Below are 57,671 nucleotides of genomic sequence, written 5' to 3'. Positions count from 1 at the left end.
CCGGACCACCTGCACGTGTCCCTGTGGCTGCATGTGGCCGCCCATCACGCCGAACGGCCCGACCGGCGCGCCGTCCCTGGTCAGGAAGCCGGGGATGATCGTGTGGAACGGTCGCCGGCCCGGTCCCACCTCGTTCGGGTGACCTTCGCCGAGCGAGAACCCGGCGCCGCGGTTCTGCAGGCTGAAGCCGGTGCCCGGCACGACGACGTGCGAGCCGAAGCCCATGTAGTTCGACTGGATCAGGCTCACCATGCGGCCGTCGGCGTCGGCGGTGCAGAGGTAGACCGTCCCGCCTCGCGCGGGGTCACCGGGCGGGTGCTCTACGGCATCCTGGCCGATCAGCGCCCGGCGTCTCGCCAGGTAGTCAGGATTCAAAAGGTTCGGCTGGTGTACGACCAGCGAAGGGTCGCCCACATACGCATGAGCGTCGGCGAACCCGAGCTTGACGGACTCGATCTGCCGGTGCAGGTCACCGTCGCCACCCGCGGCGAACCCGTCGAGGATCCCGAGCGCCTGCAATGCGGCGATGCCCTGCCCGTTCGGCGGCAGCTCCCAGACCTCGTGTCCGCGGTACCGCACCGACAGCGGCTCGACCCAGAGCGACGCGTGTTCCGCCAGGTCGGCCTCGCGCAGCAGCCCGCCGGTCCGCTCGGCGTGCGCCACCACCGCCTCGGCCAGCTCGCCCCGGTAGAACGAAGCGCCGCCGCTCGCCGCGATCGACCGCAGCGTGCGGGCCGCGTCCGGGTTGCTGAACCGCTCCCCCGCCCGCGGCGCCCGGCCACCGTGGGTGAAGACACGGGTCCACTCGGTGAACTCGTCGCCGTGCAGTGCGGCGTGCACCACCTCGACCGCGCGGTCCCAGTGGTGCGCGACGATCGGCGACACCCCGTAACCGTGCTCGGCGTAGGCGACCGCGTCGTCGAACAGGTCCGCGAACGGCAGCGAGCCGAACCGTCCGTGCAGGTCACGCCAGCCCGCCGGGGCGCCGGGCACAGTCACGGGCAGCCAGCCGCGCGCCGGCATGACCCGCTCGGCGGCCGCCTGCGCGCCGCCCAGCGCCTCCCCGGCCCGGGCCGACGGCGTGCGCTCCAGCACCAGGTCGCGGGTCAGCAGCGCCGGCGAGCGACCCGAGGCGTTGAGGCCGTGCAGCCGCTCGCCGTCCCACACGATCGCGAACAGGTCACTGCCGATGTCGTTGGACCCCGGTTGCAGCACGGTCAGCGCGGCGGCGGTGGCGACGGCCGCGTCCACGGCGTTGCCGCCGCGGCGCAGCACCGCAAGCCCCGCTGAAGCGGCGAGCGGCTGGGTGGTCGCCACGACACCACGCGGCGCGTACACCGCCCGGCGCGGATGCAGGTCATTCGACATCCGTTGATCTTATGCGATCCGGCGCAGCCTGCCGCCCTGTCGGGCGATCCGCAGCCCACCCGGCAGGGCCGCGGGACCTTGCCCGTGCCAGTCCGTGACCAGCGCGTCCATCGCCACCACGTGGCGGTGGGAGAGCGCGCCGCCGGACACCCCGAGCCGACGCGCCCACGCGTGCAGCACTCGCGTCCGTACCGCCGTCGGCAACCGCTCCAGCTGCGCGATGTCGAGGTCGTCCCCCACGGCGGCCTTGTCGAACGCGTCCGAGGCCAGGTCGTCGAGGTGCGCGGTGTCCGCCGCGATCAGCCCCGCCGTGCGGGCCAGGTTGTCGATCACGGCCGGTCCGAGGGCCGCCACCAGCGGCCGCACGCGCGACCTGGCAAACGCATGGTCCGTGTTGTGCGGGTCCTCCCACGGCGTCAGCCCCGCGACCTCGCACGCCGCCCGGGTGTCGGCCCGCGGCACGTCCAGCAGCGGCCTGGCGAACACCACCCCTTGCCGCTCCCGCCTGGCCGGCATGCCCGCCAGCCCGTGCGGCCCGCCCCCACGCGTCAACGCGAGCAGGACCGTCTCCGCCTGGTCGTCGCGCGTGTGGCCCAGCAGGATCAGCGCCGCCCGGTGCTGCTTCGCCGCGGCGACGAGGGCCGCATACCGGGCGTTGCGAGCTGACGCTTCCGGCCCGCCGTGCCCACCGACCTTGACGGTCCGGACGTCCACCGGGTCGAACTCGTGCTCGCGCGCCCACCCCGCCAGCCGGGCGGTCCTGTCCCCTGAGCCTTCCTGCAGTCCGTGGTCGACCGTCACCAGCCCACAGTGCGTCCCCATGCGCTGCGTGACGAACCTGGCCGCCACCGCCAACGCCAGGGAGTCGGCCCCACCGGAGCACGCCACGAGCACCGTGTCACCGGGCGCCACCCCGGCCAGCCCACGCCGGACCGCGGCACGCACCGCGGCCACGGCCGGCGCGAGCGCGGCCATCCCGATCAGCCGGTGACGTCGGGCTTGGCCGGCTTCTCCTGGCCCCCACCGTCCACGGCGCCGTTGCCCGTGCTGCTGCTGTCCGTGCTGCTGTCCGCCACGGCGCCGGTCAGCGGCTCCACCTCGGCGGGCTCCGCCTCATCGTCGCGATCGGAGGCCCCGGCGGCCTCAGCACCCCCAGCGGCCTCAGCACCCCCAGCGGCGTCAGCAGCCCCGGCGGACTTCGGCGTCTCGGATGTCGCCGAGCCCTCAGCGCTGACCGCCGTCGTTGCCGTCGTGACCGGAGCAGGCACCGCGGCCTCACCGGCCGACAGGCCCGCCACCTGGGTGGACTCGGCGATCCCGGCCTCGGCCTCCACCGGCTCCACCACCGTCGGCACGGGCGCCGGCGGCACCTCGACCGCACCCACCTGGACCGGCTCAGCGGCAGCCGGGGCGACCGTCGTCGCCGCCGCGGTGACCGGACCGGACGTCGCGGTGGCAGGAGCGGACGCCGTGGCGACCGGGACGGCCGCGGCGGTGACCGGAGCGGACGCCGCGACCTCATCGGCCGACAGGCCCGCCACCTGGGTGGACTCGGCGATCCCGGCCTCGGCCTCCACCGGCTCCACCACCGTCGGCACGGGCGCAGGCGGGGCCTCGACCACGGCGGCCTTCACCGGCGAGGCGGCGGCCTGCGGCGGGGGCGGGACGATGACGGGCCGGTGCAGTGCGCTCGCGCCGTGCACCCGGACGACCCACGCGTCGGGGTCGCCGAGCTCATCGAGCCGAGGGATGGTCAGCGGCGACTGCCAGATCTTGTTGAACCCGTCCATGCCGACCCGCTCGACGACCGCGTGGACGAACTTGCGGCCCTCGGCATACTGACGCATCTTCACGTCGATGCCGAGCAGCTTGCGCAGGACGCGGTCGAGCGGGTTGGTGGTCGACTCCCGGCGCCGGTTGAACTTGGCGCGGATGTCCTCCACCGACGGCACGACCTCGGGGCCGACGCCGTCCATGACGAACTCGGCGTGCCCTTCCAGGACGGTCATGAGCGCGGTGAGCCGGTCGAGGACGGCCCGCTGGGCGGGGGTCTGGACCAGGTCGAGCACAGAGATCTTGCTGTCGGGGTCGCGGACCACGTCGGCGAGGGCGCCGATGCCGCGCCGCACCCGCTCGGCGAGCTGGTCCTGGTTGAGCTGGGAGGCGTCGACGAACGCGCCAACCTCACCCAGGAAATAGCCCCGCATCCAGGGGACCGCGGTGAACTGGACCCGGTGGGTGACCTCGTGCAGGCACACCCAGAGCCGGAAGTCGCGCGGGTCGGCGCCGAGCCGGCGCTCCGCCTCCACGATGTTGGGGGCGACCAGGAGCAGCTGGCCGGGGTCGGCGGAGAAGACCTCATACTGGCCGAGGACCTTGCCCGACAGATATGCCAGGACGGTGCCCGCCTGGACGCCGGTGAACCGCGACCCGATCGCGCTGGCGACGGGCCCCGGCTGCTTGCCGCCGGCGAGCCGCTCCGCGAGCGGCTGGATCACCTGCCGCAGGCCCTCGATGTTGGTCGCCGCCCAGTCGCGGCGGTCGACGATGCGCACCGGCGGTGCCAGCATCTTCGTGCGCAGGCCGGTGAAGGAGCTGACGTGCTCGGTCGCCTCGTCCGCCAGTCCCCGAAGATCGGTGACTGCGGCGGCGGCCTCCTCGTAGGACACGGCAGGGCCGCTCTTGCCCAACGCCGCGGCGGTGGCCGCGGCCAGATCCCAATCGACGAACTGCGCCATGAACCCACCGTACCCGCGCCCGACCACCGCCTGCTGCTGAGAAGACCCGGAGTCGACCTTCAGCGACGGGTCAACTACCGGCAGCCACAGGCGGCGAGCGTGGCGGCGACCCGGTCGAGCGCGACGACCGCTTTGTCCCGATCGGTGGTCTGGTCGGCCATGAACGCGAAGGCGAGGGTCCGCCCGTCGGCGTTCACGACGATTCCGGCGAGCGAGTTGACCCCCGTGAGCGTGCCCGTCTTGGCCCGGACCAGCCCGGCCGCACTCGCACCTTCCTGCGGTTTGACGAACCGTGTGATGAGGGTGCCGCTGTACCCGGCGACCGGCAGGCCGCTGAAGATGCCGTGCAGGTCGGCCCGGTCGGAGCGGGCGGACATCGCCAGCAGCGCGGTCAGCAGTGCCGGGGACAGCCGGTCATTGCGGGAGAAGCCGCTGCCGTCGACCAGCCCGTACCCGGTCACGGGCAGGTTCAGCTCCTCCAGCACCGTCCGCATCGCGGCGGCGCCACCCTCGAACGACGCCGGCTGGCCCTTGGCGAGCGCGACCTGCCTGGCCAGGATGTCGGCGAGCACGTTGTCGCTCTGCAGCAGCATGAACTCGACGAGTCGTACCATCGGCGCCGACTCGACCTTGCCCAGCTCCTGCGCACCCGCCGGGGCCGTGCCGGCGACCGCCGCGGTGGGCGGCAGCCCGAGCATCTTGGCGAAGGCCTGCGCCGCCTGGACGTCCGGTTGCGGATACCGCTTGGCGTATTGGCCACTGCTCGGGCGGCCGCCCTCGGTCATCAGCGGGGTGATCACCGCGCCGGACCCCTCGGTGGTGGCGTCAGCGTCCCAGCCCGGACCGATGCCCGGACCGGTGAACACGGACAGGTCGTACACCACCTTCGTCGGCACCGTGCTGCCCAGCGCCTTCTTCACCTGGGCGGCGAGGTCGTCGAGCCGGGCGGCGCCGGGGTAATACGGGGTCTGGAACACCGCGAGGGTCGGGTCGCCGCCGGCCACGATGACGACCTCGCCCGGCTGCGCGCCCGCGACGACGCGCGTCGGGATGCGGTACGCCGGCCCGCGGGCCGCGAGCGCCGCCACCGCCGTGACGACCTTCGTCGTCGAAGCCGGCGTCATGGCCGCGTCGGGCTCCGACGAGTACAGGACCTGCCCCGTCGCCACGTCCACGACGGAGGCGGTGATGTGCGGGCCGAGCGCGGGCGCGGTCAGCAGCGACGCCAGGGCGGCCTTCACCCCGTCCGGTGACGGCAGCGGCGCCTGGCTGTCCATCGCCGGCAGTACCGCCGGTGGCAGCTCAGGCGTGACGCCGGCGGACCATTTGGCCTTTTCATCCGAGTCGACGAGCCCCAGCAGCCGGATGGTCCGGGGTCCGGCGTACACCGAAGCGAGCGCGGCAACGAGTGCCACGACCAGCGCGACGGCCGCGACAACAGTGCCAACCTGTGGTCTTTCCCTCGCCAACGGACCCTCCCCGTTCTTCACCGTGGTGCTGTCAGGGAGACTAATGGTCGGCGCAGCGGTGCGAGGGTGAGGAGTCATCAGATGGACTTCGACGTGACGGTCGAAATCCCGAAAGGTCAACGCAACAAGTACGAGGTTGACCATGCGACCGGCCGGATCAGGCTCGACAGGACGCTGTTCACCTCGACGCAGTACCCGGCCGACTACGGCTTCATCGAGGGCACGCTCGGCCAGGACGAGGACCCGCTCGACGCGCTCGTGCTGGTGCAGTCCCCGACGTTCCCGGGCTGCCTGATCCGCTCCCGGGCGATCGGCATGTTCCGCATGACCGACGAGAAGGGCGGCGACGACAAGGTCCTGTGCGTGCCCGCCGAGGACCCGCGCCTGGAGCACCTGCGCGACATCCACCACCTGGGCGAGTTCGACCGGCTGGAGATCCAGCACTTCTTCGAGGTCTACAAGGACCTGGAGCCGGGCAAGAGCGTCGAGGGCGCGACGTGGGTCGGGCGGGTCGAGGCCGAGGCCGAGATCGCCGCTTCCCGCAAGCGTTACCAGGAGGCGATCGCGAACGGCACGTATCACGACCCGGGCGTCGCCCCGAACGCACGCGCGACCGAATAACACCGCTGCGGCCGCGGCGCTCTCCGCCGCGGCCAGGCGCGGTAGAGGTCTGACCGCTCCAGGCGTGACCGGGCGCGCCTCAGGTGCGACCGGCCTTTCAGACGCGGCCGCCCCCCGTGCGCCGGGTGCGTTCAGCGCGGCCGGCGCTGTCGCAACCACGGTCTGGACGCGTGCGCCGCGCCCACCGCGGCGAAGATCTTCAGGCGGTCACTCCCCGTCGGCGAAACCCCCACTGCGAGGATGTCCTCTTCCAGGGCGCTTTCGGGTGCGGCGGCCCGGAGTGCGGCCGGGTGCGTTTCAGCTCGCCTCTACGTATGCGACCTGGATTGCGTCTCAGTCCGCCTCGACGTGTGCGACCTGGATGAGGCGCGCACCGTCGCGGCGGGTGACCAGCCAGCCCCGGCCGGGTGGCAGCGGGCCGGGTCGCACGTTGCCGAGCAGGGCGCCCTCCTCCCGGTCCCCGGACAGCAGCAGGCCCGGCGAGGACAGCTCCCGCAGCCGTTGCAGCACCGGCTCGAACAGCGCCCGTGACGCACCGCCGCTGTGCCGGGCCACGACCAGGTGCAGGCCGATGTCGCGGGCCTGGGCGAGATACGGCAGCAGCGGCCCGACCGGATTGCCCGCCCCGGTGGCGACCAGGTCGTAGTCGTCGACCAGCACGAAGCACTCCGGCCCGGTCCACCAGCCCCGGCTGCGCAGCTGGTCCTGAGTGATGTCGGGCCCGGGCAGCCGCCGCTGCATGTACGACGCCACCGATGCGATCAGGTCCTCCGTCTGCTGCGCGCCGGTGCCGTAGCCGATGAGATGTTCGCCGCTCACGGCGCCGAGCAGGCTGCGCCGGTGGTCGACGAGCACGATCCGCGCCTCCTCCGGCGCGAACCGGCCGCTGATCGTCGTGGCCAGGCCCCGCAGCAGCGTCGACTTGCCCGACCCCGCGTCGCCGAAGACCAGCAGGTGCGGCTCCGCGCCGAAGTCGACCCGGGCCGGACGCAGGTCGGACTCGGCGACGCCGACCGGCAGGTCGAGCGGATCGCCGGAACCGGCCCGGTCACCGATCATGGCCGCGTGCGGCACGAGCGCCGGCAGCATCCGCACCCGCGGCGCCGGCGGACCGTCCCACGCCGCCGCGACCGCTCTGACCAGGGCAGCCTGATCACCACTGGCCAGCACCGGCGGCACCGCCGCCATCGTCGGCGGCATCTCACCCGCCGTCGGCGCACCTGCCGCCGGGACCCCGGTCGGCGGCACCCCGGTCGACGCGGAAAGCCGCCCGGTCGGCGGCACCCCGGCCACCGCAGGCGGGACTACGGTCGGCGGCACCCCGGTCGGCGGGATTCCGGTCGGCGCGGAAAGCGGCCCGGTCGGCGGGACCCCGGCCGCTGCGGGCGGCACCGCGGTCAGCGTCGGCAGCGCCACCAGCAGGTGCAGTCCGTCGGACGTGACGCCACGGCCTGGCGAGTCCCTCGGCACGTTCGCGGCGGCCTTGCGCGGCGCGAGCGAGTCACTCTCGTCGCCGAGCCGCAGCTCGATCCGGGAGCCGAGCAGGTCCCGCAGCGCCGGCCGGAAGTCCATCCAGCGTGACGCGGAGACGGCCACATGGATGCCATACGACAGACCGCGGGTCGCGATGTCGGTGATCGCGCTCTCGAGGTCCTCGTATTCGCCGCGGACCGTCGCCCAGCCGTCGATCACCAGGAACACGTCGCCCCATGCGTCGTCCGTGGCGGCCGCGCTGACCGTCGCGCGCCGGCGCCGATACGTCGCCATGCTGTCCACGCCCGCCTCGGCGAAGCGCCGCTCCCGGTCGCCGAGCAGCGCCGCGACCTCGCCGACCGTGCGGCGGACCGCGGCCCGGTCGAGCCGGCCGGCGACCCCGCCGACGTGTGGCAGGTCCCGCAGGCCGAGCAGCTGGCCGCCGCCGAAGTCCAGGCAGTACACCTGGACCTCGGCGGGCGTGTGGGTCAGCGCGAGCCCCACGATCAGTGTGCGCAGCGCCACCGACTTGCCGCTCTGCGTGCCGCCGACGACCGCGACGTGCCCGTGCGCGCTGTCGAGATGGAGCCACAGCACGTCGCGGCGCTGCAGCAGCGGCTTGTCGACGTGCGCGACCGGCACCCGCAACGCCCCGCGCAGCCGCGGATCGGCGACGCCCAGCCCGCGCCCCGCCTCGACCACGACCGGGCCGAGCAGCTCGTCGAGCGCCGGTGACGTGCTCAGCGGCGGCAGCCACACCTGGTGCGCGGGGACGCCCTGCCCGGCCAGCCGGTCCACGAGTATGTCGAGCAGGCTAGCGGTGCCGGTCGGCTCGGGTGGCTCTTCCCGCGGCACGACCGGTGGGGCGAACCGTGTGTCATACACCAGCACGCGCCGCCCCTCGCCCCCGCCCGCACCCGGACGTCGCGGCTGGTGGTGGGCACCCGACACATATGCCGCCTTGAACCTGGTCAGCGGCTCGGTGCCCGACTTCAGATAGCCGTGCCCGGGCGAGCGCGGCAGCTCATACGCGTCGGGCACGCCGAGCACCGTGCGCGACTCCAGCGACGAGAACGTCCGCAGACCCACCCGATACGACAGGTGCGTGTCAAGCCCTCGCAGCCTGCCCTCCTCGAGCCGCTGCGACGCCAGCAAAAGGTGCACGCCCAGCGACCGGCCGACCCGCCCGATCTGCACGAACAGGTCGATGAAGTCCGGTTTCGCCTCCAGCAGCTCGCTGAACTCGTCGCAGATCACCAGCAGGCTCGGCAGCGGCACGAGCGGCGCTCCCCCGGCGCGGGCCCGCTCGTAGTCGCGGACCGAGTCGTAGTCCCCGGCGCGGCGCAGCAGCTCCTGCCGCCGCACGACCTCGCCGTTGATCGCGTCGGTCATGCGGTCGACGAGCGGCAGCTCCGCCTCCAGGTTGGTGATGAACGCGGCGACGTGCGGCAGCCGGTCCAGCCGCGCGAACGTCGCCCCGCCCTTGAAGTCGATCAGCACGAAGTTGAGCGTCTCCGACGAGTGCGTCGCGGCGAGGCCGAGGACCAGCGTGCGCAGCAGCTCCGACTTGCCGGATCCGGTCGCGCCGATGAGCAGCCCGTGCGGCCCCATCCCGTCCTGCGCGGACTCCTTCAGGTCGATCTCGACCGGCTGCCCCTGCGGTCCGACCCCGATCGGCACCCGCAGCCGGTTGCGGTGCGGGCGCGGCGCCCATGCCCTCGCCACGTCCAGCGACCACGGGTCGTCGAGCGCCAGCAACGCCGCCAGGTCCGCACCGGTTTCCCTTCTCGCATTGTCGGCGTCGTTACGACCAACGACCGCCAACCGAAGCGGGGCCAGCCTTCGGGCGATCGACTCGGCCTCGGCGCTCGACAGCCCGTCGGGAACGCCGACGGATTCACCGGGGCCCGCTGGGTCGCCGTCGGCGGCCACCGACGTGGTCACCAGCCGCCCGTCCGACGGGTCGAGCACGATCGCGGTCCGATCGGGCAGCCGCGACGGCGCACCGTCCAGGTCGATCAGAGTGACCCCGTCGACGCCTCCGGTGGTGCCGAGATGGCCGCTGCCGGCCAGGTCACCACCGTCGAGCACGACGACGACGTGCGGCGCGGAACGCTGCGCCGCGGCCCGCTCGGCGGCGAACCTCCCCCGGTTGGCGAGCAGGTCGTCGAGCAGCCCCTCCAGCTCGACCGCCGATCCCGCGACGAGCCGGACCGGCCCGACCCCGTCCGTGCGGGTCGGATGCATGGCGTGCGGCAGCCATTTCGTCCACTCCCACCGGTCGCGGCGGTGCGGTCCCGCGCACACGGCGACCAACAGATCTTCCGGCGCATGGAACACGACCAGTTGCGCCAACATGGCTCGCACCAACGCGGCAGAAGCCTCATCGGGAGCCTCGGCACTCAGGTGGACCCTTGCGAAGCTGCGCAGCGAGAGCGCCACCGGCAGATCGGGCACCACCGAGCAGGTGTCGAGGAACCGTCGCAGCGCCCCGGCCGTCAGCGGCTCGAGGTCCTCCAGCGGCCCGGTCAGGGGCGGGTGCAGGGGCGTCGCGAGGGTCTGCGGGCCGACCGCGACCCGCACGACCGCGAAGTCACCGTCGGTCGGACGCCGCTCCCACAGGCGGAAACTGTCGACCGTCGACCACAACGAGCCCGGATCGGGATGGCGGTAGTGCAGGCCGGCGCGCTGCTTGGCGGCCGTGTCGCGGACCTGCCGTCGCAGCGCCGCCAGGTGGCGCAGATAGTCGCGGCGCGCCGCCATCATCTCCGCCTTCTTCGGCCCGCCTCCCGCGCCGGCCGATGTCAGCAGCATGCCGAGTGTGGAGAAACCGAACACCGCCCCGATCACATACGAATACGTGCCGCCGTCCCGCCCGGCGAACAGCAGCGCGGTCGCCAGGGTGCCGGTCAGCATCGGCACCACCTGGACCATCTGCTGCCAGCGCGACGCCGGTGCGGCCGGGATCTCGGGCGGTGCCTGGACAACCAGCTCACCGCTCGGGATCTCGGGCGCCGGGCGCCGGGGCGACCGATTGACGACGACCGTGCTCATGCCAGGGACTGTAAAACCTGCGCGGGGGTGCCGGGAGCCGGTTGCATCCAGCGTGACGAGTTCTTCACAGAGCGTCGAAAACGGCATCGCGGGCCGACATTGATCCATTGATCGTGGTACCTCTGACCCATGCCCGCAGCATCGCCCGGTCTGGCCCGCGTGACGATCAGTTCGCCACAGCGGCGAGTCGACGTCGCGCTGCCCGACGCGGTCCCGCTGGTGGAGCTCCTGCCCGAGTTGTTGCAGCACGCTGGGGTCGGCCTCGCCGACGACGGCGAGCGTCACGGGGGTTGGCTCCTGCGCCGCGGTGACGGCACCGCCCTGTCCACCACCACCGGCCTCGCCGGTCAGGAGGTCCGCGACGGCGCCGTCCTGCACCTGGTCCCGGCCCGGGCGAGCTGGCCCGACCTCGAGTTCGACGACGTGGTCGACGCGATCGCCGCCGGCGCCCGCCGCCAGGGCGTCGCATGGAGCCCCGCCGCGACCCGGGCGGCGGCCCTCATCGCCGCCGGCGCCGGCCTGGTCGTCGCGCTCGTGGCAACGGTCCGCGGTGACCTGCCTCTGGTCGCCGCGGTCGCCGCTCTGGTCCTGACCCTCACCGGCACCGTCGCCTCCAGGGCCTATGGCGACGCGCTGACCGGCGCGGCCGTCGCCGCGTCCGGTCTGCCGTTCGCGGCGGCGTTCGGCTGGCTCGCCGCCCCGCCGCTCGCCGGCGCCGCGGGTCGGGCGCTGCTGGCCTGCACCGCCCTGCTCGTCGCGGCGCTGCTGGCCGGCGCCGGTGTCGCGCACCTGCTCCGGCTTTTCGTCGCGGCGGCCACGACAGCTCTGCTCGGCGCCGCTGGGGCGTTCCTGGCCGTGCAACTGCGGCCCGCGGCGGCCGCGGCTGCGGTCCTCGCGACCGTCGTCGCGGGTGTGGCCGGCACGCCGTTGCTCGCGATCCGCCTCGGCAAGCTGCCCATGCCCGTCGTCGCCCTGCCCGGCGACCTCACCGCGACCGGCGCCGGGCTGGGCGCGCCGCCGGACCGCGACCGCGTGTTCGCCGCCGTCGCCCGCACCGACGAGATGCTCACCGGCATGCTCCTGGGCATCGGGCTGACCGCGGCGGCGGCCGCGGCCGTGCTCACCCATTCCCGCGACGTGTCCGGCCTGGTCCTGGTCGCCGTCGCCGGTCTGGCGCTGCTGTTACGGGCCCGCATGTTCGTCACGGTCCGGCACCGCGTTCCGCTGCTCGTCTCGGGTGGGTGCGCGCTCACAGTCCTGGCCCTCGCCGCTCCGCCGACGGCTGTGCTGGCCTCGCTGATCGCCGGGGCCGGTCTGGCTGTCGCGCTGATGGGGGCGCGGGCGGCGTTGCGGCCTTTGTCGCCGTACGCCGGCCGCACCGCCGACATCCTCGACATCCTCTGCCTGGTGTCAGCCATTCCACTCGCTTGCGCCGTCCTGGGCCTCTACGGCCTCCTCACTTGACCGTCGCCGGACCCACGGGCCCACGGGCCCACGGCCTCGGCGAACGAGGGCTGCCGCGATCCATCCGGGTCGCAGCAGCCAGCCGCGCATGGTCAGCAGCGGCCGGCCGCGACCGGTGACGAAGGCGTCGGCGGTGGCGGGTGGGGAGCGGTTTCGCAGGGGACGTTTAGGGGCTGGTTAAGAATCGCCCGGGTGTGGGGGTGGGAGGCTGACAGACCCCGCCAACACGGTCCAGAATGGGGCCATCGCACCCGTCCTCCTCCCCCGTGCCGCCGCCCGTGGCCTTGTTACGGCGGTCTTCGCGCTGTTGGTGTGGCTGGTTGTGGCGCAGCCGGCTGAGGCGGATCAGGCCAGGTCGACGCAGTGGCAGCTCAACGAACTCGACGCGAGGGACGCCTGGAAGGTGTCGACGGGCAGTGGGGTCATCGTGGCGGTCCTGGACAGTGGGGTCGACGCGGGGCATCCCGATCTCGCGGGGCAGGTGCTGCCGGGCGTGGACCTCGTCGACGGGGGTGACGGCCGCAAGGACCCGGTCGGGCACGGCACGACGGTCGCGGGGCTGATCGCGGGGCGGGCGGATGGCAACGCGGGGGTGGCCGGGATCGCGCCGGGGGCGAAGATCCTGCCGGTACGGGTGCTCGACAAGCTGAACAAGTACGACGACCCGGGCGTCGTCGCCAAGGGCATCCGGTGGGCCGTCGACCACAAGGCGAGGGTGCTCAACCTGTCGCTCGGCGGGGCGTTGCACAGCGACGCGATCGCCGACGCGCTGCGGTACGCGGCCGCGCGGGACGTCGTGGTGGTGGCGTGCACGGGCAACGTGGCGACGGACCCGTCGATCCACGAGGTGTGGTACCCGGCCCGCGAGCCGGGCGTCGTCGCCGTGGCCGGGCTGAGCGGCGGGAAAGCGTCGCCGAGCGCGCGGCCGACGGTGAGCCCGTCGGAGACGGGTGGACAGGGCGGCGGGGGCAACGGGCTGTGGGAAGGGTCGCTGACCGGCCCCGAGACCGTGCTGACCGCGCCCGCCGACAACCTGACCGGCGCGCGGCCCGGCGGCGGGTACTGGCAGGTCTCCGGCACCAGCTTCGCCGCACCGCTGGTGGCGGCGACCGCGTCGCTGATCCGGGCGAAGTACCCGAAGATGAGTGCCGCGAATGTGATCAACCGGCTGATCGGCACGGCGAAGGATCTGGGGCCCGAGGGGCGGGACGACCAGTTCGGCTTCGGCGAGGTCGACCCCCTCAAGGCGCTGCGCGAGCCCGTGGCGGAGGTGGCCACCAACCCGCTGACAACGGCGGCGCCGAAGGCGGAGAGCGGCAAGCCGGCCAGGCCCAGCGCCTCGGCCGCGCAGCCGACGCACGAGGGCGGCGCCGCCCCGATGCCGGCCGACGAAGACGCCGGGCTGGCAGGGGCCAGGCAGACCTCGGACGATGAGGACAGCGAGAAGGCGTCGAGCATCACGATCGGACTGGCAACGACGCTGCTGGTGCTCGTCGTCGGCGCCGCCGTGGTCCTGGCCCGCCACCGGGCCAGGCACGCACGACACTTCTAACGGCAGGTCATGCGCACTTCCCGGTGCCGGTCGGATCGTTGTGCGACTTCCCGGCCTCGGCGACGACCGCGGCCTCGGCGGCGGTGATGGCGAAGCCGGTGTTCGGGTCGTCGGCGGCCGCCGCGAAGATGACGCCGAGCACCGTGCCGTCGGGAGAGACGAGCGGGCCGCCGGAGTTGCCGCTGCGGACCAGGGCCCGGATCGTGTAGATCTCGCGGGTGACCTTGCCGTCCTCGTAGATGTCGGGGCCGGTGATGTCGCGGTGGTCGCGGATGCGGGCGGACTGCGCGTTGTACGGCCCGTCCAGCGGATACCCGATCACGATGGCGTCGGCGTTGGTCTCGGCCTTCTTGGTGGAGAACGGCATGACCGGCGCGTTCAGCCCCTTGACGTAGAGGACGGCGAGGTCGCGGTCGGGGTCGTACGCGACGACGACCGCCTTCTTCTGGGAGCCGTTGACCTCGACCGTGGTCGACTTGGTGCCCGCGACGACGTGGGCGTTGGTCATGACACGGTCGGTGGCGTAGACGAAGCCGGAGCCCTCGATGCGGCGGGAGCAGCTCTGCGCGATGCCCCGGACCTTGACGACGGACCGCTCCGAGTCCTTCACCAGCTTGGAGCCGGCGAGCTTCGGGTCGGGCGCCTCGACCTCCCGGACGCGGGTCGGCGAGAGGCCGTCGAACACGTCGGGGAAGCCGCGGGTGTCGACGGTGTCGCGCAGCGCGGCCGAGAGCTGGTCGGCCTGCTGCGGCATGACCTTGTCGACGCCGTTGAGGATGAACGAGTTGCTCACCGAGCTGGCCAGCCACGGCAGCGACGACTGGCTCAGCGGCGCGGCGACGAGCCAGACCACGACGAGCACCGCGACGACGGAGACGACCGCGCCGCCGGCGTTGTCGACGCCCTGCGCGGTGCGGTTGACGATCGCGCTGCGCAGCCGGTTGCCGACGAAGCTGGCCAGGGCCTGCCCGGCGACCGCGAGGCCGAAGACGGCCGCCAACGAGACGACGACCCGGATCGGGTCGTCGTCGAAGAAGTCCGCTATCCGTGGCCCGATCTGCAGGCCCAGCAGCGCGCCGCCGAAGAACCCCGCGAATGACAGCAGACCAACGAGGAACCCCTGGCGGTAGCCGTTGACGGCGAACATCACCACGAGGAGCACAAGGACGATATCGATCACGCTGCCAGACACGCATTCAGCCTACGGTGGCGGCACCAGGTGCCGGCAGTTCCTCGACCCGGTCCGTCGGCCAGTCGACCGCCCATCCGCCGAGTTCCAGCAGCGTGGAGACCACTCCGGCGGTGAATCCCCACACCAACATGTCGTGTATCCGAAACGCCGGGCCGATCCATCCGCTCGGGTGACGCAGCCGCAGACGGTTCGCCGGATCGACGAGATCGCGGATGGGCAGCCGCTCGACCCGGGCCACCTCGGCCGGATCCGCCGGCCCGACGGGGTGTGGCGAGCGCCACCACGCGACCACCGGCGTGACGAGGAAGTTGCTCACCGGGATCCACAGGGTCGGCAGGATCGTGACGACCTCGACGCTGGCCGGGTCGAGCCCGACCTCCTCCTCCGCCTCGCGCAGCGCGCACGCGATCGTGTCGGCGTCCCCGGGGTCGACCGCCCCGCCCGGAAACGCGGGCTGCCCGGCATGGTTCCGCATCGTCGCGGCCCGCTGGAGCAGCAGGATGTCGGGGCCGCTGTCCGGCTGCTCGCCGAAGAGGACCAGGACCGCGCTCTGCCGCTGCCCCTCGCCTTCGGGTGTGGGCAGCCGCGTGAAGTCGCCCGCCTCGGTGTCCCGGAGGCGGGTCAGGAGCGGCTCGATCCAGTCGGGCAGGTCACTCACGCCGGCACGTCGATCCCGAGGTGCTGGGCGGTGAGCTCACGGATCCTCTGCTCGTCGAGGGCTTCTCCCTGGTACGTGTAAACGACGCGTCCTCCCGGTGCGACGAAGAGGGTGGCCGGCAGTGCGCTGGAGACAGGTTTGCCCACAGTCTGGCTCAACGCGATCGAGAACTGCTGGTCGCGGTCCTCCAGCATCGGAAACGTGAGCTGTTTGTCATCGATCACCGACTGCGCGCGGGCGGGCGAGTCCTTGACGACCACACCGACCACGCGGACCTTGCCGGCGGCCGCGGTCACGAAGCGCTGGAACGCCGGCAGCTCGGTGCGGCAGGGCTCGCAGTACGACCCCCACAGGTTGAGGATCGTCGGCGCGGCACCGAGCTGGGCGGCGTCGACGTAGCGGCCGCCGTCGAAGCACCGCACGGCCATCGCGGGCAGTGGCTTGCCACCGGTGACGGCCGGGGACGGCGACCCGACCGGGCTCAGGCACGCCGGCCCCGTCGGCGCCGCGGCCACATCATCGGCTTTTGGAGCGGCCGCGGTACAGGCGGAGAGGGCGAGAACGGTGGACAACGCCGCGACGACGAAGCGGCTCATGAGGCCAGGGCCAGCTCGGTCAGCTCGGCGACGCGGGGGCCCTTCAACAGGGCGAGCGCCGTTTCGAGGTCGGTCGGTCCTATCCCGTACGACGGGCAGTCGCGCCGCAACGTGCAGGCGCCGCAGGCCGGTTTGCGGGCGTGACAGACGCGCCGCCCGTGGAAGATCACGCGATGGGACAGCATGGTCCAGTCGCGGCGCTCGATCAGCGCCCCGACGGCGAGCTCGATCTTCACCGGGTCGGTCTCCCTGGTCCAGTGCCACCGCTGGGTCAGCCGCTGGAAGTGCGTGTCGACGGTGATGCCGGGCACGTCGAACGCGTTGCCGAGGATCACGTTGGCGGTCTTGCGGCCGATCCCGGGCAGCGCGACGAGCTCGTCGAGGGTGCCGGGGACCTGCCCGTCGTGCCGCTCGATCAGCGCCTGGCCGAGCTTCATCAGCGAGTCGGTCTTGTTCCGGAAGAACCCCAGCGGCTGCAGCATGTCCTGCATCTCGACGCGGTCCGCCGCCGCGTAGGCGGCGGCGTCGGGGTAGCGCGCGAACAGCTTCGGGGTCACCTGGTTGACCCGCACGTCGGTGGTCTGCGCGGACAGGATCGTGGCGACGGCGAGCTCCAGCGGAGTGGTGAAGTCGAGCTCGCAGTGCGCGTCGGGATGGATCTCCGCGAGTGCCCGGCCCATCCTGCGGGCACGCCGCTTCAACCCCAGCGCAGTCTCTGTCACGCTCCGACGATACGTCGCCCCGCGACGGTGGCTGGCACAGCGTCGCCCCGCGACGGTGGCCGGCACAGCGTCGGCGTGCGACGGCGGCTCGGGCCCGGCGGCCGGTGGACGGCCGGATCAGCCGCCCGCCGGTTGGGTGATGGTCCCGTCGGCGGCGATCTTCGCCCCTGTGGTCGGGAAGTCCTGTTTCGTCAGGTTGGACACGAACGGGATCGCCTGCTTCTTCGGGTCCGGCTTCGGCAGGCCCGGCGCCACCATGTAGGTCGCGGTCAGCGAGCCGCTCTTGAACGTGCCGTCGCCGGTCATCGTCACCTTGAGCACTCCGCCGATGCCCACGGTGCCGTTGTAGCTCAGCGCGCGGTAGCCGGCGAAGTTGCCGAGGCTGTAGGCGATGAGCCGGCCCTTGTAGAACTCCATCGCCCGCATGACGTGCGGCCCGTGCCCGACGACCAGGTCCGCGCCGGCGTCGATCACCTTGTGCGCGAACGCGATCGTGTCGCACCGGTTCTCGCCGAGGAAGAACTCCGTGCCAGGCTTGGTGTGCGTCTTGTCGGAGCCTTCCGCGCCCTGGTGGACCTGCACGACGACGAGGTCGGCCTTGGTCGCGGCCTCCTTGATCACCGTCTCGGCCGCGTCGAGGTCGCTGCACAGGTTGGACCACTTGTACGACGCGAACCCGACGACCGCGATCTTCAGGCCCTTCGCCTCGCCGATGGAGACCATCCCCGGCCAGCCGGTGTACTTGATGCCGGCGCCGTCCATGGCCTTCTGCGAGTTCTTGTAGCCGACCTCGCCGAAGTCGTAGGCGTGGTTGTTGGCCATGGTCATCATGTGGAACCCGGCGTCTTTGAGGTTGTTGACGTACGACGGCGGCGTCCGGAACGCGAAGCACGTCTTGCCCGCCGACTCGGCCGAGCATTTGCCGACGCCCGTGTCCTCCGTCAGCACCTGCTCCAGGTTGCCCATCTGGAAGTCGGCGGTGAGGAACTCCTTGACCGGGTCGAAGAAGCCCTTGCCGTTGTTGGGCGGCAGCCCACCCGGCGCCATGCCCATGACGATGTCACCGGTGGCGGTCATCGTGACCTCCGTCCCGGCGCCGGCCCCGGCGGGCGCGGCCGTCCCGCCCGGCGTGGCCGCCTCGCTGCCCGGCTTCGCGACCGCCGGCGGCTGGCTCTTGCCCGGCTCGGGGTCGTCGCCGCTGAGGAACGTCGCCGCCCCCGCGGTCCCGGCGCCGATCACGAGCGCCGCGATCGCGCCCAGGATGATCGCCGTGCGCCGGCCGTTGCCGCCCCGCGGCGGTGGGTTCTCCCCCGGCAGCGGCAGCTTCCGCCGCCCGGCCCGCTCCTCGGGCTGATACGCCTGCGCCGCGAACAGGTCCTCCGGTCCCCGGGTCGCGCCCGGGTCCGGCGCCCGCGTGGCCCCGTAGACCGGGCCGGTCGCCTGGCCGCCGTAGACGGGGCCCGTGGCCTGCCCGGCGCCGAAGGCCGGACCGGCCGGGCCGTCGTTGTAGCCGGGACCGTCGCCATACGCGGGTCCTTCGCCATACGCCGGGCCGCTCACCGGCCCACCGGCCGCGAACATCCCACCGGCGGCCGGCCCGCTGTCCCGGAACGACCCGGTGGACTGCAGGTCGGCGTCCCGGAACGTGCCCGTCGCCTGAGGGTTCGGCTCGCGCAACGGCCCCGGCGCCGGCGGACCGTCCCGGAAGGCGCCCTGCGGACCCGCGTCGCGGAACGTGCCGGTGCCCTGCGGACCGGCGTCGCGGAACGTGCCGGTGCCCTGCGGACCCGCGTCGCGGAACGTGCCCTGCGGGCCACCGTCGCGGAACGTGCCCTGCGGCGGGCCGTCCTGGAAGGCGCCCGTGTCGCGGACCGGGCCGGTCGGATCGGGGGCGGAGGCGGGCACTGCGGCGGCGCCATACGTGCCACCCGCCGGCCTGGCGCTGCCACGGACCTGACCCGTGGCCCGCTCACCGGTGTCGAACATCGGACCTGTCGGCTGAGCGCTGCCACGGACCGGAGCGGCTCCCTGCGGACCGGCGTCGAACATCGCCCCCGCCGGCTGAGCGCCGCCACCGCCGCGGACCGGGCCGGTGCCCTGCGCGCCCGCGTCGAACATCGACCCGGTCGGCTGAGCGCTGCCGCGGGCCTGAGGCCCGGAGTCGAAGGAAGAGGTCGAGGCGGCGCCCCGGGCCTGGGGACCGCCGCCGTCACGGCCGGGGGTTGCGGCGCCCCGCGCCGGGTCGAACAGCGAACCGGTCGGGGACGCGCTCCCACGGACCGACGCCGTGCCCTGCGCGCCGCCGCCGAAGGCCGGGCCCGGAGGAGGCTGCGGGGTGCGGTGGTCCTCAGGGGCCCATGCGCTGGGCGGCTGCTGCGCCGCCCGGAAGTCGCCGCCGCGCAGCTCCGTGCCGCGAGGGTCGCCCGGCCTGGTGTCGGCGCTCCAGGCGGCCGTCGCCGGGTCGGCACCGCGCCCACCGTCGCCACCCCAGGCGGCGGCACCGGCGTCGGACCCCCAGGCGGCCGTCCCGGGCTCCGCGCCCCAGTCGCCCCGGCGCCCGTCGCCCCTGGCCCCGCCCCGAGGATCGGCGGCCCAATGCCCGTCATCGCCACGCGCCGCGCCCCGCGGGTCAGAAGCCCGCCCGTCAGCGCCCCGCGGATCCGGAGCCCACTGCTGGTCGGCGCCGCGAGGATCAGGACCGGGCTGGCCGTAACCCTGCCCGCGCGCCGGCGGTTGATCGTGTGGAGGCTGCTCGCGATCGTCCGGCCAAGGGGACGGGTCGCTCGGCGGACCACCATAGACCGTCATGCGCTTCCCACCCCAGAACTCAAGGACCGGCGGGGTCGAGTCGCCCCGCGGCGAACATATCGCACCCCCGCGACGTCGTGACCGTCCGGTTCCGGTGCGTCACCAGTACCTTTGAAGGACGCCGCGCCGCAGGTCGGCATGTATCGTGAGCATCCTGCCCGACGCCCGCGACACTATCGGCGTGTGCATAAACTGACGTTCGCGTGATTGCTCATGGCGAGTGACCCGCCAACGGATTCGAGGTGGACGCGATGGACGAGGTACTGGCCCGCAGCGGCATTTTCCAGGGCGTCGAGCCCGAGGCTGCCGAATCCCTCGCCAAAGAGATGGAGACGATCGACGTCCGCAAGGGCGAGATCGTGTTCAGCGAGGGCGAGCCGGGCGACAGTCTGTACATCGTGCTGTCCGGCAAGATCAAGGTAGGGCGCCGCGCCGCGGACGGCCGGCAGAACCTGATCGCCGTGATGGGCCCGAGCGACATGGTCGGCGAACTGTCGCTGTTCGACCCGGGTCCGCGCACCGCGACCGCCACGGCCGTGCTCGACACGCGCCTCGCCCGGCTGCGCAAGCAGGCCCTGCGCCCGTGGCTGACCAACCGGCCCGAGATCGCCGAGCAGCTGCTGCGGGTGCTGGCCAGGAGGCTGCGCCGCACCAACGACGCTCTCGCCGACCTGATCTTCACCGACGTGCCCGGTCGCGTGGCGAAGACCCTGCTGCAGATGGCGGGTCGCTTCGGCACCCGCGACGGCGGCGTCCTGCGGGTCAACCATGACCTGACCCAGGAGGAGATGGCGCAGCTCGTCGGCGCCTCCCGCGAGACCGTCAACAAGGCCCTCGCCGACTTCGCCTCCCGTGGCTGGCTCCGCCTCGACGGCAAGAGCGTCATCATCATGGACCCCGAGCGCCTCGCCCGCCGCGCCCGCGTCTGAGCACAGCAGTCCGGCACAGACACCCCAAAAAGGCACGCCGCCGCGTGCCTTTTTGCTTGCCGTCAAAAAAGTCAGTCTTGACTGTTTGTTTTTCAGGCAGCACCCTCGAACGGGTGAGGGCACCGCAGCAGGAACGCAGCCGCGCCACCCAGCAGCGCCTGCTGGAGGCGACGGTCGACTGCCTGGTCCTGCACGGCTGGTCGGGCGCGACGACCACGGTCATCGCCGAGCGTGCCGGGGTCTCCCGCGGCGCCCAGCTACACCACTACCCCACGCGCGCCGCCCTGGTCCTGGCCGCCGTCACGCACCTGGCCGAGCGGCGGGCCGACGAGATCCGCAAGGACGCCGCCGCGCTCACCGGCGACCGCGACGAGCGCCTCGACAAGGTCCTGGACATGCTGGCGACCGCCTTCACCGGGCCGCTGTTCGTCGCCGCCCTCGAGGTGTGGGTCGCCGCCCGCACCGACAGGGAGCTGCGCGACGCGCTGGTGCCGATCGAGGCGGAGTTCGGCCGGGAGATGCATCGCCTGACGGTCGAGGTCCTCGGGGCCGACGAGCGCCGCCCAGGCGTCCGCGAGGCCGTCCAGGCGACCCTCGACCTGCTGCGCGGCCTCGGCGTGGCCAACCTGCTCACCGACGACAGCCACCGCCGCAGCCAGCTCCTGGCAGCGTGGAAGCTGCAGCTCACGACGATCCTGGGGGCCTGACATGGTGACGTTGGCGGAGGTCCTCGCCGACCTGCGCGAGGAGTCCGGGGAGCTCGACCGGCTCGTGTCGGCCCTGGACGACAAGGCATGGAGCCGGCCGACGCCCGCGAAGGGCTGGACGGTCGCGCACCAGATCGCCCACCTGCACTGGACCGACACGGTGGCCACGCTCGCCGCGACCGACCCGGCCGCCTTCATCGAGCGGATGAGCGCGATCGAGGATCCGTTCACGATGGTGGACCGCGCGGCGGCGGACAACATCGTGCCGCCCGAGGACCTGCTGCGCCGCTGGCGGGAGGGCCGCGACGCCCTGGCCGAGGCGCTCGGCGAGGTGCCGCCGGGCGAGAAGCTCCCCTGGTTCGGCACCGCGATGTCGCCGCTGTCCACCGCGACCGGCCGGATGATGGAGACGTGGGCGCACGGCCAGGACGTGGCCGAGACGTTCCCCGACCGTGAGGACGCGCAGGATCACCGCCGCCCGACGCGACGGCTGCGGCACGTGGCCAACATCGGCTTCCGCACGATCGGGCACAGCTTCCTGAGCCACGGCAAGAACCCGCCGGAGCAACCGTTCCGCGTCGAGCTGTCCACGGTGGACGGTGACCTGTGGACGTTCGGCCCCGAAGATGCGGCGAACAGGATCACCGGTCCGGCACTGGACTTCTGCCTGCTGGTCACCCAGCGCCGGAACCCGGCGGACCTCGCCCTGCAGGCCACCGGCGACGAGGCCCGCGAGTGGACGACCCTGGCCCAGGCGTTCGCCGGCCCGCCCGGAGACAAAAGGCAACCCCGGGACACAAGGCAACCCCGGGACACAAGGCAACCCCAGGACACAAGGCAACCCCGGGACAGAAGGGAGCCCCGGCAGTGATCCGCATCGGCAACGCCTCCGGCTTCTACGGCGACCGCGCCACCGCCTGGCAGGAGATGCTCGACGGCGGCCACCTCGACGTGCTGACCGGCGACTACCTCGCCGAGCTGACCATGCTGATCCTGGCCAAGGACCGGATGAAGGACCCGTCCACCGGCTACGCCAAGACGTTCCTCAGGCAGCTCGAAGGCTTCGTCGGCACCGCCCTCGACAGGGGCACGAAGATCGTCACCAACGCCGGCGGCCTCAACCCCGCCGGGCTGAGAAAGGCGATCGAAACGATCACAACAGCCAAGGTCGCCCACGTGACGGCCACCGACGCAGGCGCGTACATCGGCGCGACCGGCATCGCGGAGTGCCTCAAGGCCGGCGCGGACATCGTGGTCACCGGCCGGGTCACCGACGCCTCGCTGGTCGTCGGGCCCGGCATCGCCCACTTCGGCTGGGGGCCCGGGGACCTCGACGCGCTCGCCGGCGCCACCGTGGCCGGGCACATCCTGGAGTGCGGCGCGCAGGCGACCGGCGGCAACTACGCTTTCTTCACCGAGCTGCCCGACCTGGACCATCCCGGCTTCCCCATCGCCGAGCTGCACGAGGACGGCGCGTCCGTCATCACCAAGCATCCCGGCACCGGCGGCGCCGTCACCGTCGACACGGTCACCGCGCAGCTGCTGTACGAGATCGGCGCCCCCGAATATCTCGGTCCCGACGTCACCTCGCACTTCGACACGATCCGGCTCACCCAGCAGGGCGACGACCGGGTCGCGGTCGACGGCGTCAAGGGCAGCCCGCCGCCGGACACGCTGAAGATCGGCACCCCGGCGCTCGCCGGCTTCCGCAACAGCATGACGTTCGTCCTCTGTGGACTGCACATCGAGGAGAAGGCCGCCCTCGTCGAGCGTCAGCTCCGGCGGAAGATCAAAGGCGACCTGGAGTTCCAGCTGGCCCGCACCGACCACCCCGACGCCGACGACGAGCAGCGGGCGAGCGCGCTGCTCGCCGTGCACATCAAGAGCACCGACCCGAAGGTGGCCGGTCGCGCGTTCTCGCAGGCCGCGGTCGAGCTCGCCCTCGCCTCCTATCCGGGACTGACCTTGACGGGCCCGCCCGGCGACGCCACGCCGTTCGGGATCTTCCGCGCGGAGTTCGTGCCGCGCGACGCCGTCCACCAGGTCGCCGTCCTCCCTGACGGCACGGAGGTCGAGGTCCGATGAGAATGCCGCTGGGAACACTGTTCGGGGCCAGGTCGGGCGACAAGGGCGGCGACGCCAACATCGGCGTCTGGGCCCGCTCCGACGAGGCATACGCATGGCTGCGCGAGACACTCACCGAGGACAAGCTGAAAGAGCTGCTGCCCGAGGTGCGCGACGTCAGCCGGCACGAGCTGCCGAACCTCCGCGCGCTCAACTTCCTGGTGCACGGGATCCTCGGCGACGGGGTCGCGGCCAGCACCCGCTTCGACCCGCAGGGCAAGGCGCTCGGCGAGTGGCTGCGCTCCAGGGTCGTCGACATCCCTGACGAACTGTTTCCAGCTCCCCCGGCTGCGCCGGCGGTTCCGAGGGGGGCTGCGCCACCCCACACCCCCCGTGCTGCGCACCAGAAGCCAATCCCATGACCGACGCGTTCGCGAAGCCCGAGCTGCGGGACCTGGTGCGGCAGTTCACCCGCAAGGAGATCGTGCCGCACCTCGACGGCTGGGAGCGGGCCGGCGAGGTCCCGCGCGACCTGCACCGTAGGGCGGCGGAGCTCGGCCTGCTCGGCATCGGCTTCCCCGAGGAGGTCGGCGGCGAGGGCGGCGACCTGCTCGACTCGATCGTGGTCACCGAGGAGATCATCCAGTCGGGCGGCTCGTCGGGCCTGATCGCGGCGCTGTTCACGCACGGCATCGCGCTGCCGCACATCGTGAGCAGCGGCGACCGCGACCTCATCGACCGGTTCGTCCGGCCGACCCTGCGGGGCGAGCTGATCGGCTGCCTGGCGATCACCGAGCCCGACGGCGGATCCGACGTCGCCGGGATCCGCACCACGGCGAAGGCCGACGGCGACTCGTACATCGTCAACGGCACGAAGCTCTTCATCACCAGCGGCGCCAGGGCCGACTTCGCCACCACGGCGGTGCGCACCGAGGAAGGCATCAAACTGCTGGTCGCAGAGGGGTTCACCGTCACCCGGACCCTGGAGAAGATGGGCTGGCACTGCTCCGACACCGCCGAGCTGTCCTTTGTGGACGTCCGCGTCCCTCGTACCCACGACGTCGGCGGATTCCACGAGCTCATGCGGCACTTCGCGGCCGAGCGGCTCTCCCTCGCCGTGCAGTGTTACGCGACCGCGCAGCGTTGCCTCGACCTGACCCTTGCCTGGGTGCGCGACCGGCACACGTTCGGCCGTCCCCTCGCGAGCCGGCAGTTGGTCAGGCACCGCCTAGCCGAGATGGCCCGGCAGGTGGACGTCGCCCGCACGTACGTGCGACACACCGCGGAACGTGTCGCAAGTGGCGAGCAACTCGTTACGGAGGTGGCGATGGCGAAGAACACGGCGGTCGCGGCCTGCGACCACGTCGTCGACCAGGCCGTGCAGCTGCACGGTGGCCTCGGGTATCTGCGCGACACCGAGGTCGAGCGCCATTACCGGGACGCTCGGATCATGGGTATCGGCGGCGGGACCACGGAGATCATGAACGAGATCATCGCGAAGCAGTTGGGGGTCTAGAGGCATGCCGATCCTGACCAGTGCGATCGACCCGCGCGGGAGCGTCTACCTGGACAACCGGGAGGCGATGCTGGAGCGGCTGACCGAGCTGGAGTCGGCGCTGCGGCAGTCGCGCGGCGGCGGGGGCGAGAAGTACGTGACCCGGCACCACGCCCGCGGCAAGCTGCTGCCCCGCGAGCGGATCGAGCTGCTGGTCGACCGCGACTCGCCGTTCCTGGAGATCTGCCCGGTCGCCGCGTGGGGCACCGACTACCCGGTCGGCGCGAGCGTCGTCGCCGGCATCGGCATCGTCGAGGGCACGCCGTGCGTGATCGTGGCGAACGACCCGACGGTCCGCGGCGGGGCGGTCAACCCGTTCTCGCTGAAGAAGACCCAGCGGGCCGGCCAGATCGCCCGCGAGAACCGGCTGCCGCTGATCAACCTGGTCGAGTCGGGCGGCGCGGACCTGCCGCAGCAGGCGGAGATCTTCATTCCCGGCGGGGCGGCGTTCCGCGACCTGACCCGGCTCTCGGCGGCGGGCATCCCGACCGTCGCGGTGGTCTTCGGCAACGCGACGGCCGGCGGCGCGTACGTGCCCGGCATGTCGGACTACACGATCTTCGTGCGGGACCGGGCGAAGGTGTTCCTCGCCGGCCCGCCGCTGGTGAAGATGGCCACCGGCGAGACCGTCGACGACGAGACGCTGGGCGGCGCGGCGATGCACGCCTCGAAGTCCGGGCTGGCGGACTACATCGCCGAGGACGAACGCGACGCGCTCCGGCTCGCAAGGGAATGTGTCCGAAATTTCGGAACAACGCTCGCGAGAACCTACGGCCCCGAGCCCAAGTTCGATGCCGACGACCTGCTGGGGATACCGAGCGCGGACCTCCGCGTGCCGTTCGACCCCCGCGAGATCCTGGCCAGAATCCTCGACGCCAGCGAGTTCGACGAGTTCAAGCCCGCCTACGGCCAGGCCCTGTGCACCGGCTGGGGCGCCGTCCACGGCCACCGCATCGGTATCCTCGCCAACGTCCGCGGCGTGCTGTTCTCCGCCGAGGCGCAGAAGGCCGCGCAGTTCATCCAGCTCGCCAACGCGGCCGGCACACCGCTGCTCTTCCTGCAGAACACGACCGGGTACATGGTCGGCAGCGAGTACGAGCAGGGCGGCATCATCAAGCACGGCGCGCTCATGATCAACGCGGTGGCGAACTCCAAGGTTCCGCACCTGACGATCAACATCGGCGCGTCGTACGGCGCCGGCAACTACGGCATGTGCGGCCGCGCCTTCGAGCCGCGCTTCCTCTTCACCTGGCCGAACGCCAAGTCGGCGGTCATGGGCCCGCAGCAGCTGGCCGGGGTGCTGTCCATCGTCGCCCGGCAGGCGGCGGAGGCGAAGGGCCACGCCTACGACGAGGAACAGGACCGCACCATGCGGTTCATGGTCGAGCACAAGGTCGAGCAGGAGTCGGCGGCGCTGTTCCTGTCCGGCCGCCTGTACGACGACGGCGTCATCGACCCCCGCGACACCCGCACCGTCCTGGGCATGTGCCTGGCGCTCGTCCGCTCAGGTGACCAGCACCCCCACTTCGGCGTCTTCCGCCTCTAAGCAAAGGACCAGCCGTGATTCGCAGGCTACTTGTCGCCAACCGCGGCGAGATCGCCAGGCGGGTGTTCGCCACCTGCCGGGCGATGGGCGTCGAGACGGTCGCCGTCTACTCCGACTCCGACGCCGACGCACCGCACGTCGCCGAGGCCGACTACGCCGTGCACCTGCCCGGCAACGCGCCGACCGCCACGTACCTGCGCGGCGACCTGCTCATCGCGGCGGCCCGCAAGTGCGGCGCCGACGCCGTGCACCCCGGCTACGGGTTCCTGTCGGAGAACGCCGACTTCGCGCGGGCCGTCATCGACGCCGGGCTCACCTGGGTCGGGCCGTCGCCGAAGGCGATCGCGCTGATGGGCTCGAAGATCGAGGCGAAGGCGCTGCTGGCCGACGTGGGCGTGCCGATGCTGCCGACCGCGCTCGAGCCCGAGCAGGTCGAGACGTTCCCGGTGCTGGTCAAGGCGTCCGCGGGCGGCGGCGGCCGGGGCATGCGCATCGTCCGGGACCGCGAGTCCCTCGCCGAGGCGGTCGCGGCCGCGCGGCGCGAGGCGGCGTCGGCGTTCGGCGACGGGACCGTGTTCTGCGAGCGGTACGTCGAACGCGCCCGCCACATCGAGGTCCAGATCATGGCCGATGCGCACGGCAACGTCGTGACGCTCGGCGAGCGGGAGTGCTCCATCCAGCGCCGCCACCAGAAGATCGTCGAGGAGACGCCGTCGCCGGCCGTGGACCCGCAGCTGCGGGACCGGCTCTGCCAGGCGGCGGTCGCGGCGGCCCGCGCGGTGTCCTACGTGGGCGCCGGCACGGTCGAGTTCCTCCTCGCGCCGTCCGGCGAGTTCTTCTTCCTGGAGATGAACACCCGCCTGCAGGTCGAGCACCCCGTCACCGAGTGCGTGGTCGGCGTCGACCTGGTGCGCCTGCAGCTCGTCGTCGCCGAGGGCGGCCCGCTGCCGTTCAACGGCCCGCCGCCGCTGCGCGGGCACGCGATCGAGGTCCGCCTGTACGCCGAGGACCCCGCCTACGCCTGGATGCCCTCGACCGGCACGCTGCACCGCTTCGAGGTGCCCGGCGTCGCGCACTCGTTCGCCCCGCTGCCCGCGCCGGGGCTGCGCCTGGACTCCGGGGTCGCGGACGGCTCCGTGGTCGGCGTGCACTACGACCCGATGCTCGCCAAGCTGATCGCCTGGGCGCCGACCCGCGCCGAGGCCGCCCGCATGCTGTCCAACGCGCTCGCGCGGGCCCGCTTCCACGGCGTCACCACCAACCGGGACCTGCTGGTGCGGGTGCTGCGGCACTCGGCGTTCCTGTCCGGCGGCACCGACACCGGGTTCCTGGACCGGCACCCCGAGGTGTTCGCGCCGCTGCTGTCGTCGGTGGACGCGGTGCGCCTGTCGTGCCTGGCGGCGGCGCTGTCCGGCGCCGCGAGGCGGGCCAAGACCGCCACGCTGCCAGGGCTGCCCTCCGGATGGCGCAACGTCCCCAGTGCGCTGCAGACGGTGGTGTACGAGGGTCCGACCGGCACGATCGAGGTCGGCTACCGGCTGGACCGCCTCAACGACCTGGCGGCCTGGGCGGTGCGCCGCGTCGACCCCGACGACGTGGGGCTGCCCGGTGCCGCGCTCGACCCGGCCGGCGCGCCGGACCACCCGCCCGTGGAGATCCTGTCGGCCACCGCCGAGCAGGTCGTGCTCGACGTCGCCGGGGTGCGCCTGCAGTTCGCGGTCGCCGCGGCCGGCCCGGTGTCCTACGTGGACAGCTCCGAAGGCTCGGTGACGCTGACCGAGCTCCCCCGCTACCCGCTGCCGATCGCCGAGCAGCCCGAAGGTTCCCTGGTCGCGCCGCTGCCCGGCGCGGTCGGCCGGGTCCTCGTCGTGCCCGGCCAGCGGGTCGCCGCCGGCGAGCTGCTGCTGACCGTCGAGGCGATGAAGCTCGAACACCCCGTCCACGCCCCCACCGACGGGGTCATCAGCGACCTTCGGGTCGCGGCCGGCTCGCAGGTCGAGTCGGGAGCGCTGCTGGCGGTGCTCACCCCGGCGTAGTTCACCTTTCTGATTGGAGCCCACCCCTCATGGACTTCGACTACACATCCGAACAGCAGGATCTCCGCGACGCGGTGGCGAAGCTCGGCAAGCGCTACGGGCACGGGTACTTCGTGCGCAAGGCGAAGGCCGGCGAGCACTCCGACGAGCTGTGGGACGAGGCGGCCAAGCTCGGCTACCTCGGCGTCAGCGTGCCCGAGGAGTTCGGCGGTGGCGGCGGCGGCATCACCGAGCTCGCGATCGTCTGCGAGGAGCTGGCCGCGGCCGGCGCGCCGCTGCTGCTGCTCGTGGTCTCGCCCGCCATCGCGGCCACGATCGTCGCCCGGCACGGGACGCAGGCGCAGCGGGAGCGCTGGCTGCCCGGCTTCGCCGACGGCACCCGCAAGGTCTGCTTCGCCATCACCGAGCCCGACGCCGGCTCCAACTTCCACAAGCTGTCCACTGTGGCCCGCCGCGACGGCGACGACTACGTGATCACCGGCCGCAAGGTGTACATCTCCGGCTTCGACGAGTGCTCGCAGGTCGTGGTGGTGGCCCGGATGGCCGACGAGCGCACCGGCAAGCTGAAGCCGGCGCTGTTCCTGGTGCCCACCGACACCCCCGGGCTGACCGCGTCCAAGCTGGACATGGAGATCGTGTCGCCGGAGAACCAGTTCCTGCTCTTCTTCGACGAGGTACGGGTCCCGGCCGGCACCCTGATCGGCGAGGACCCGGAGGCGGGGCTGCCGGCGCTGTTCTCCGGTCTGAACCCGGAGCGGATCACGGTCGCGGCGATGGCGTGCGGGACCGCCCGGTATGCGCTCGGGCGGGCCTCCACGTACACCGCCAGCCGCTCGATCTGGGGGCGGACGATCGGCAGCCATCAGGGCGTCGCGCACCCGATGGCGCACGCGCACATCCAGGTCGAGCTGGCCCGGCTGATGGTGGCCAAGGCCGCCGCGCTGTATGACGCCGGGCGTGACCTGGAGGCGGGCGTCAACGCGAACATGGCGAAGTACGCGTCGGCGGAGGCCTCGGCGCTCGCCGTGGACACCGCGATCCAGGCGCACGGCGGCAACGGCATGACCACCGAATACGGCGTCGCGACGCTGCTGGGCGCCACCCGGGCAGGGCGGATCGCGCCGGTCTCCCGCGAGATGATCCTCAACTTCGTCGCCCAGCACCTGCTGGGTCAGGAGAAGTCCTACTGACCTACGGACGCTTCAGCTGCGGGCCGGTGAACGCGTTCGGCGGGTTGCCGGCCAGGCAGCGGAACGTCGTCGGGCCCGCCCGCTGCTCGTCCAGGCCGGGCAGCAGCACGTCGATCGACCAGCTGACCGCCGGCAGGTACACCAGCAGCAGCGTCTTCTTGCTACACACCTCGCCGACCACGGCGCTGTCCCTGGCGGCCTTCACCTGGGTGCCCTTGGCGAGGTCGCCGGAGGCGAACACCTCCCAGACGTGCGACCCGCCGCAGTCGGCCGGCTGCTTGCCGGCGTCGAAGCACTCGAGGGTCTGCGAGCAGCGGGCCGCCTTCGGGGCGCCCGGCGGGCAGGCCGTGCCCTTCTCTGTCGTCGGGGCGGCGCTCGGGCTGTTCGCCGGGGTCGGGCTGGGGGTCACGGCGGGCCCGGCGCTGAGGTTGTAGGCGATGCCGGCGCCGGCCAGGGCCACCACGAGGAGCAGGACTGCGGCGGCGATCATGATGAACCGGCGGGCGCCCGGCGGCGGGGTCGGCGTGTCCAGCACGACGCCACCCTCGGGCGGGTCGACGGGCGGGGGGCCGCCGGCCAGCCACGCCGCCTGCTGGACCGTCTGCTCCTGGTCGCCGCCGCCCATGAACGGGGAGGCGAGGATGCGGTCCGGCTTCGCCGGCGCGGGCTCCGCCTTCGACGTGAAGACCGGCTCGACCGGCGGCGAGCCGAGCGGGGGCACGACCACCGGTCGGACGGGCTCCAGGCGCAGGCCGATCAGCAGGTCGCGGAGCTCGATCGCGGACGGGCGGGTGGTCTCGTCGTTGGCCATGCCGGCGCGCAGCACCGCCATCAGGCTCTCGGGGCAGCCGGGCAGGTCGGGGATCTGCTCGTTGAACATGTCGACCAGCGACAGCAGGCTCGGCGCCTGGTCGTCACGCCAGCGCGGCGGGCGGCCCCGCATCAGCGCATACAGGGTGGCGCACAGCGCATACACGTCGGCGGAACCCGCCGGCGGCGACTGCCGGAACGTCTCCGGCGGCGCGTATGCCGGGGTGAGCGTGTCGAGCGTCATCGACTCGTCGCGCCACTCGGCGAGGATGGCCAGCCCGAAGTCGGCGAGCGCCGGCTCACCGAACCGGCTGAACAGGATGTTGGCCGGCTTGACGTCGCGGTGCAGCACCCCGAGCGCGTGCGCGTCGGCGAGCGCGTCGGCGATCTTGAACCCGACGTCGCGCGCCTCGGACGGGCTGAGCGGCGAGTCCTTCATCCGCTCGGCGTAGGAGCCGTCGCACAGCTCCATGATCAGATACGGGTGGCCGAGGTCGGTCACGCCGGCGTCGAACAGGTCGACCACGTGCGGGTGGCTGGACATCCGCCCGGCGGCGCGGGCCTCGCGCAGGAAGCGGCGGCGGTCGCGCTCGGTCTCCAGCGTGCGATGCTCCACCTTGACGGCGACCTCGCGGCCGACCGATTCCTGGGTCGCCCGGTAGACGGTCGCGTAGCCGCCGCGCGCGAAGACGGTCAACCCGGTCATACCGGGCACCGTGGGCAGGGGTGCGGCTGCGGTCACGGCTAGAACGGTACGACAGCCTCCGGACATTCGCCGTCACGCATCGGCCACAACGTGTCCTCAGGAGGTGGCGAGGGCGGCGGTCACGACCGCGGCCTCGTCGCACTGGCCGTTGGCCTCCAGGGTATCGGCGAGGACGCGGGCGGCGTAGACGCGGCTGCGGACGTCCTCGCCGGGCAGGGTCTGCGCCTGGCGGGCCCAGTCGAGGGCCTCGACCTGGCGGCCGGCGGCGAGCAGCGCACCGGCGTAGGCCGCGACCGCGTGCCGGCGGGAGAACATCACCGACGGTCCCGGGCGCTCGGCGGCCACGCAGCCGAGCACCTCCAGGGCCGCCTCCAGGTCGCCCTGCGCCTGGCGGGCCAGGCCGAAGAGGACCCGGGGCGCGACCTTCGCCGCTTCCAGCACGTCATGGGTCTCGACGACCTGGAGCACGGCCCTGGCGTCGTCCTCGGCGGCCGCGGCGTCACCGCGGTCGAGGCTGACGAAGCCGCGCATCGTCCGCGACATGCCGATGAGCAGCGGGTGGCCGGTCCTTTCGCCGTACTCGGTGGCGTCGGTGAGCAGGTCGTAGGCGTGCGCGGGCTCGGCGAGCTCGCGGGCGACCACGCCCCGCACGACGAGGGCGAGCCCGCGGCCCCAGTCGTCGCCGGCGGCGGCGAAGTCGCGGTAGGCCCGGCGCGCCTCCCGGTCGGCGTCGGCCAGGTCGCCGCTCTCCGCGGCCGCGAACGCCTCGACCGCGCGCAGCGTGCCGACGGCCCAGGCGTCGCCGACCCGCTCGCCGAACGGCAGGAACGCCTTCGCGAGGCGCCTGGCCTCGCCGAGCCGGCCGGCGAGCAGCCGCACGAAGGCGGTGGTGCCGCGCAGCCAGGCCCGGCCGACGGGGTCGCCGAGCTCGGCGAAGCGGCGGGCGGCCCGGCCGAGCGCCGCGTCCGCGCCGGCGAAGTCGCCACGGGTGGTGGTGACCCAGGCCAGGTGCTGCAGGGACCAGGCCTGCGCGCGGCGGTCGCCGGAGCTGACCGCGATCTGGAAGGACTCGGCGAAGCGCCCGCCGGCCTCGGCGAGGCGGCCCTCGAGGAAGTCGGCCATGCCCAGCCGGCGCATGGCGTCGCCGCGCTCGTACGTGAGGCGGGCCTCGGTCGCGGCGTCCAGGGCGTCGCTCAGCGTCTGGTAGCTGCGGCGCTGGTCGCCGGTGGCCCGGTAGGCGCGGCCGGCGACGAGGAGGGCGCCCACCCGGACGGCCGGGTCGTCGGGCCCGTTCAAAGTGATCTTCTCGGCGCTGGCGAGGGCCTCGGGCACCCGGCCGAGCTGCAGCAGCGCCCGGGCGTGCACGAGCCGGTCGCCGGCCGGCACGACACCGCCGCCGAGCGCGGCGGCCCGGTCGGCGGCCTGCGCGGCCTGGGCGGGCTCGCCGGTGGCGAGGGCCTCGCGGGCGGCCCGGCCGAGTGCCTGCACGCCGAGCGGCGCGGCGGAGCGAGCGAGGGAGTCGGGGCGCAGCCCGACGACGTCGGCGAGGCGGGAGGCGCGCTCGGCGTGCTCGGCGATGAACGCGTCGGCGGCGCCGGTGGTCATGTTGATGCCGGTGACGGTGCCGGCGCTGTTGCCGCCGCCGTGGTGGGCGGCGACCGACGCGGCCGCCCAGCGGGACAGGGCGGCGTGCCGCTCGGCGAGGTCGGCCTTGCCGATGCCGGCGTAGGCGGCCTCGCGCAGCAGCGGCGTGGCGAACGCGTAGCCGCCGCGGGCGCGCCGCAGCATGCGCCGCTGGAGCAGCTCCTCGACGGCGCGCTCCAGCTCGACGGCGGCGACGACGGCGGGCCGGGCCGGCTGGCCGGGCGGGTTGAAGCGCAGCGCCTCCAGTGCCCGGCTGGGCACGGTGTCGCCGATGACGGCCGCGTCGCGCAGCACGGCGCGGGTGTCGGCTGGCAGCGCGTCGATACGGGCGGCGAGGACCGCGGCCAGGTCGCGCGACAGCAGCCGGCCGCCCAAGGAGCCGGGGGTGAGCCGCCAGCCGACGGGGTCGCTGCCGGGCACGGTGCTCAGCGCACCTCGCTCCTGCAGCAGCGTGACCAGCTCGGCAAGGTAGAACGGGTTGCCCTGCGCGGTCGCGAGGAGCCGGTCCTCGTCGGGCGCGGCGAGCCGCCCGCCACCGAGATACGCGCTGAGCAGCCGGGCCGCGTCGGCGCCCCGCAGCGGCGGGATCGGCACCAGCTCGGCGTCGGGGACGCGGGTCAGGACGCCGGCGGAGCGGACCAGCTCGGGCCGGCCGAGCAGCACGATCAGGACCGGGCCGGTGATCCGCTCGACGGCGGCGACGAGCGCGTCGACGGTGTCGGCGGTCGCGTCGTGCAGGTCGTCGACGATGACCACGAGCGGCGTCTCGGCGGCCATCCCGGACAGCAGCTCGGCGACCGCGTTGGGCACTGCGTGCAGGTCGAGCTCGTCGGGCTTGGCACCGGGCGCGACCCAGGACGCCTCGGCGGACGAGTCTGAGTAGCCGATCAGGCTCAGCAGCAGGTCGGTGGCGAAGCGCGGCGGCTCGGGACGGCCACGGGCGGCGCGGGCCAGCCGCTGGGCGAGGCGGCGCAGCCGCTCCTCGACCGCCTCGCGGGTGAGGTTCGTCGCGTCCGGCGGCAGGCCGATCGCGGCGCGGACCAGGTCGGCGAGGGGCGCGAGCCGGCGGCGCTCGCCGAACGCGGCGCAGTGCACCGACAGCACACGGGCGCCGCCGCCGGGGGCGAAGCCGACGCTGGGCGTGTAGCCGGCACCGCCGAGGTAGCCGGCCGCGAAGCGCTCGATCTCGCCGGCGAGCCGGGACTTGCCCAGCCCGGCCTCGCCGGTGAAGACCAGGACGCGGGTCTCCTGCCGGTCGGCGATCTCGGCGAGGCGGCCGGAGACGCGGGCGAGCTCGGCCTCCCGGCCGACGAACGGTGCCTCGTCGCCGAGGCCGGAGCGGGTGCCGGGCGCGTCGAGCAGGCCGAGCAGCTCGAACGCCTCGACCGGCTCCCGTTTGCCCTTCAGGCGCAGCGGCCGCAGCGCGCGCCACGAGGCGAGCCGCCGGGTGGTCGCGGAGGTGCGGTCGCCCGCGTAGACGGCACCGATCGCGGCGGCGTCGGCGAGTCGCGCCGCCGTGTTCACGGTGTCGCCGATCACGGTGTATTCGATGCCCGCCTGCACCCCCGCGACGACGGTGCCCGTGTTGAGGCCGATGCGCAGCCCGAGGGGTGCGCCGCCGCCGCGCTCGTCGTCGAGGACCCGGCGGACCGCCCGCTGCATGGACAGCGCGGCGCGCACGGCCCGCTCGGCGTCGTCCTCGTGCGCGACGGGGGCCCCGAAGACGGCCATGATCCCGTCGCCGGTGAGCTTGTCGACGTGCCCGCCGAAGGTCTTGACCGCGCCGGCGAGGGCGGCGAGGACCCGGTCGGTGACGGCGCCGACCCGCTCGGGGTCGAGGTCCTCCGACCAGGCGGTGAAGTCCGACAGGTCGCCGAAGAGCACTGTCACGATCCGCCGCTCGGCGGCGGGGAGGGTGGCGGCGGCCGGCAGCGCCGAGCCGCAATGGTGGCAGAACCGCGCACCTGGAACGGCCACGGTCCCGCACACCGAACACGTCACGTTGCGTCCAACCCTAAGTGGGGTGGATGTGATTCCCGACTCAGGTAGGCAAGTTGTGCGCGCACCGACCACTCGGCGGCTTCCCAGAGGTTGCGGTCCACATCGGCGTACACGCGGGCGACGACCTCGGCCGGCTCGGTGGCGCCCGCGGCCAGGGCCTCGCGGACCTGCGCGAGGCGCGCCTCGCGGTGCTGTCGGTAGAAGCGGGCGGCGACGGCGGTGTCGGTGAGCGCCGGGCCGTGCCCGGGCAGGGCCGGCACCCCCTCGAAGGTGGCGAGGCGACCCAGGCTGCTCAGATAGTCGCCCAGGTCGCCGTCGGGCCAGGCCACGATCGTGGTGCCGCGGCCGAGGATCGTGTCGCCGGTCAGCAGGACCCGCTGCTCGCCGTGCCGCGCGGCGAAGCAGACGGAGTCGGCGGTGTGCCCGGGCGTGACGACGGGTTCGACCAGGACCCCGTCCACGTCCAGCGTCGCGTGTACCGGTGGCTGATGCACCGGCGCGCCGGTGAGCTCGGCGAGGCGCGGCACACCTTCCGTGTGGTCGATATGACTGTGCGTCAGGATGATGGCCGCGACCGGGGCGTGCCCGGCGACCGCGCGCAGGTGGCCTTCGTCCAGCGGGCCCGGGTCGACGACGACGACGCCGCCACCCGGCGCCCGCAGGAGCCAGGTGTTGGTGCCGTCGAGCGTCATCGGTCCCGGGTTGGGCGCGCGGACGAGCGTCACCCAGTCGGGCAACGTCGTGAGGACCTCGGCGGTCGGGGCGGTGACGTGGCTTACCACGAAGTGATCGTACGGCGGGCCGGATCGCTCGACACGTCACCCGACCGGCCATGGAACCCGCGCTGGAACCCGCGCTGTCCGCACCGGCCGGGCGACCGCACCGTGCCTTATGCGACCTCGACGATCGCTTCGACCTCGACGGGGGTGTTGAGCGGCAGGGCGGAGACGCCGACGGCGCTGCGGGCGTGCCTGCCCGCCTCGCCGAAGAGCTCGCCGAAGAGCTCGCTGGCGCCGTTGACGACGCCCGGCTGGCCGGTGAAGCCCGGTGCCGACGCGACGAACCCGACGATCTTGACCACCCGCACGACCTTGTCGAGCCCGACCAGGGCGTGCACGGCGGCGAGCACGTTGATCCCGGCCTGGCGGGCGAGGCCCTTGGCCTGCTCCGGGGTCACGTCGCCGCCGACCAGGCCGGTGGCGGCGAGCTTGCCGTCGACCATCGGCAGCTGGCCCGAGACGTAGACGTAGTTGCCGGTCCGCAGGGCCGGCACGTAGGCGGCCACCGGCGGCACGACCGGCGGGATCGTCAGCCCCAGCTCCTCCAGCCTGGCGAACACCTCACTGCCCACGTCAGGCCGCCTTCGGCCGCTTGAAGTAGGCCACGAGGTTCTCCGGGTTGAGGCCGGGCACGATCGCCACGAGCTCCCAGCCGTCCTCGCCGAAGTTGTCCAGGATCAGTTTCGTGTTGTGGACCAGCAGCGGCGCGGTCAGGTACTCCCATTTCTGCATGACGCGAGACTATCGGTCGTCCGGTGCGCACCGACCGGATCGGGCCCCCCAAGGCAAGCGCGCGGCGGCTACCCTAAGGGCCGCGCCGCACGGGTCCCGGGAGCCGGACCGCCGGCGGACCGGCCGTCGCACACGAGGTGGAGATATGACGCAACCGCCCCAGTACCCTGGGCAGCCCGAATATCAGGGCCAGCCAGGCGACCCTTACGCCGCGCCGGGACAGGCACCGCAGACTCCTCCGGGACAGGGCTGGCCGCCCGCGCCGGCACCGCAGGACCCGTTCGCACCGCCCACCTCGGCCCCGCCGACGTCCGCTCCTCCGATGTCCGGCCAGCCGTATGCGGTGCCGATCCAGCCGCCGTTCCCTCAGGCGAGCTACCCGCCTCAGCAGCCCGACCCGGCGCAGTACGGGCAGCAGCCCCCGCAGTACGGGCAGCCGGACCCCTCGCAGTATCCGCAGCAGGGCTTCCCGCAGCAGCCGCAGCAGTATCCGCCGACGGGCGCCTTCCCGACCGGTCCGCAGCCGACCGGGCAGTTCCCGACCGGCCCGCTGCAGCAGCAGCCGACCAGCGGCTTCCCCGGCCAGCCCACGAGCGGGTTCCCGGGCCAGCCGACGAGCGGGTTCCCCGGCCAGCCGACCTCCGGGTTCCCGGCCGACCCGTATGCGGGTGGCTACCAGCCCGGCTATCAGCAGCCCCAGCAGCCGCCGAAGAAGCGCGGCCTGATGATCACCCTGATCGTCCTCGCGGTGGCGCTGGTCCTGTGCGGTGGCGGCGGCGCGGCGGCGTATTTCGTCAGCAAGGGCAACCAGGGCAAGGGCCAGGCGAGCGCGGTCGACGCGGTCAACGGGTTCCTCAAGGCCGTCTACAAGGACAAGAGCACCACCGACGCGCTCAAGTACGTGTGCGCGTCGTCGCGGGACAAGAACAAGCTCGCCGCCCGGGTCGACGAGATCAAGAAGTACGACGCCGGCCTCAGCAGCCCGACGTACACCTGGCCCGCGCCGACGGTGGAGAAGCAGGACACCTCCGCGGCGACGCTGAACGTCGCGATCAAGGTCGCCACGAGTGACGAGAAGGTCGCGGAGACGAAGTACAAGTTCCTCGCGACGAACGACAACGGCTGGTGGGTGTGCGAGATCACTGCCGGGTAGTCATGGACGGCGCCCTGTAGCGTCGAGGAGTGACAACGCGCGAGTCTCAGGACGGGCGGGGCAGCCGAGCGGGAAACATGGGCTGGCCCGCCCGTCTTCATGTCGTAACCGGCAAGGGCGGCACCGGCAAGACCACGGTCGCCGGCGCCCTGGCCCTGGCGCTCGCCCGGGACGGCAGGCGCACGCTGCTCATCGAGGTCGAGGCGCGGCAGGGCATCGCGCAGCTCTTCGACCGCGACCCGCTGCCGTATCAGGAGCTGCGGATCGCCGCGGCGAGCGGTGGCGGCGAGGTCCGCGCGCTGGCCGTCGACGCCGAAGAGGCGCTCCTGGAATACCTGGAGATGTTCTACCGGCTGGGCGTGGCCGGCCGGGCGCTGCGCAAGGTCGGCGCTGTCGACTTCGCCACGACCGTCGCGCCCGGCCTGCGTGACGTCCTGCTGACCGGCAAGATCAAGGAGGCGGTGACGCGCACCGTCGACGGCCGCCGGGTCTATGACGCGGTCGTGCTCGACGCGCCGCCGACCGGCCGGATCGGCCGCTTCCTCAATGTGACCGCCGAGACGGCCCGCCTGGCGAAGGTCGGGCCGATCAAGACGCAGAGCGAGGGCGTCGCGGCGATCCTGCGCTCGCCGATGACCGCGGTGCACGTGGTCACCCTCCTGGAGGAGATGCCGGTCCAGGAGACCGCCGACTCGATCGACGATCTCACCAGGCTCGGCATCCCGATCGGCACGGTGATCGTCAACGCGACCCGGCCGCCGGTGCTCGCCGGGGCGAAGGTGACCCAGGCGGACCTGCGCCGGGGGCTGACCGCGGCGGGGATCACCGCCGACAAGGAGACCCTCGCGGGGCTGGCCGGCGAGGCGAAGGCATATCAGACCAGGGTCGCCGCGGAGGCGTCGCTGCGCGCCGACCTGCAAGGACTCGGCCGGCCGGTGGTGGAGCTGCCGGTGCTGCCCGGCGGCGTCACGCCCGACGCGCTGGAGTCACTCGGTGATCTCTTGCTCACCTCGGCCGGCCCGAGCACCTAGCGGATACGCTCGCTAGGTGGGGACTCCCAAGCTCGACGTCGACGCGATCCTCGCCGACCCGGCGATCCGCATCGTCGTCTGCTGCGGCTCCGGCGGGGTCGGCAAGACCACGACCGCGGCGGCCCTCGCGGTGCGAGCCGCCGAGCGGCACAACAGGCGCACGGTGGTGCTCACCATCGACCCGGCCCGCCGGCTGGCGCAGGCGCTGGGCCTGACCGAGCTGGACAACACGCCACGGCTGGTCAAGGGACTGCAGCCGGACTCGGCCGAGCTGCAGGCCATGATGCTGGACATGAAGCGCACCTTCGACGAGGTCGTGCTGGAGCACACCGACCCGAAGCGCGCCGAGGAGATCTTCGCCAACCCCTTCTACCAGGCCATGAGCTCGACGTTCTCCGGCACGCAGGAATACATGGCGATGGAGAAGCTGGGCCAGCTGCGGGCCCGCGACGAGTGGGACCTGATCGTGGTCGACACGCCGCCGTCGCGCTCCGCGCTGGACTTCCTGGACGCGCCGGCCCGGCTGTCCCGCTTCCTCGACGGCAAGATGCTGCGGCTGCTGCTCGCCCCGGCCCGCGCCGGTGGGCGCAGCGTGTTCAACCTGGTGTCGGCGTCGTTCGGCCTCTTCAGCCGCACCGTGACGAAGATCCTCGGGGCGCAGCTGCTGACCGACCTGTCGGGGTTCGTCGGCGCGCTGGACTCGATGTTCGGCGGCTTCCGGGAGCGGGCCGAGCAGACCTACCGGGTGCTCCAGGCGCCCGAGACGGCGTTCCTGGTGGTGGCGGCCCCGGAGCCGGACGCGGTCCGGGAGGCCGTGTATTTCGCCGGGCGGCTCGCCGCCGATCGGATGCCCCTGGCGGGACTGGTGCTCAATCGGGTGGTTTCGGTGCCCGCCGCCCTTCCGGCCGACGAGGCCCGCGCTGCCGCTGAGCGGCTCGACGAGGTCGGCGGCCACTCCGCGACGGCGGAGGTGCTGCGGGTACACGCGGAACTCGCGGACCAACGGGATCGGCAGGCGGCAGTGTCCGGCCGCTTCCTGCGCGCCCACCCCGGGGTGCCGGTCGTGAAGATCCCGGCGCAGCCCGCCGACGTCCATGACCTCGACGGGCTGCGTGCGATCGGAAATTCGTTCTGACGCGGTTGCCTCAGCCGGTCGGAACGAGCTCCTTGGTGGGTTCCTTCTCGTTACGATCCATGGCGGCCTCGAACATCTTGCGCCAGCTGGGCACCTGCGGGTGACGGCGCAGCAACGCACGGCGCTCGCGCTCGGTCATGCCGCCCCAGACTCCGAACTCGATCCGGTTGTCGAGGGCGTCTGCCAGACACTCGTACCGCACGGGGCAGCTCCGGCAGATCCGCTTCGCCACGTTCTGCTCGGCACCCTGGACGAACAAAGCGTCCGGGTCGCCATTGCGACACGCGGCGATGCTGGGCCAGTCGACGACCATGCTCATATTTCCTCTTCCCCCCTTGGACTCCCCCCGGGTCCATCCGCCGTGCTTGCCCCAGCGAATAGCACCCAAACCATGTCCCCCCATGGCTTTTGGATGCAGTTCGCCGGGCTACCCGGCGTGACAGGAGGGTCCCCGGCCACGGGAACCCCGAGAGGAGCTTTCCGGAACATCATGCTCTGTAGTCGTCCAGTTACGCAACGTTGTTGCACCAGGTTAACCGCCACTTTGGCGATCCACCAAAGGGTGGAGCGTGCTACCGCCGCGTCACGACCGGGTGTGATTTGCCCAAAATGCCTGCACCCCCGTGATCCGTGTATCAGACTCGGCTACGGGTCAACCTCACGCCCGGTGTCACGCGTCTAGGACAACGAGGCCGCCAGCATCTGGACGCGGCCTCATGACGCCGTCCCGTAGTCTGAGGAAGTGACCTGGATGCGCAAACGCGAACACGGCCTGCTGCCCAACGCAGCATCGCTCCTGCTGTGTGGGCTGCTCGCGGGCTTGGTGGTCGCTGCGGCCGCATTCCCCGCGGTCGCGATGTCGGGCCTCGCCGCGAAGGCCGGCGCCGACACATTTGAGAACCTGCCGACGGACATCGATGTGCTCCCGTCGCCGCAGATCAGTTATGTCTACGCATCCGACGGCAAGACGCTGCTGGCGATGATGTACGACGAGAACCGGCGTGACGTCCCCCTGACCGACGTGGCCGAGGTCATGCGTCAGGCGATCGTGGCCGCCGAGGACAACCGCTTCTACAAGCACGCCGGTGTCGACGTGAAGGGTGTGGCGCGCGCGTTCGTCGCCAACCAGAACGCGGGCGGCAGCACCGAGCAGGGCGCCTCGACCCTCACGATGCAGTATGTGCGGCAGGCGATCTCCTACTCGGCCAAGACGCCGCAGGACGTCGTGGACGCCACCGACAAGACCCCGACGCGCAAGCTGCGCGAGATGAAGTACGCGATCGACCTGGAGAAGAAGCTCAACAAGGACCAGATCCTGGAGCGGTATCTCAACATCGCGGCGTACGGGCACGGCTCCTACGGCATCTTCGCCGCCGCGCACGTCTACTTCGAGAAGGACCCGAAGGACCTGACGCTGGCCGAGGCGGCACTCATCGCCGGCCTGGTCAAGGCGCCCGGCACGAGCGACCCGGCGACCGCCGAGGGCCTGCCCCGCGCCCTGGACCGGCAGAAGTACGTGCTGAACCAGATGGTCTCGATGGGCTACATCAACCAGCAGCAGGCCGAAGAGGCCGGCAAGGCGGAGCTGAAGATCGTCGGCAAGCGCACGCCGGAGGGCTGCGAGTCCGTGCAGCAACCCGCACTGGGCGCCGGCTTCTACTGCGACTACCTGCGCCGCTGGTGGCTGGACCAGAAGACCTTCGGCGAGGACCAGTACCAGCGCGCCAACCGGCTGCGCGCCGGCGGCTACACGGTCATCTCCGCCCTCGACATCAACACCCAGACGGCGGCCGCCAAGTACGCGGTCGACCAACCGAACGTCGGCAAGAACGAGAAGATCAGGCTCGGCAACCAGAACGCGATCATGCTGGCCGCGGTGGAGCCGGGCACGGGCCGGGTCACCGCGATCGCGACCAACCGCACGTTCAGCAACGACAACAGCAAGAACCAGCCCAACACCAACCCCGACAAGAAGGGGCAGAAGGGCAACTACCCCAACACCACGGTGCCGATCATCACCGGCGACAAGGACATCCCCGGCTACCAGGCCGGCTCGACGTTCAAGATGTTCACCGCGGTGGCGGCGCTGGAGTCGGGCCTGCCCCTGGCGACGACGATCAACACCGAGAAGCAGTTCCAGTCGACCTTCAGGATCAACCCGAGCAGCCCGGCGGCCTGCAACGGCCCCTGGTACTGCCCGAAGAACGCCGGCGGCCAGTCCGGTCCGTACAACATGTGGACCGCGTTCGGCAGCTCCATCAACACGTACTTCGTGCCGCTGGAGCAGCAGGTCGGCGCCGACAAGGTCGTCGACGTCGCGAAGCGCCTGGGCATCCAGTTCAACGCCAAGGAAGACGCCGACTACGCCTCCTATCCGGCCTCGAAGCAGTGGGGGGCCTTCACCCTCGGCGTCAGCGCCACCACGCCGCTGCAGCTGGCCAACGCCTACGGCACGCTCGCGGCGGACGGCCTGTACTGCGAGCCGACCCCGATCCTCGAGGTCCGTGACAACAGCGGCAAGAAGGTCGAAGGGCTCGACCCGAAGTGCAAGCAGGTCGTCGACAAGGAGGTCGCCCGCGCGGCCGTCGACATGGCCCGCTGCCCGGTCGGCGACCAGTCCGCCACCGGCAAGTGCGGCGGCGCCACCGCGGGCTACGCCCGCAAGTACGTCGGCCGCCCGGTCGCCGGCAAGTCCGGCACGACCGACTCGGAGAAGAGCGCCACGTTCGTCGCGATGACCAAGCAGCTCGCGGTCGGCGGCTTCCTCACCGACCCCGACTGGCCCGAGACGAACAAGGACATGAAGCACCCCCAGATCAACTACGCGACCCTGGGCACGCTCAAGGACGGCCTCACCGGCAAGCCGGTGGTCCAGTTCACGGCCCCGACCAAGGACAGGTCCATGGGCAAACTGGTGGAGATCCCCTCCGTCAAGTGCGCCCCGGTCGACCAGGCCCGCAGCCGCATCACCCGCGCCGGCTTCACCGTCACGGTCTCCAGCGCGCAGGTCGCCTCGACCTGCCCGGCGGGCACGGTCGCCCGCACCGAACCGGGCGGCGCCACGGTCAAGGGCGGCCAGGTCTCCCTGGTCATCAGCAAGGGGCCGGGCAACCCCGCCCCGCCGTACCTGGGCACCGTCCCCGGCACCGGCAACGGCATCCGCGACGACACGAACTGCCCGCTCCCCTGGGTCTGCTGACCCACCCCAGCACCACAAAGTGAAGCGGCTGCCCCGGGGCGGCCGTTTCACTTTTTTACCCACGACAACCCGGTGGATCGGTGTTGTCCTGACCCCAGCGATCCACCGGGTTGTCGACACAATCCCCGCAGCGGTGCCGGACGCTGGACCGCAGCGCCGTCGACCCGCCCGGCCGGATACGCCTCGCGGCAGGCCGGACGCGCTGACCACACGCCGCCAGGCGTTGCACCACTGCGGCGTCCCCGGAACACGGCAACCAGACCGCCCGCCGCGCCGCCAAGAGCAGCAACGGCGGACGGCCCACGACCGGAGACGCAACGTCGCGGAACGTCGCTGCAACCGATACGGCCCTGGCACCCGCTACGCCGAACGCGCCACGATCCACCACGCCGCCCAGGCCCTCATTGCCGCGATCACGCGGCCTCCATAACCCGCGAGCCGCGCGGAGCGCGGGGCAGGACACAGCCCGAGCAACGCCCGCCCAGGCGAGGGATGCCGGTGTCCTCGACGTAGCCGGCGACGGCGAACGCCTCCGAGCTGCGCACGCCCGAGCAGCGCACGCCCGAGCAGCGCACGCCCGAGCAGCGCACGCCCGAGCAGCGCACGCGGCGGGTCGGTCAGCCCTTGGCGAGCTGGGCGCGGACCTCGGCCGCGACCCGGCCGCCCTCGGCCCTGCCGGCGACGGCGCCCTGGGCGGCCTTCATCGCCTGGCCCATGCTGGCCATCCCGCTCAGCCCCGCACCCGCGAGCGCGTCGCGGACGATGCCGGCGAGGTCCTCGTCGGAGAGCTGAGCGGGCAGGTAGCCCGCGAGCACCTCCTCCTCGGCCCGCTCCTTCGCTGCCTGCGCCTCGCGGCCGGCGTCGGCGAAGGCTTCGGCGGCCTCGCGGCGCTTCTTCGCCTCCTTGGTGAGCACCGAGAGGATCTCCTCGTCGGACAGCTCGCGGGCGGCCTTGCCGGCGACCTCGGCGTTGCGCACCGCGGTGATCGCCATCCGCAGGGTCGAGGTCACCAACTCGTCGCGGGCCTTCATGGCCACGCGCAAGTCGGACTCCAGACGCTCCTTCAACATGAAACGCAGTCTATCGGCGACCCCCGACACAAAATCCGTTGTAAAAGGCGGCTGTACGCTCAAAGGATGCGCTCGAAGACTGTCCGGCGACTCGCCGTCGGTGCCGTTGCGGCCGGTGCCGCCACATTTGCCTATGCCTCGCTGGTCGAGCGCAACATGTTCACGCTGCGCAGGTTTGACGTGCCGGTGCTCGCTCCGGACGCGGAGCCGCTGCGGATTCTGCATCTCAGCGACTTCCACCTGACGCCGGGGCAGCATCGCAAGCAGCGCTGGATCGCGGAGCTGGCCGGCACCGACCCTGACCTCGTCGTGGTCACCGGCGACAACATGGCGCACGTCGACGCCGTTCCCGCTGTCGTGCGTGCGCTGACCCCCCTCCTGGACCGGCCGGGCGCCTTCGTCTTCGGCAGCAACGACTACCGCGGCCCGGTGCTGAAGAACCCGCTCGGCTATTTCGACCGTGACAAGCCGTATGTGCAGGGTGCCGTCCTGCCCACCGAGGAGCTGCGCGACGTGCTCACGGGCTCCGGCTGGGCCGACCTCAACAACGCCCGCACGACGATCAAGGCGGGCGGCCGCACCGTCGAGCTGATCGGCGTCGACGACCCGCACGTCGGCCGCGACGACTACGACAGCGTCGCCGGGTCCGCCTCGCCCGACGTCGACGTGCGCGTCGGCCTCACGCACTCCCCCGAGCCCCGGATCCTGGACCGGATGGCCGACGACGGCTTCGACCTGCTGCTGGCCGGTCACACCCACGGCGGCCAGGTCGCGCTGCCGTTCTTCGGGGCGCTGGTCACCAACTGCGGCCTCGACCGGCGGATGGCGAAGGGGCTGCACCGGTGGCCGTTCTCGTCCGCGTTCCTGCACGTGTCCGCCGGTCTCGGCACCCACCCGACGGCGCCGGTCCGGTTCGCCTGCCCGCCGGAGGCGTCGATCCTGACTCTCGTCCCGCGTTGACCTCCACGTCCGCCGCCGCCGCTGGTGTACCAGCGGTGCGCAAATGGCCGCGCAGGGCCGCCTACGCCGGCGTGGCGGGTGCCGCCGGTCTGGCCGTGCTGCTGCCGACCGGCACCGCGGGCGCCGGGTGGTTCCTCGCCGGCCAGGTCCTCAACGCGAATGCCGTGCGCGCGTGGCCGGTGCGCGTGCGGGCGTACGCCGGCAACCGCATCACGCTGACCCGCACCCCGGACACGTCGAGGTCGATGCCCCTGGCCTTCGTGTGGCCCGCCGGTCACGCGATCCTCGGGCCCGTCATCGGCACGGACCGCGCCAGCGTGACCCGGGAGATCACCAGCGTCACGCGTGGCACCCTGACGGGCGGGCTCAAGGGGTACACCACCGGCTATGTCTATGAGGGCGACCCCATGTCCGCCCGTGGGCTTCCTTTCGAGGAGGTGCAGGTCCCGGCCGAGCTCGGCGACTGTCCGGCGTGGCTGGTGCCACCGGCGAGCGGGCCGGCCGACGACACGTGGATCATCGCGGTCCACGGCCGGGGCGCCCCGCGCGGCGAGGCCCTGCGCATCCTGCCGACGCTCGCCGCGTCCGGTCACAGCACCCTCGTCGTCACCTACCGCAACGACCCCGAGGCGTTCCCCAGCCCGGACGCCCGCTTCCACCTCGGCCACACCGAGTGGCGTGACGTCCTGTCAGCGATCGACTACGCCCGCACCGCCGGTGCCCGCCAGGTCATCCTGTACGGCTGGTCCATGGGCGGCGCGGCGATCCTCAACCTGCTGCGCTCCTGGCGGCACGGCGGATTCGTGCGCGGGGTCGTCCTGGACTGTCCCGTCGTCGACTGGACCGCCACGCTGCGGATGAACGCCCGGCAGCTCAACGTGCCGCCCCTGTGGACCTGGACCGCCCTCAAACTGATCCAGCACCGCCTGGGCGTCCGGTCCACCGAGCTCGACTACAGCGACGTGCGCCTCGACGTCCCGACGCTGCTCTTCGTCGACCACGACGACCGCACCGTCGCCCCGCAGCCGACCGTCGCCCTTGCCGCGGCGTCTGCGTCGGTACGGCTCGTCGAGACCCGAGAAGCAGGTCACTGCCGCAGCTGGAACCTCGACCCCGCTGCCTACGAGACGAATGTGAGCACCTTCCTCAAGGCTCTCTGACGCCACAGGGGATGCCGAGTTGGAGCGCTGCCGGGTGTGGGCTACGATTACCCGGCACGCTCGGGGTATAGCGCAGCTTGGTAGCGCGCTTCGTTCGGGACGAAGAGGCCGTCGGTTCAAATCCGGCTACCCCGACAGCGTCCAGGGCCGGTCTTCCACACGGGAGACCGGCCCTGATTTTTGTCATACCTGGGTGGCATGCTGCGGGCATGACGAAAGCGGACCTTCGCCGGTATCTGCAGTCCGGCCGCGACACCTTGCTGTGGAAGCTGGACGGCCTGTCGGAGTATGACGTCCGCCGTCCCATGGTGCCGACGGGCACCAACCTGCTCGGCCTGGTCAAGCACGTGGCAAGCGTCGAGTCGGGCTATTTCGGCGCGACGTTCGGCCGGCCGTTCGAGGAGCCGGTGCCGTGGATCGACGAGGGCGCGGAGCCGAATGCCGACATGTGGGCCACGCCCGAGGAGACCCGGGAGCAGATCACCGACCTGTATCGCCGGGTCTGGGCCCACTCCGACGCGACGATCGAGGCCCTGCCGCTCGACGCCGTCGGCCACGTGCCGTGGTGGTCACCCGAGCACCGCGAGGTCACCCTGCACCGCATCCTGATCCACATGATCGCGGAAACCGACCGTCACGCGGGCCACGCCGACATCGTCCGCGAGCTCATCGACGGCGCAGCCGGCCTGCGCCGGCCCGACGACAACCTCCCACCGGCGGACAGCGCCTGGTGGAAGAGCCACTATGACCGCCTCGAGCAAGCGGCAAAGGAGGCCGGTTCCACACAAGGACGCTGAGCTGCACGGCGCCTGTGAGGGTTGCCGCCCGGCGCACCCCTTGTGGCACAGCTCGGGGTGCCGGGGCAGCGTTTCGTGGCCTCGCTGAGCCCGTCGGCGTGATGGCGCAGGCAGGGCACAGCCTTTGAGGAACACGACCGGTCGCGGCATGCGGTCATGGTGATGCGCTGGTGGTTACGGGGTCACAGGCGGCGAGCGGTGAGGGCGACCGTGGTCACCGCGGAGGCCGGCTGCGCGAAGGGCGTCCTGCACCGGCACTTCAAGGACTTCGACGACCTGCTCGTCGAGCTGGTCCACGACCACGCCGGCAGGGTGAAGACACGGGGCGAAAGCCTGAGAGCGGGCACGGGCACCGTCGCAGGCAACGTCACCACGGCGCTGGAAGCGCTGCTCACGTCGGTAGCCGTGAGCATCCTGCCGCTGATCACGTTCCGGGACGAGCTGCGCGCCAGGCTGCGGCAGACCTGGCCCACGGGTCTGCCGATCCTGACGGAGGCCGCGGCGCAGATCGCCGCCTACCTGGCCGCGGAGCGCGAGGTCGGCCGGATCGCCCCGGACACCGACGTCGACACTCTCGCCGCCGTCCTCATCGGCACAGGGCATCTCATGTACGCCGACCGCCGCGCCGACCCGCCGACGGCCGAAGCGGTGCACGCCACCATCGCCACCGCACTGGCGGGCACCGAGCGCAAGGGACCGGGGCCCAAGAGACCCGTGCCCGAGGAGGCCTGAAGAACGTCAGAAGATCTTGCCGGGGTTGAGGATGTTGTCCGGGTCGAGGGCGGCCTTGATGGAGCGGTGGGCCTTCAGGCCGGTGGGGCCGATCTCGCGGGCCAGCCAGTCGCGTTTGAGCAGGCCGACGCCGTGCTCGCCGGTGGAGGTGCCGCCGAGGGACAGGCCGAGGGCCATGATGGCGTCGAAGACCTTCTGGCCGCGGGCCAGGCTGGCGGGGTCGGAGCGGTCGATCACGATGATCGGGTGGAGGTTGCCGTCGCCGGCGTGGCCGACGGTGGCGACGACCACGCCGTGGGTGGCGGCGATGCCCTCGATGCCTTCGATGAGCTCGACGAGGCGGGTGCGGGGGACGGCGACGTCGTCGACCATGACGCCGCCGCCCGCCGGGTAGAGGCGCGCGGCGAACTGCTCCAGTGCGGGGTGGGCGAGGCGGCGGGCGGTCAGCAGGGCCTCGGCCTCGGCCGTGTCGGTAGCGACATGGATGTCGACCGCCTGGGCCTGGCGGCACAGCGCCTCGATCGCCGCGAGGTCGTCGGGTGCCCTGGAGCCGGAGTCGACGGCGGCCATGAGCAGGGCGGCGGCGGACGTGGGCAGGTCCATGGGGCGGTACGCCTCGATCGCGCCGAGGGCGACCCGGTCGATGACCTCCAGCATGCTGGGCTGGAGGCCGGAGGCGATCACGGAGGAGACGGCGGCGCCCGCGGCGGGCAGGGTGTCGAAGACGGCGACGAGGGTGAGCGAGGACGCCGGCGCCGGGCGGAGCTTGACCGTGACCTCGGTGATGACGCCGAGGGTGCCCTCGGAGCCGACGAAGAGGCTGGTCAGGTCGTAGCCGGCGACGCCCTTGGCGGTGCGGCGGCCGCAGTTGAGGACCTCGCCGCTGGCCAGGACGACCTCGAGGCCGATGACGTGGTCGCTGGTGACGCCGTACTTGACGCAGCACATGCCGCCGGCGTCGGTGGAGACGTTGCCGCCGATGGTGGACTGCTCCCAGGAGCCCGGGTCGGGCGGGTAGTAGAGGCCCTGGTCGGCCACGGCGCGGCGCAGCTGGGCGTTGACGACGCCGGGCTGGACGACGGCGACGCGGTTGGCGGCGTCGATGTCGATGATCTCGTTCATCGCGACGAGGGACAGCACGATCGCGCCGTCGATGGCGTTGGCGCCGCCGGCGAGGCCGGAGCGGGCGCCCTGCGGGATGACGGGGATGCGGTGGCGGGTCGCCGCGCGGAGGACGGCGGAGACCTGGCCCGTGGTTCTGGGACGCACGACGACCGCCGGGGTCCCGTAGGCGCACAGGTCGGCTTCGTCGTGCTCGTACGAACGCAGGAGGTCCGGGTCGGTAAGCACACCGCCCTCATGGGGCAGTGCGGCGCGAAGCTCGTGCAGCAGATCCATGTTTGGCAGGCTAGTGGTCGTGCTCTACATCGACACGCCGCGGTGGCCCGCGCACGGCCGCCTCTGGGCCCATCTGATCAGTGACGTCTCGGTGGCCGAGCTGCATGCGTTCGCCGAGCTGCTGGGCGCACCGAGAAGGGGGTTCGAGCGCGATCACTACGACGTACCGGTGGAAATGGCGCGACGAGCCGTGTGGCTCGGCGCCACCAGGGTGACCGGCAAGGAGATCGTGGCCCGCCTGAAAGCTGCCGGGCTGCGCCGCCCGCGCCATTTGTCCAGTACACCCGACCCATCCAGGACAGTGAAATAGCTGCTCAGGGCTTGTTTTCCGGGAGAACTTAGGCGACCCTTGCTTAGGTAAGGCTAAGCGAGGAGCACAAGCGTGTATGTCTGCATCTGCGCCCGCGTACGGGAGTGTGAGATCCGGCGGGTCATCCGCGCTGGTGCGCACACCGAGGACGCCGTCGGTGACGAGTGCGGCGCCGGCACCGGATGCGGCACCTGCCTCGATCGGGTGGCCGATCTGATCGAGGCCGAAGTGCCTGACGCGGTATTGCCCGCTTTGGCCTAGAAAAGGGGTTACCCTGCCCACATGCAGGGGGATACACGAGTCATTGAATTTCTCAACGAACAACTGACCGCCGAACTGACGGCGATCAACCAGTACTTCCTACACGCCAAGATGCAGGAGAACTGGGGATACACGGTCCTGGCGAAACACACCCGGCACGAGTCGATCGACGAGATGAAGCACGCCGAGGTGCTGACCGACCGGATCCTGTTCCTGGAAGGGCTGCCCAACTACCAGCGCCTCTTCGCGCTGCGGATCGGCGAGACCGTCCCGGAGCAGTTCAAGTGCGACATGCAGGTCGAGGTCGAGGCCGTCGACCGGCTGCGGCGCGGCATCGAATACATGCGCTCGATCGGCGATGTCACGTCCGCGAACATCTTCGAGGAGATCCTCGCGGACGAGGAGCACCACGTCGACTATCTGGAGACGCAGCTGGCGCTCATCGAGAAGCTCGGTGAGCCGCTCTACCTGCAGAACGTCACGGAGCACCCAGAAGCGTCGTGATCTCGGCCCGCAGGTTGTCGTGTGCGCGGGCGGTCCATTCCGCCCGCGCCGGCACCGCCCGGAAGAGGTCCGGCTCGGCGAGGAACGCCCCGAGGATCTGCGCCCGCCCGGAGCGGAAGGCATCCTCGGGGACGGCCGCGTACTCCGCTCGCACCGCCGCCGCATATCGCGAATAGTCTGCCGGTGGCGACGCGAGGATGGCGAGGTCGGCGTCGGCGAGCAGGGCGCCGTTGCGGTCACCTTCCGTGACCGTGTGGCCCGCCGTCAGGCGCACCAACCGGGCCACCTCGGCCACGCGATCCGCGTCAACGCCCAGATCCGGCAAAACGGCCAAAGCAAGCAAAGCGCTCTGCTCCTCGTTGTCCGGCGCGAACGGCACATAGACCGCGTCGTGGAACCACGCCGCCAGCCGCACCGCGTCGGCATCGTCGGCGACAGCGGCGTGCTCGTCGATCACCCGCAGCATGAACGCCAGGTGGTCGAGGGTGTGGTAGTGCCGGTGCGGCTCCGACCAGCGCTGGAGCAATGAAGCCCCGGCAGCGGAGTCCGCGGGGAACAGGCGCTGCCAGTCAGCCAGAGACACCATAGGACGACTTTAGGGCCTCGACGATGTGTTCGATGCTCACGGCCCGGCCCGCCGCCCGGTCCCGCTGGTGGTCCAGGAGCAGCGGCAACGTCACCGAGCGCAACGTCTGCGCGTCCGGCGGCTCGGCCAGCCGGTGCCGGGCCCGCAGCCCGTCAGCGGCGCCGATCAGCCGTGCCGCGTGGGCCGGGTCGTCGGCCGCGACCAGCGCCGCGACCACGTCCAGCGAGATCGCCAGGTCGAGCCGGTCGCCGACCTCCTGCCGGGTGACCAGCGCGGTCACCAGCAGCCGCAGCGCCTCGACCCGGTCGCCCTCCAGCCGGGCGGCGAGTCCGAGCTGGTGCTGGGCCATCGCGGCGCCGAACGAGTCGCCGATCTGCCGGCTGAGGGTGAGGCTCTCGTCGAGCGCTTCGCGGGCCGCGTCGACGTCGCCGCGGGCGAGCATGATCTGGCCGAGGCACTCCAGGGCCAGCTGGATGCCCCGCGTGTTGCCCGCGGCGCGCTCCAGGGAGAGGCATTCGGTGGCGTACCGTTCCGCGCCGGCGATCTCGCCCTGCGACAGCGAGACCTTGCTGAGGTTGCCCAGCGACGCGGCGACGCCCTGCGGCACGTCCAGTTCCCGCCAGATCGCCAGGCTGTGCCCGAAGTGCTCGGTCGCGGCCGCATGGTCGCCGCCGCCGATCGCCGCGATCCCGATCGCGTTGTGCGCGTGGCCGACGGTCGCGCGGTCCCCCGCCGCGGTCGCCTTGGACAGCGCGGACTCGCCGAAGCGGAACGCCTCCTCGTGCTCGTCCTGGGTCGCGGCGAGGATGGCGGCGGCGTGCAGCAGCCTCGCCAGGGCGGCGTCCTCGAGTCCCGGCGCCGTGAGCAGCGTCGACAACCAGTCCCGGCCCTCGTTGATGTGGGCGCCGTTGCGCCAGTACCGCCACAGCCCCAGGCAGATCCGGGTCTTGGTCGGGAAATCAGCGTGGGCGAAAGCGGCCCGGACGTTCTGATAGTCCGCTTCGACCCGTCCGGTCCACTCGACCTGCTCCGGCCCGGACAGCCCGGCGGCCGACGCCTCGGCGAACGCGGCGTAGAAGTCGGCGTGCCGGTCCAGGGCCTCGAGGGCCTCGATAGCGCCGCCGAGCCGGTGCCGCGCGTAGGAGCGGATCGTCGACAGCAGCCGGAAGCGGCCGTCGTCCTCGTCGCGGACCACGAGGTGCTTGTCGACGAGCCCGGCGAGCCGCTTGACCAGCAGGTCGAGGTCGCCGCAGGGCAGGGTGACGGCGAGGGCGGCCGGGGCGGTCCAGCCGCCGGCGAACACCGACAGCTCGGTGAGCAGCCGCTGCTCCTCGGCGTCGAGCAGCACGAAGCTCCAGTCGATCGCCCCGCGCAGGGTCTGCTGCCGCGCGGGGAGGTCGCGCGGGCCGGAGCCGCCGAGCGAGTCGAGGTCCCGGTCGAGGTGCTCGGTGAGGTGGTTGAGCAGCTCGTCCGGCGTCCAGCGGTCGATGCGGGCGGCGGCCAGCTCGATCGCCAGGGGCAGGCCGTCGAGGCGCCGGCACAGCGCCGCGACCGGCAGCGCGGTGTCGATGGTGATCTCGAAGTCGGCGTCGACGGCCCGCGCCCGCTGCTCGAACAGCGTCACGGCGGGCGAGTCGGCGAGCGTCGGCACCTGGTACACCTGCTCGCCGTAGAGCGAGAGCCGCTCCCGGCTGGTGACCAGCGCGCGGACGCCCGGCGCCGCGGCGAGCAGGTCGCTGACCAGGGCCGCGCCGTCGTCGACGACCTGCTCGAAGTTGTCCAGGACCAGCAGCAGCTCGGACTCCTCGAGCTGGTCCAGGACGGTGTCGAACAGGTGCTGGTCGGGCAGCTCGCTGACCTGCAGCGCCCGGGCCAGGGCGGCGGTCATCTGCTCGGCGTCGGTGCTGTCGGCGAGCGGCACGAAGACGGCGCCGCCCGCGAAGTCGTCGGCGGCGACGGTCGCGGCCGCGAGGGACAGGCGCGTCTTGCCGATGCCGCCGGGGCCGACGAGCGTGACCAGGCGCCCGTCCCGGATGAGGGCGGCGACCTTGGCGGTCTCCCGGTCCCGGCCGACGAGCTTCGTCATCGGCACGGGCAGGCGGCTGCGCCGGCGTTTCGCCTTCGCCGGCTTCACCGTCCAGGTGCCATCGGGCGCACCGATCAGCTCGCCGGCCGCCTTCAGCCGTCCGAGCTCGGCCTCGGCCTTCGCGGGCAGTCCGCCGGAGCGCTCGGCGAGCCGGTCGACGAGGGCCGTGCTGGGCTCGCCCGCGAGCGCGATGCGCAGCCAGATCCGCAGCGTCGCCGGCGACCACGGGGTCAGCTCGACGACCGCCTCGTGCAGCCCCGTGCGGCGCGGGTCGTCGTCGCGCACGTTGGTGGTCGCGTAGACGATCGCGGCCGCGTCCCCGAGCTCGGGCAGCGGGTCGCCCACATCCACCAGGAGGATGCACCGTGGTGCGCGGTCCGCCGCCAGTACAGCCGGGAAACCGCGCAAACGGGCGATCTGGGCGACTTCGCGGAGGAACCGGGTGTGCCCGGCACCCGGCGGACCGACGATCCGCAGGGCGGCCTGACCGCCCGCGGCGACCCTGGTGATGAACTCCTGTGTGCTGCTCAGCGCCGCGTCGCGCTCCCACAGGCGGGACGAGCCCGCGGCCGCCGAGGCCTCGACGTCGTCGCCGACCGCCTGACCGCGGCCGCGGCGCTTGGCGAGGTAGTTGCGGCGGTCCGCGGTCGCGATCAGGGCCTCGCCGTCGGTGCCGTCGACGGGGCTGGTCGCGACGCCGAGGCTGATCGACAGGTGCAGCGGCGGGGTGCCGGCGAACTCCCGGGCGCGGATCTCGTCGGTGAGGCGGATCGCGAGGCGCAGCGCCTCGTCGGCGCCGGTGTTGGGCAGGAGCAGCACGAACTCGTCGCCGCCGTAGCGGAACAGCACGTCGTCGGTGCGGATGAGCTCGGCGATGCGGTCGGCGAGCTGGCGCAGCAGCAGGTCACCGCGCAGGTGACCGAAGGCGTCGTTGACCGTCTTGAAGTGGTCGACGTCGAACAGCAGCAGGCTGCAGCCCGTGACGTCGTGCAGGGCGACGTCCAGCGCGGCACGCGAATGAGCACCGGTGACTGGATCCATCGTCACCGGTGCGGGGCCGCCCTGCACGCTCATTGTCAACTTGATCGGCCTTCCGGGGTCGCCGCTGAGGTGTTCAGCAGCTTTTGACCGTCCGGCGTCCACCTGGTGGGTGCTCGTCGCCGTCGAAGGTGCCGTTACGTCGCCGGGACGTGACTATCCGTAAACCCTCCTGCATGTTTGGTGAGCCGGCACCGATCGGGCCGGACCCCAGGAAGGAGCACTGGTGGCAGCTCACAGGACTGTCGTCGCAGGTGCCGTGGCGCTCGGCCTCGCAGCGTCTGTTGTTTCAGGATCGCCGTTGTCCAAGCCGACGGTGGCATACGCCCACGACGAAGGATCCCGGCTCTGGCACGCCGACGCCTGGTCCAACGCCGCAGGCACCGGGCTCACCGCCACGGACCTCGGCGCCGCCTACTCCTCGCAGGTAGGGGGCGGTGACGGCACCGGGGTCGGCATCGCGCTGATCGACACGGGCGTGGTCAACGTGCCCGGCCTGCCCGCCTCGCAGATCGTCAACGGGCCCGACCTGTCGTTCGAGTCGCAGTCCACGAACCTGCGCTATCTGGACACGTTCGGCCACGGCACGCACCTTGCCGGCATCATCGTCGGCAACGACCCCACGACCGGCTTCCGCGGCATCGCCCCCAAGGCGAAGGTGACCTCCATCAAGGTCGGCGCGTCCGGCGGCGCCGTGGACGTCTCGCAGGTCATCGCCGGCATCGACTGGGTCGTCCAGCACCGCAACGACGACAAGGCCAGTCCGATCCGGATCATCACCCTCGCGTACGGCACCGACAGCACCCAGCCGACCTTCTACGACCCGCTGAACTACGCGGTGGAGAACGCCTGGCGCAACGGCATCGTCGTCGTCGCCGCGGGCGGCAACACCGGCACCGTCGCGACGCTCACCAACCCGGCCAACGACCCGTCGGTGCTGTCCGTCGGCTCGGCCTCGGTCAACAACACCGTCACCAACGCCGACGACAGCGCGTCGACCTTCAACTCCCGCGGTACCAGCCGCAACCTGGACCTGCTCGCGCCCGGCGAGCAGATCGTGTCGCTGCGGGACCCCGGCTCCTACCTCGACCAGACGTACCCCGGCGCCCGCGTCGGCGACAAGCTCTTCCGCGGCAGTGGCAGCTCGCAGGCCGCGGCCGTCGCCTCCGGCGGCATCGCCCTGCTCCTGCAGAAGCGGCCCACCCTCACCCCCGACCAGGTCAAGGCCCTGCTGAAGAACAGCGCGACGGCCCTGGCGGGCGGCGTGGGTGAGCTCAACCTCGCGGCCGCGGTCAAGGCCGCGACCCCGACGACCGTCCAGGCCGCCGGCACCGCGGCGGGGGTCGGCTCGCTGGAGTCCGCGCGCGGCTCGAACCACGTCGTGCACGACAACCAGCAGCTGGTCGGCGAGTTCGACATCTTCGGCGGCTTCAACCCGGCCGTCTGGGCGCAGGCGACCCGCAATCTCAGCGCCTGGAACGGCGGCGTCTGGATGAACCGCCGGATGGCCGGCGACGGCTGGACCGGCACGTCGTGGGCGTCGAAGACGTGGGCCTCGGCGGCGTGGTCCGGGGAGAGCTGGGCCGACGAGGCCTGGTACGACGACACCTGGTCGGGCCACTACTGGTCCGGCGGGACGTGGTCGGGGCACTACTGGAGCGGGCACTACTGGAGCTCCAGCACCTGGTCCGCCAAGCGCTGGAAGTAGGTCCTCCGGGCCCGGCCGGATTCGTCCGTCCGGGCCACTTTCGTCTCTTGCCCGCGCTTTCGTCTCTTTCTCGCGCTTTTCGGCTTTGGTCGCGCTTTCGTCCTTGTTCCCGCTTTTCGGCGCTGGCTGCGCTTTTCGGCGTTGCTCGATGCGCTGGTGGCGGCGTCAGTCGCCGCCGCCACCGCCACCGCCGCCTGAGTCACCGCCGCCGAAGTCGCCGCCGCCCCAGTCGCTGCCGCCGTCATCGTCGTCGGCGTCGCCGTCTCCGCCGCCGCCCCTGGTGCGGCCCCGGCCCCGGCGGGCCGTCCTGCTCGACCGCGCCACCTGATGACCGGCGAGCCGGCCGCGACGCAGCACCTCTTCCCGGGTCAGCTCCCGCGGCTGCCGCCGGGTGTTGACAACAATGACCGCTACGGCCGCCACAGCCAGTACCAACACGATCGCGATGCCCCACAGCATGCGAATATCATCGTCCGGCCTCTATGAAGATCGCTGCCCGGATTTCGTCAAGGTCTGCTCATGAAATCGTTGTCCGGTCCGTCTGGAAGCCGCGGACGTCCGGGACCCCGAGACGGGCGGCGTCGGCGGTCAGGTCGTCGGGCATCCGCTGCGACTCCTGCTCCGCCGCCACCCGGGCCAGGTAGTGGTCGATCTCCCGGGACCGGGTCGCCGCGTCCCAGCCCAGCACCTCGCCCATGATCTCGGCGGTCTCCGCGGCCGACGCGGCGCCACGGTGGTCGGTCTCGAACGAGATCCGGGTCCGGCGGGTCAGCACGTCCTCCAGGTGCAGCGCACCCTCGGCGAGCGCCGCGTACGCCACCTCCGCCGCCAGATACTCCGGCGCGCCGGGCAGCGGACGGCGCAGCGCCGGGTCCAGCGCGAGGACGTCGAAGGCGAGCGAGCCGTACCGCTCCAGCAGGTGCTCCAGGACGCCGACGGAGATGCCGTGCCGGCGGGCCAGGTCGGCGCGGTTGGTCCACAGCGAGTGGTAGCCGTCGGCGCCGAGCAGCGGCAGGTCCGCGGTGCGGGAGGCGGGCACCAGGCCGCCGTGCCGGCGCAGGCCGCCGAGGCGGTGCGCGACACGGTCGATGACGTCGGCGGCCATCACCCGGTACGTCGTGTACTTGCCGCCCGCGATCAGCATCAGCCCCAGCATCGGCTCGACGACGGCGTGGGTGCGCGACAGCGCGGAGCTCTGCTCGTCCTTGCTGTGCGGCTGCCGGTGCCGGGCCTCGCGGGAGAGCAGCGGCCGGAGGCCGGCGTAGACGCCCTCGATGTCCTCGGTGGTCAGCGGCCGGTCCAGGACCTCGTTGACCTGGCCCAGCAGGTAGGAGATGTCGGTCGCCGACGCCGCCGGGTGGCCCCGGTCGAGGTGCCAGTCGGTGTCCGTGGTGCCGATGATCCAGTGCCCACCCCACGGGATGACGAACAGCACCGACGTCTGGGTGCGCAGGATCAGCCCGGCCTCGCCGGTGATCGCGGAGCGGGGCACCACGAGGTGGACGCCCTTGCTGGCCCGGACCTGCATGCCCGCCGACTCGCGCGGGCCGGTGCCGGACAGCAGGCCGGCGATGTCGTCCATCCACACGCCCGTGGCGGCGACGACGGTGCGCGCGTGGACCTCGAACTCCTCACGGGATTCGAGGTCGCGGACCCGTACACCGGTGATCTCACGAGCATCGCGCAGCAATCCGACCGCACGGGCGCTCGGCACCACCGCGGCGCCGAGGCTGGCGGCGGTGCGGGCCAGCGTCGCGACCAGCCGGGCGTCGTCGACCTGGCCGTCGAAGTACTGGATGGCACCGCTGATCGCGTCCTCGCGCAGCGACGGGAACCGCCGGTGCGTCTCGGTGCGCGACAGGTGCCGGTGCAGCGGCATCCCCCGCGGCGCGGATCCGCGCAGCTGGGCGGCGGTGGCGAACGCGTCGTAGAGGCCGACGCCGGCGCCGTAATAGGCACGCTGCCAGACGCGCTGCGCGACGCTGGTCAGTCCCCGGTGCGCGGGCAGCGGCACCAGGATCGGCACCGGCCTGACCAGGTGCGGCGCCAGGCGGGTCGCGAGCAGCCCGCGCTCCTGCAGCGCCTCGGCGACCAGGCCGAACTCGAGCTGCTCCAGGTAGCGCAGGCCG

The 57,671-nt window shown here is 72.4% G+C and carries 42 protein-coding genes, 1 tRNA gene and 3 pseudogenes (2 of these 46 cut by a window edge); 24 read left to right on the top strand and 22 right to left on the bottom strand.

Annotation, left to right across the window (positions count from 1 at the left end; translation table 11 throughout):
* The 4 genes and pseudogenes from ABZS58_RS25015 to dacB all read right to left on the bottom strand — a co-directional run.
* Positions 1-1,368, bottom strand: partial view of a gamma-glutamyltransferase family protein gene (locus tag ABZS58_RS25015; RefSeq protein ID WP_354785326.1) — the 5' portion only. The gene continues 252 nt to the left of window position 1, outside the view; 1,368 of the gene's 1,620 nt are visible here — the first part of the coding sequence; the start codon lies at positions 1,366-1,368; its stop codon lies off the left edge, out of view.
* Between the two features lie 9 nt (positions 1,369-1,377).
* On the bottom strand, positions 1,378-2,343 hold the full coding sequence (gene tilS / locus ABZS58_RS25010) for a tRNA lysidine(34) synthetase TilS (protein WP_354785324.1): 966 nt from the start codon (positions 2,341-2,343) through the stop codon (positions 1,378-1,380).
* Positions 2,344-3,062: 719 nt separating this feature from the next.
* Positions 3,063-4,106 (bottom strand): annotated as a pseudogene (locus ABZS58_RS25005) (zinc-dependent metalloprotease); the annotation flags it as partial.
* A gap of 74 nt (positions 4,107-4,180) precedes the next feature.
* Entirely contained in the window at positions 4,181-5,521 is a 1,341-nt protein-coding gene (dacB, locus tag ABZS58_RS25000; RefSeq protein ID WP_354785322.1) for a D-alanyl-D-alanine carboxypeptidase/D-alanyl-D-alanine-endopeptidase, read from the bottom strand.
* 135 nt (positions 5,522-5,656) lie between these two features.
* Here dacB and ABZS58_RS24995 point away from each other — a divergent pair, with 135 nt between their 5' ends.
* Positions 5,657-6,196, top strand: a complete 540-nt coding sequence (locus ABZS58_RS24995) for an inorganic diphosphatase (RefSeq protein WP_354785320.1) — start codon at positions 5,657-5,659, stop codon at positions 6,194-6,196.
* A 333-nt stretch (positions 6,197-6,529) separates the two neighbouring features.
* On the opposite strand, the gene eccCa is transcribed toward ABZS58_RS24995, so the two are convergent.
* On the bottom strand, positions 6,530-10,723 hold the full coding sequence (gene eccCa / locus ABZS58_RS24990; protein WP_354785318.1) for a type VII secretion protein EccCa: 4,194 nt from the start codon (positions 10,721-10,723) through the stop codon (positions 6,530-6,532).
* Between the two features lie 129 nt (positions 10,724-10,852).
* Here eccCa and eccD point away from each other — a divergent pair, with 129 nt between their 5' ends.
* Complete coding sequence (eccD, locus tag ABZS58_RS24985) at positions 10,853-12,187, top strand: type VII secretion integral membrane protein EccD (protein WP_354785316.1); 1,335 nt, start codon at positions 10,853-10,855, stop codon at positions 12,185-12,187.
* Between the two features lie 322 nt (positions 12,188-12,509).
* Entirely contained in the window at positions 12,510-13,739 is a 1,230-nt protein-coding gene (gene mycP / locus ABZS58_RS24980; RefSeq protein ID WP_354785314.1) for a type VII secretion-associated serine protease mycosin, read from the top strand.
* Between the two features lie 7 nt (positions 13,740-13,746).
* Here the strand turns inward: mycP and ABZS58_RS24975 are convergent, their stop codons facing one another.
* From ABZS58_RS24975 to ABZS58_RS24955, 5 genes are all read right to left on the bottom strand, one after another.
* Positions 13,747-14,931 carry a MarP family serine protease gene (locus tag ABZS58_RS24975; protein ID WP_354785312.1) on the bottom strand — a complete coding sequence of 395 codons (1,185 nt, stop codon included), beginning with the start codon at positions 14,929-14,931 and terminating at the stop codon, positions 13,747-13,749.
* 4 nt (positions 14,932-14,935) lie between these two features.
* Entirely contained in the window at positions 14,936-15,580 is a 645-nt protein-coding gene (locus tag ABZS58_RS24970; RefSeq protein WP_354785397.1) for a CoA pyrophosphatase, read from the bottom strand.
* Between the two features lie 5 nt (positions 15,581-15,585).
* Entirely contained in the window at positions 15,586-16,185 is a 600-nt protein-coding gene (locus ABZS58_RS24965; protein WP_354785310.1) for a TlpA disulfide reductase family protein, read from the bottom strand.
* Positions 16,182-16,865 carry an endonuclease III gene (gene nth, locus ABZS58_RS24960; protein WP_354785395.1) on the bottom strand — a complete coding sequence of 228 codons (684 nt, stop codon included), beginning with the start codon at positions 16,863-16,865 and terminating at the stop codon, positions 16,182-16,184. Before nth ends, ABZS58_RS24965 begins: the two co-directional genes overlap by 4 nt.
* Before the next feature lie 159 nt (positions 16,866-17,024).
* On the bottom strand, positions 17,025-19,715 hold the full coding sequence (locus ABZS58_RS24955) for a CapA family protein (protein ID WP_354785308.1): 2,691 nt from the start codon (positions 19,713-19,715) through the stop codon (positions 17,025-17,027).
* Positions 19,716-19,966: 251 nt separating this feature from the next.
* Here ABZS58_RS24955 and ABZS58_RS24950 point away from each other — a divergent pair, with 251 nt between their 5' ends.
* The 8 genes and pseudogenes from ABZS58_RS24950 (at position 19,967) to ABZS58_RS24915 (ending at position 29,742) form a co-directional block, all read left to right on the top strand.
* Complete coding sequence (locus tag ABZS58_RS24950; RefSeq protein WP_033363643.1) at positions 19,967-20,644, top strand: Crp/Fnr family transcriptional regulator; 678 nt, start codon at positions 19,967-19,969, stop codon at positions 20,642-20,644.
* A 113-nt stretch (positions 20,645-20,757) separates the two neighbouring features.
* Positions 20,758-21,351, top strand: a complete 594-nt coding sequence (locus ABZS58_RS24945; protein WP_354785306.1) for a TetR/AcrR family transcriptional regulator — start codon at positions 20,758-20,760, stop codon at positions 21,349-21,351.
* A 1-nt stretch (position 21,352) separates the two neighbouring features.
* Positions 21,353-22,222 (top strand): TIGR03084 family metal-binding protein, encoded by an 870-nt coding sequence (locus tag ABZS58_RS24940; protein ID WP_354785304.1) that lies wholly within the window; start codon positions 21,353-21,355, stop codon positions 22,220-22,222.
* 56 nt (positions 22,223-22,278) lie between these two features.
* A pseudogene (locus tag ABZS58_RS24935) lies at positions 22,279-23,837 on the top strand (acyclic terpene utilization AtuA family protein).
* Positions 23,834-24,931 carry an acyl-CoA dehydrogenase family protein gene (locus tag ABZS58_RS24930; protein ID WP_354785302.1) on the top strand — a complete coding sequence of 366 codons (1,098 nt, stop codon included), beginning with the start codon at positions 23,834-23,836 and terminating at the stop codon, positions 24,929-24,931. The pseudogene ABZS58_RS24935 and the gene ABZS58_RS24930 overlap by 4 nt, the downstream one beginning before the upstream one ends.
* 4 nt (positions 24,932-24,935) lie before the next feature.
* A complete protein-coding gene (locus ABZS58_RS24925; protein ID WP_354785300.1) occupies positions 24,936-26,516 on the top strand; it encodes a carboxyl transferase domain-containing protein in 1,581 nt (526 codons plus the stop codon).
* Between the two features lie 14 nt (positions 26,517-26,530).
* Positions 26,531-28,552, top strand: coding sequence for a biotin carboxylase N-terminal domain-containing protein (locus ABZS58_RS24920; RefSeq protein ID WP_354785298.1), 2,022 nt, complete (start codon positions 26,531-26,533; stop codon positions 28,550-28,552).
* Positions 28,553-28,581: 29 nt separating this feature from the next.
* Complete coding sequence (locus ABZS58_RS24915) at positions 28,582-29,742, top strand: acyl-CoA dehydrogenase (RefSeq protein WP_354785296.1); 1,161 nt, start codon at positions 28,582-28,584, stop codon at positions 29,740-29,742.
* Between the two features lies 1 nt (position 29,743).
* Here the strand turns inward: ABZS58_RS24915 and ABZS58_RS24910 are convergent, their stop codons facing one another.
* The 5 genes and pseudogenes from ABZS58_RS24910 to ABZS58_RS24890 form a co-directional block, all read right to left on the bottom strand.
* Positions 29,744-31,324: a serine/threonine-protein kinase gene (locus ABZS58_RS24910; protein WP_354785294.1), complete on the bottom strand. Its 1,581-nt coding sequence runs from the start codon at positions 31,322-31,324 to the stop codon at positions 29,744-29,746.
* A 78-nt stretch (positions 31,325-31,402) separates the two neighbouring features.
* Positions 31,403-34,903, bottom strand: a pseudogene (locus ABZS58_RS24905) (adenylate/guanylate cyclase domain-containing protein); the annotation flags it as partial.
* Positions 34,900-35,685, bottom strand: coding sequence for an MBL fold metallo-hydrolase (locus ABZS58_RS24900; protein WP_354785292.1), 786 nt, complete (start codon positions 35,683-35,685; stop codon positions 34,900-34,902). The gene ABZS58_RS24900 and the pseudogene ABZS58_RS24905, both read right to left, overlap by 4 nt.
* A 107-nt stretch (positions 35,686-35,792) precedes the next feature.
* The gene (locus ABZS58_RS24895; RefSeq protein WP_354785290.1) at positions 35,793-36,254 is read right to left on the bottom strand and encodes a RidA family protein; all 462 of its coding nucleotides are present in this window, start codon (positions 36,252-36,254) and stop codon (positions 35,793-35,795) included.
* A 1-nt stretch (position 36,255) separates the two neighbouring features.
* The gene (locus ABZS58_RS24890; protein WP_354785288.1) at positions 36,256-36,414 is read right to left on the bottom strand and encodes a hypothetical protein; all 159 of its coding nucleotides are present in this window, start codon (positions 36,412-36,414) and stop codon (positions 36,256-36,258) included.
* Between the two features lie 322 nt (positions 36,415-36,736).
* On the opposite strand from ABZS58_RS24890, the gene ABZS58_RS24885 reads away from it, so the two are divergent.
* The 3 genes from ABZS58_RS24885 to ABZS58_RS24875 all read left to right on the top strand — a co-directional run bounded on the left by ABZS58_RS24885 (position 36,737) and on the right by ABZS58_RS24875 (position 39,733).
* Positions 36,737-37,567, top strand: coding sequence for a hypothetical protein (locus tag ABZS58_RS24885; RefSeq protein ID WP_354785286.1), 831 nt, complete (start codon positions 36,737-36,739; stop codon positions 37,565-37,567).
* Positions 37,568-37,644: 77 nt separating this feature from the next.
* A complete protein-coding gene (locus tag ABZS58_RS24880) occupies positions 37,645-38,598 on the top strand; it encodes an ArsA-related P-loop ATPase (protein ID WP_354785284.1) in 954 nt (317 codons plus the stop codon).
* Positions 38,599-38,614: 16 nt separating this feature from the next.
* On the top strand, positions 38,615-39,733 hold the full coding sequence (locus ABZS58_RS24875; protein ID WP_354785282.1) for an ArsA-related P-loop ATPase: 1,119 nt from the start codon (positions 38,615-38,617) through the stop codon (positions 39,731-39,733).
* Between the two features lie 10 nt (positions 39,734-39,743).
* On the opposite strand, the gene ABZS58_RS24870 is transcribed toward ABZS58_RS24875, so the two are convergent.
* Positions 39,744-40,052 (bottom strand): WhiB family transcriptional regulator, encoded by a 309-nt coding sequence (locus ABZS58_RS24870; protein ID WP_354785280.1) that lies wholly within the window; start codon positions 40,050-40,052, stop codon positions 39,744-39,746.
* 432 nt (positions 40,053-40,484) lie between these two features.
* Here ABZS58_RS24870 and ABZS58_RS24865 point away from each other — a divergent pair, with 432 nt between their 5' ends.
* Entirely contained in the window at positions 40,485-42,932 is a 2,448-nt protein-coding gene (locus ABZS58_RS24865) for a transglycosylase domain-containing protein (protein WP_354785278.1), read from the top strand.
* A gap of 617 nt (positions 42,933-43,549) precedes the next feature.
* Here the strand turns inward: ABZS58_RS24865 and ABZS58_RS24860 are convergent.
* Positions 43,550-44,002: a GatB/YqeY domain-containing protein gene (locus ABZS58_RS24860; RefSeq protein WP_354785276.1), complete on the bottom strand. Its 453-nt coding sequence runs from the start codon at positions 44,000-44,002 to the stop codon at positions 43,550-43,552.
* 66 nt (positions 44,003-44,068) lie between these two features.
* On the opposite strand from ABZS58_RS24860, the gene ABZS58_RS24855 reads away from it, so the two are divergent.
* From ABZS58_RS24855 to ABZS58_RS24835, 5 genes are all read left to right on the top strand, one after another.
* Positions 44,069-44,962, top strand: a complete 894-nt coding sequence (locus tag ABZS58_RS24855) for a metallophosphoesterase (RefSeq protein WP_354785274.1) — start codon at positions 44,069-44,071, stop codon at positions 44,960-44,962.
* Positions 44,959-46,122 carry an alpha/beta fold hydrolase gene (locus ABZS58_RS24850; protein WP_354785272.1) on the top strand — a complete coding sequence of 388 codons (1,164 nt, stop codon included), beginning with the start codon at positions 44,959-44,961 and terminating at the stop codon, positions 46,120-46,122. The genes ABZS58_RS24855 and ABZS58_RS24850 overlap by 4 nt, the downstream gene beginning before the upstream one ends.
* Positions 46,123-46,183: 61 nt before the next feature.
* Positions 46,184-46,257, top strand: a tRNA-Pro gene (locus tag ABZS58_RS24845).
* Between the two features lie 74 nt (positions 46,258-46,331).
* Positions 46,332-46,919 (top strand): DinB family protein, encoded by a 588-nt coding sequence (locus ABZS58_RS24840; RefSeq protein WP_354785270.1) that lies wholly within the window; start codon positions 46,332-46,334, stop codon positions 46,917-46,919.
* A gap of 198 nt (positions 46,920-47,117) precedes the next feature.
* Complete coding sequence (locus tag ABZS58_RS24835; protein ID WP_354785268.1) at positions 47,118-47,651, top strand: TetR/AcrR family transcriptional regulator; 534 nt, start codon at positions 47,118-47,120, stop codon at positions 47,649-47,651.
* A gap of 6 nt (positions 47,652-47,657) precedes the next feature.
* On the opposite strand, the gene ABZS58_RS24830 is transcribed toward ABZS58_RS24835, so the two are convergent.
* On the bottom strand, positions 47,658-49,049 hold the full coding sequence (locus ABZS58_RS24830; protein ID WP_354785266.1) for an FAD-linked oxidase C-terminal domain-containing protein: 1,392 nt from the start codon (positions 49,047-49,049) through the stop codon (positions 47,658-47,660).
* 19 nt (positions 49,050-49,068) lie between these two features.
* Between ABZS58_RS24830 and ABZS58_RS24825 the strand changes: the two genes are divergently transcribed.
* The 3 genes from ABZS58_RS24825 to bfr all read left to right on the top strand — a co-directional run bounded on the left by ABZS58_RS24825 (position 49,069) and on the right by bfr (position 50,124).
* The gene (locus ABZS58_RS24825) at positions 49,069-49,359 is read left to right on the top strand and encodes a DUF4031 domain-containing protein (RefSeq protein WP_354785264.1); all 291 of its coding nucleotides are present in this window, start codon (positions 49,069-49,071) and stop codon (positions 49,357-49,359) included.
* Positions 49,360-49,431: 72 nt separating this feature from the next.
* A complete protein-coding gene (locus ABZS58_RS24820; RefSeq protein ID WP_354785262.1) occupies positions 49,432-49,620 on the top strand; it encodes a (2Fe-2S)-binding protein in 189 nt (62 codons plus the stop codon).
* 21 nt (positions 49,621-49,641) lie between these two features.
* Positions 49,642-50,124, top strand: coding sequence for a bacterioferritin (bfr, locus tag ABZS58_RS24815; RefSeq protein ID WP_354785260.1), 483 nt, complete (start codon positions 49,642-49,644; stop codon positions 50,122-50,124).
* Here bfr and ABZS58_RS24810 read toward each other — a convergent pair.
* Positions 50,099-50,710 carry a metal-dependent phosphohydrolase gene (locus tag ABZS58_RS24810; protein ID WP_354785258.1) on the bottom strand — a complete coding sequence of 204 codons (612 nt, stop codon included), beginning with the start codon at positions 50,708-50,710 and terminating at the stop codon, positions 50,099-50,101. The genes bfr and ABZS58_RS24810 overlap by 26 nt on opposite strands.
* Positions 50,694-53,870 carry a diguanylate cyclase gene (locus ABZS58_RS24805; protein ID WP_354785256.1) on the bottom strand — a complete coding sequence of 1,059 codons (3,177 nt, stop codon included), beginning with the start codon at positions 53,868-53,870 and terminating at the stop codon, positions 50,694-50,696. Before ABZS58_RS24805 ends, ABZS58_RS24810 begins: the two co-directional genes overlap by 17 nt.
* Positions 53,871-54,135: 265 nt before the next feature.
* Between ABZS58_RS24805 and ABZS58_RS24800 the strand changes: the two genes are divergently transcribed.
* Positions 54,136-55,542 (top strand): S8 family serine peptidase, encoded by a 1,407-nt coding sequence (locus tag ABZS58_RS24800; protein ID WP_354785254.1) that lies wholly within the window; start codon positions 54,136-54,138, stop codon positions 55,540-55,542.
* A gap of 165 nt (positions 55,543-55,707) precedes the next feature.
* On the opposite strand, the gene ABZS58_RS24795 is transcribed toward ABZS58_RS24800, so the two are convergent.
* Positions 55,708-56,001 carry a hypothetical protein gene (locus ABZS58_RS24795; RefSeq protein WP_354785252.1) on the bottom strand — a complete coding sequence of 98 codons (294 nt, stop codon included), beginning with the start codon at positions 55,999-56,001 and terminating at the stop codon, positions 55,708-55,710.
* Between the two features lie 58 nt (positions 56,002-56,059).
* A protein-coding gene (locus ABZS58_RS24790) for a glycerol-3-phosphate dehydrogenase/oxidase (protein WP_354785250.1) crosses the window boundary here: on the bottom strand, positions 56,060-57,671 show its 3' portion. 269 nt of this gene lie beyond the right edge of the window; only the last 1,612 of its 1,881 coding nucleotides appear in the window; its start codon lies beyond the right edge, outside the window; its stop codon occupies positions 56,060-56,062.

Origin of the sequence: Dactylosporangium sp. NPDC005555 (assembly GCF_040605635.1) — a bacterium.
Classification (GTDB): domain Bacteria; phylum Actinomycetota; class Actinomycetes; order Mycobacteriales; family Micromonosporaceae; genus Dactylosporangium.
Note: the sequence above shows the minus strand (reverse complement) of the source record. Positions and strands in the feature narration are given on the sequence as shown.

Bases quoted from the DNA above. Each gene is read 5' to 3' on its own strand.
- ABZS58_RS24890 (WP_354785288.1), bottom strand. From the start codon at position 36,414: ATGCAGAAATGGGAGTACCTGACCGCGCCGCTGCTGGTCCACAACACG.
- ABZS58_RS24870 (WP_354785280.1), bottom strand. From the start codon at position 40,052: ATGAGCATGGTCGTCGACTGGCCCAGCATCGCCGCGTGTCGCAATGGC.
- ABZS58_RS24855 (WP_354785274.1), top strand. From the start codon at position 44,069: ATGCGCTCGAAGACTGTCCGGCGACTCGCCGTCGGTGCCGTTGCGGCC.
- bfr (WP_354785260.1), top strand. From the start codon at position 49,642: ATGCAGGGGGATACACGAGTCATTGAATTTCTCAACGAACAACTGACC.
- ABZS58_RS24885 (WP_354785286.1), top strand. From the start codon at position 36,737: ATGTCCGGCCAGCCGTATGCGGTGCCGATCCAGCCGCCGTTCCCTCAG.
- nth (WP_354785395.1), bottom strand. From the start codon at position 16,865: ATGGGCCGGGCACTCGCGGAGATCCATCCCGACGCGCACTGCGAGCTC.
- ABZS58_RS24910 (WP_354785294.1), bottom strand. From the start codon at position 31,324: ATGTCCGGAGGCTGTCGTACCGTTCTAGCCGTGACCGCAGCCGCACCC.
- ABZS58_RS24915 (WP_354785296.1), top strand. From the start codon at position 28,582: ATGGACTTCGACTACACATCCGAACAGCAGGATCTCCGCGACGCGGTG.
- ABZS58_RS24925 (WP_354785300.1), top strand. From the start codon at position 24,936: ATGCCGATCCTGACCAGTGCGATCGACCCGCGCGGGAGCGTCTACCTG.
- ABZS58_RS24840 (WP_354785270.1), top strand. From the start codon at position 46,332: ATGACGAAAGCGGACCTTCGCCGGTATCTGCAGTCCGGCCGCGACACC.
- ABZS58_RS24830 (WP_354785266.1), bottom strand. From the start codon at position 49,049: ATGGATCTGCTGCACGAGCTTCGCGCCGCACTGCCCCATGAGGGCGGT.
- ABZS58_RS24940 (WP_354785304.1), top strand. From the start codon at position 21,353: ATGGTGACGTTGGCGGAGGTCCTCGCCGACCTGCGCGAGGAGTCCGGG.
- ABZS58_RS24805 (WP_354785256.1), bottom strand. From the start codon at position 53,870: ATGAGCGTGCAGGGCGGCCCCGCACCGGTGACGATGGATCCAGTCACC.
- ABZS58_RS24965 (WP_354785310.1), bottom strand. From the start codon at position 16,185: ATGAGCCGCTTCGTCGTCGCGGCGTTGTCCACCGTTCTCGCCCTCTCC.
- ABZS58_RS24810 (WP_354785258.1), bottom strand. From the start codon at position 50,710: ATGGTGTCTCTGGCTGACTGGCAGCGCCTGTTCCCCGCGGACTCCGCT.
- ABZS58_RS24865 (WP_354785278.1), top strand. From the start codon at position 40,485: ATGCGCAAACGCGAACACGGCCTGCTGCCCAACGCAGCATCGCTCCTG.
- ABZS58_RS24795 (WP_354785252.1), bottom strand. From the start codon at position 56,001: ATGCTGTGGGGCATCGCGATCGTGTTGGTACTGGCTGTGGCGGCCGTA.
- ABZS58_RS24995 (WP_354785320.1), top strand. From the start codon at position 5,657: ATGGACTTCGACGTGACGGTCGAAATCCCGAAAGGTCAACGCAACAAG.
- ABZS58_RS24950 (WP_033363643.1), top strand. From the start codon at position 19,967: ATGGACGAGGTACTGGCCCGCAGCGGCATTTTCCAGGGCGTCGAGCCC.
- ABZS58_RS24930 (WP_354785302.1), top strand. From the start codon at position 23,834: ATGACCGACGCGTTCGCGAAGCCCGAGCTGCGGGACCTGGTGCGGCAG.
- eccCa (WP_354785318.1), bottom strand. From the start codon at position 10,723: ATGAGCACGGTCGTCGTCAATCGGTCGCCCCGGCGCCCGGCGCCCGAG.
- ABZS58_RS24860 (WP_354785276.1), bottom strand. From the start codon at position 44,002: ATGTTGAAGGAGCGTCTGGAGTCCGACTTGCGCGTGGCCATGAAGGCC.
- eccD (WP_354785316.1), top strand. From the start codon at position 10,853: ATGCCCGCAGCATCGCCCGGTCTGGCCCGCGTGACGATCAGTTCGCCA.
- ABZS58_RS24880 (WP_354785284.1), top strand. From the start codon at position 37,645: ATGGGCTGGCCCGCCCGTCTTCATGTCGTAACCGGCAAGGGCGGCACC.
- ABZS58_RS24955 (WP_354785308.1), bottom strand. From the start codon at position 19,715: ATGACGGTCTATGGTGGTCCGCCGAGCGACCCGTCCCCTTGGCCGGAC.
- tilS (WP_354785324.1), bottom strand. From the start codon at position 2,343: ATGGCCGCGCTCGCGCCGGCCGTGGCCGCGGTGCGTGCCGCGGTCCGG.